Consider the following 57,671-nt stretch of genomic DNA (forward strand, 5'->3'; position numbering starts at 1 on the left):
AAAATAAAAGAAAAATTAAAAGTATTGAACATAGGTGCCATTAAATCCACCCATTTTGATGAAGATCTATATGATGACATTAAAGAAATTTATGAGCATGTGATGAAACGAGACTCCTTTAGTCCAAATGAAATGCAGGCACTCGCTGAAGAGCTTGGAAACTTGCGAAAACAATAACTTGATTTAGAAAAAATAATCAGTGGGTGAGTGCCCACTGATTTCTTTTAATGCCATAGGACAACGAATACCATTAAACATCTTGATCGGTAAGTATAACAGGACCCTCTTTTGTGATAGCAATGGTATGCTCATATTGTGCTGAGTGCCTTCCATCTATCGTTCTTGCCGTCCATCCATTATTATCCATTTTCATTTTATAATCACCAACATTAACCATTGGCTCAATTGTAAATACCATTCCTTCTTTGATACGAGGCCCTTTGCCTGCTAAACCAAAATGAGGTACTTCTGGTTTTTCATGTATTACTTTGCCAATACCATGACCGATAAAATCTCTCACAACAGAAAAACCTTGTTCTTCTACATATTGTTGAATAGCGAATCCAATATCCCCGATTCGATTGCCAACCTTCGCCTGTTCAATACCTATATAGAGGGCTTTTTTTGTAACATCCATCAGTTTTTGCAATTCAGCTGATACTTCTCCAACTGCATATGTCCAGGCAGAGTCAGCCAAAGCACCATTATAATTAACAACCATGTCAATGGTTACGATATCTCCTTTTTTTAGAGGCTCATTTCTTGGAAAACCGTGACAAATTTCATCATTTATACTGGCACAAGTTGCATATGGATAATCACGATATCCTTTTTGTTCAGGAGTCGCTCCCATTTCTGCTAAATAAGCTTCCACCTTTTGATCAATTTCCAATGTTGTAATCCCTGGTTTTATCATCTTGGCAATCATTTTATGACAACCAACTAGAATCTCACCAGCCTTCTTCATTTGTTCTATTTCTCGTTTTGATTTTAATACAATCATGTCCAAGCCTTCTTCCTATCTAAAATTACCGCTAAGAATGAACACAAATAGAATTTTTTCTACTCCTCTTTTTATATTAGCGGTTCATTAAGTATGTTATCTTAACATTATGAGTTGATTGCAGCCAAAAAAACAATTTATCTCTTCTTAAGATTAACACAAAAAAAGAGCCTATACCTACTCCAACTCATGATAAAAAGATTATATTCCCCTTACCATAAATCTGTGTAGGTACAGACTCTTTCCATTATTTATATTTCTTTATTTATTTAAAAGCTTTAATGATTCACGATTAAAGGCAGGGATATCTTCTGGCGTTCTGCTTGTTACCAATTGGTCCCCACATACCACAACCTCTTCATCCTTAAAAGTAACACCTGCGTATTCCATGTCCACTTTGATTGATTTATAGCCAGTGGCATTTCTACCTTCTAGCGCTTTAGCAGTAATGAGCAGCTGCGGTCCATGACAAATTGCAAAAACAGGTTTTTTTGCATCCATAAACGCTTTTGTAAAGGCCACAACTCGATCATCGACACGGAGCTGGTCAGGAGAAAATCCACCTGGAATGAATAATGCATCGAATTCATCAGGGGAAACCTCATCTATTCCTTTATCAATTGTCACAGAGGCTTCTTTTTGTTTTCCTTCCACTGTTTTACCAGCTTCTAGTTCAATTGTTACAACTTCATGCCCAGCTTCTTTATAAGCCTTAGCCGGTTCTGTGTACTCAGAGTCCTCAAACATATCAGTAATTAAAGTAGCAATTTTTTTACTCATATATAGCATCTCCATTTTCTATTTTCTATAAGTAACGTTCCCCATAGAATGAAAATAAAACATGCTAGGACCATTTTTTCACGCCTCGTTTCTTCTTGCAAAATCAACAAATCGGAATTTATCTGGTCGATGTCGCGACTCTGTAAATTGAAATAAAGTAGCATTTTCAAAATATATGTAGTTTTTAACTACTACGATCGAATGAAATCCTTCTAAATCTAATAGGTTATAGTCTTCTTCTGTAGGCTCTTCTACTGTAAATTCTTTTTTCGCAAAGCTAATTTTTAAATTTAACTGTTTCTCAATATAATCAAAAATAGAGTTTTTACATATTTCCTCTGTTAATCCCGGAACATATTTTTCGACAATATAATCCTTATCTAAAATGATACGTTCTTGATTAATTTCTCTTACACGAAAAACTTCCCAGATAGAATCGTCCTTGTTTAACTGCATTTCCTTTTGCAAAAAAGAAGATGGTTGTTTATTCGTAAAGCTTTCAATAATTGTGACAGAGGAATGTCCCATTTTATCCGCTAATTCCTTAAAGCTAACTAGCCCGGAGATTGGAAATTGCAGTTTTTCTAAATCAAGCACTAAAGAACCTTTACCTCTGAGCTTTTGAATATATCCTTTTTGCGATAAAATATTTAAAGCCTTACGAATTGTTTCTCTAGATGTGTTATACTGCTCAGCTAATTCATTTTCAGATGGCAAAATAGTATCGGGTGGATACTTTCCATTTCTTATCGCAGCTTCTAATTCCTCGAATATCATATAATATTTATTCAACATGAAATTCACCAACATTTTCAAATTATTCGTTACCATTCTACTCTTTTTCAGACAAATTGTCTAAAAAGGATTGAAAAATGAATAAAAAAATGTTTCAGTGTATGTAGAAAAGGGTAAACACTATAAGATATATTTCAATATTGTGAACATACTTTTAGAAAAATCTTTTACACATCAATGGTTTATAAGCATAATGGATAGAACAATTCGTTCTTTATATGGAACTTTTTATCTATAAATGCTATGATAAATATACATACCGTAAAGAGTGAAAGTGAGTGAGCGTATGATTGGGGATCGTGTAAAACAGCTACGTTTAGAGAAGAGAATGTCCTTATCAGAATTAGCTGAACAAGCAGGAGTTGCAAAATCTTATTTAAGTTCCTTGGAAAGAAATTTACAATCCAATCCATCGATTCAGTTTTTAGAAAAAATAGCAGCTGTTTTCAATATACCAGTCGATCATTTAATCAATGATCAACAGAATAAGGATGAATTAGATTCTGAATGGTTAAAAATTGTAAAAGAGGCAATGGATTCCGGGGTATCAAAAAAAGAATTCCGTGAATTTTTGGAATTTAACAGATGGAGACTGGAACAAAAAAAATAGTACGTTTTCCACTTAGATGGCTAAAATAAGTTATTAGATTTTTTCCATTTCAAAAGAGGTTATCTACATTGAATACTTCACAATATATTCCATTATTGTCAAGTATTCAATGTAGAGATATCTTTTTTGTCCATTTTTTAGACAATCATTTTCTATATACAAATGTTTATTTCGGATTTTCCTGAATTAAGTAATCCTTCTCACTTCGCAAAAATTCTCTTACTTCTTGCAAATTCATTCCAATATTTTTGGCTTCATTAATTAATTGAATCCATTCTGAATCCAATTCTTCGGTAAAAAGTTGACTATTAATCACTTAATTCTTCCCTCCCAAAAATACATTTGTATTTTTGCAGTCCGGCCATCATTGTTTTAAGACATTAGATCCGTGACTTTGCGTCCCAAACTTTCGTATTGGTTTGCCTTTTACATTTACCTTTTCTCGTATTTTTTACTGTTTTCTCATTATATCGCTTTTCCTCATGAAATGATGCAGTAATTTGTCATAAAATTAGGATAAATTACTAAAATATTTCTCCTTGTTTCTACAAAAAATGTTGATTACAGCGAATCTTATCGAATTAATCATACTTATGCATTATTTACAGATTTCTCTTAAGTCAGGAGCACTACTTATCTTGTCTTCTATCATAATATTGTGTTTGATAGCTTTTTAGCACTTTTTTAAAAGAATAATTAATATGAATTTGTTCAAATGTAATCGCATCAAAAAAAGGATATTCCGTTAAGTCATTTTGGCATATAGGACAAATCCACCTGCCTCGTTCACTACTACTATACGATGGTCTATTGCATATATCACAGTTTTTTCTATACATTTTCCACCCTCTTCCTTTTTCTTTTTGGTTTCTTATGCTGAAATAATTGTTACTGATTTAGTTCATTTATATCTCTTTAGTTAAATTATAATGTTATAAAACACAATAATGTTCTTAGTAAAGAACTTTTCCATAAGTATAGTGCAAAACTATCATTTTTGAAAATTCCAAAATCAACCGTTTTTTCTTTTTAACGAACGATTATCATTCTTTTCCTCACAATAACTCCTTTTATCTAGCTTTTTCATATTTTATATTCACTATATCGTTCGTTATAATGAAATTACATTTCTTATGTGATAAGGAGAATATTGTTATGTTGGTTGGAGAAAAAATAAAGACATTAAGAATAAAAAAGGGCTTTTCTATTAATGAACTTTCCGACAAATCCGGTGTTTCCAAATCTTATTTAAGCTATATTGAAAGAGGAATTCAAAAGAACCCCTCTCTTCAAGTATTAACGAAACTTGCCCACACTCTTGAGACAAATGTAGAGGAACTACTAGACAATAATTATACAGTGATAGATGGAATCGATGAGGACTGGATGAGTTTAGTAGAGGAGGCAATAGAAGAAGGAATTACAAAAGAAGATTTTGCTGGCATTCTTGAATATGTTAAATTTAAAAAAAGACAAGAGAACTAGAAAAAAGGAAGCCTTCTCTATTAATGGCAATAGCGAATGGCCTCCCCCCATTGGAGTTTATGTGTACTCTTCTTGTTTCGTTTTTCTAATAAACATTCTTTCATCAAAAAGACTATTCAAAGAGAATGCTACTACCGATTTGGAAGCGATATTCTTACTTCGAATAGTCTTATTTCTTATTTATTTAACTCTACTGCTATTTTTGAGCCCACCTCTGCATTGTTTTTGACTAATGCAATATTAGCAACTAGGCTTGTTCCTTCTGTTAACTCTTTGACACGACTTAATAAGAATGGAGTTACTTTTTTACCTGTAATATGATTTTCTTTTGCTTCTTGGAGTGCCTTTTCAATAATTTCTGTAATGTATTTTTCATCGAGAGCATCTTTTTCTGGAATTGGATTAGCGATCACTACCCCGCCATCTAGTCCTAATGCCCATTTTGTTTGGATCATATCTGCTGCTTCTTTTGGATCTTCTACTGAGAAATTCACTTCAAATGGACTCGTTCTTGTATAAAAAGCAGGAAGAGACTTTGTTCCATATCCTACAACTGGAACACCATATGTTTCAAGATATTCTAGCGTTAATCCAATATCTAATATTGATTTGGCTCCCGCGCAAACAACCGCTACGCTTGTTTTAGCAAGTTCTTGTAAATCCGCAGAAATATCCATTGTATGCTCTGCTTCTCTATGAACGCCGCCAATTCCGCCAGTTACAAACACTTTAATTCCTGCAAGTTCTGCGCAAATCATGGTAGCAGCTACAGTTGTTGCCCCATTCTTTTTACCAGCGATCAAATATGGTAAATCACGTCTGCTTGCTTTCTCAATATTATCGCTTTTAGCTAAAAATTCAATTTCATCTTCTGATAAACCAATTTTTATTTTCCCTTCTATTATTGCAATGGTTGCAGGAACTGCGCCATTTTTACGAATAATATCTTCTACCTCTTTAGCAGTTTCCACATTTTGAGGATAAGGCATTCCATGGGAAATAATAGTCGATTCTAAGGCTACAATCGGTAGATTATTTTTCTTTGCTTCTAATACTTCTTTTGAGAATTCTAGCCATTCTGTTTTCATGTTATATGCTCCTTTTTGCAAAGTATTTTCCAAATAGTTCTTGTAATTTTTTATTATTTAATAACGGATTTACTGTTTGATTCGATTGAAGGGTTATGTTTGAGCAAGTAATACCGATTTTACAAGCATCTTCCGTGTTTAGGCCTTTAATATGAGAATACATTATACCTGAAACAAGGGAATCACCAGCACCTGTTACATCGACTACTTCTGCTTCTGGAGGTAGGATCACACCAGCTTCCCCCAATTTAGTAAAATAGATAAGGCCTTTATCTCCCCGTGTAATAACTACTTTTTCAACACCTTTTTCGAGAATTATTTCAGCTGCTTTAAAGAAGTCTCCTTCTTCTTTTATTTTTATTCCTGCTAGTACCTCTGCCTCATCTCTGTTTGCAATCAACCAAGTAACTCCATGCAGATCTTCTGGCAGCTTTCGTACTTTTGGTGCCGATACAGGCGTAATACACAATGCCATTTGTTCTTGCCTGCATCTGATGATAATATGCTCCAATACTTCTGCTGAAAAATTAGTGTCAAGAATAACTAATTCTGATGTTGCAATATACCCCCACTTTTTATCGATTATATCTTTATCAATGCTGTCATATATAGACATATCTGCTAAAGCAACGGCAAGTTCACCATCAGATTTCAATAAGGCTGTATAAGTCCCCGTGCGATAAAGATTAGACAAAAGAGATGGAGTGATATCTGCATAGTTTTTGGTATTCTCTAATAGCCATTCCCCTTCATGATCATCTCCCACAATAGTAAATAAAGAAGTTTCGAGTCCCAATCGTCCTAAATTCTCTGCAATATTTCTTGCGACCCCGCCAGGTGACTGACTTGTAGATGCTGGATTAGAGGTTCCGTACTGAATGGTCTCCTCTGCTTGAACTTTACGATCAACATTGGCTCCTCCAATACAAATAACTTCTTTCTTTTTTGGTAATACATAAGCTCTACCTAGTAGTTTCCCTTCTTTTGTTAAAGAAGAAATATAGCCTGCTACCGCAGAACGGGATAAGCCCATTTTCTCAGCTATTTCATTTTGAGTAACAAAGGGATTTTCTTTAATCAGCTGAAGAATAAAAATCTCTTTATCATTCACTTCCATCTCCCCCTCAAATAAAGTGAAACTGCCATTGGTTAGAAGTAGAAATGAGTTATCTCTATTTCTAACAAAACATTTGTCTTTATTATAAACTTTTGTTTGATGAACAACAAGACTTTATTCATTTTTACGAAAACTTTATTTATTTGTTGATTTAGTCTTCTTTTTTAATAAGATTTCTATATCAAAAAAAGAAGACTATCCATTGTTAGTCTTCTTTTGCAACTCTTGGTTCAATTAAAATATCTACTCTTCTATTTTTTGCTCTTCCTGCAGAACTATCATTACTAGCAATAGGCTGAAACTCGCCGTAACCTTTCGCACTAAATGATTTAGGATCTAATTTCTTGTTATCAAGAAGTAATTTCATGAAATTCAGTGCTCTTGTCACACTTAGTTCCCAGTTGGACTCATAACTTGAATTACTGATTGGAACATTGTCTGTATGTCCACTTATAATAATGCTTCGCGGTGGATCCATCACAAGTAAATTGGCAATTTCAGAAACAACTTTTCTGTCCTTATTTCGAACTTCAGCACTTCCAGAAGCAAAGAGTACATTATCTCTAATTGAAACATGCAAACCTTCATCCGTCAGTTCCGTATCCAGCTTATTCCCTAATTTATTCTTAGCAATATAGGCATTTACCTTCTGTTGAATCTCTAATAATTCTTGTTTATCTTGCTGTTCTTGTAATTCTTTTAGCTCTTTTTCACTAAGATTTTTTTTATCCTTTTTGTCTTCCTTTTTCTCTTGGTCAGCCAAATCAACATCTGTAGTTTCACTATTCATTGACGGTGCAGGACTAGGATATTCGAAAATACCTGTCCCTCCTTGTAATTCTCTATTAAAAGCTTCTGCTATTTCAGAGAATTTTTTTGCGTCAACAGAACTCATGCCATATAAAACGATAAATAAAGCCAACAATAAAGTAAGGATATCGGCATAAGGAACAAGCCAAGATTCGTCTACATGCTCCTCATGATGTACTTTCTTTTTTTTCTTTTTACTCATTCGTATTCACACTACTTTCGCTTTCTTCCAGAAATTGTCTTCTTTCTGAAACAGGTAAATACGATGCAAGCTTTTGTTCAATTACCCTAGGCGCTTCTCCTTCTAGAATAGAAAGAACCCCTTCTATCATCAAATATTTTTGACTTGCTTCCACGTGTGATTTTCTCTTCAGTTTATTTGCAAATGGATGCCATAAAACGTATCCCGTAAATATCCCCATTAAAGTAGCAACAAACGCAGCACTAATAGCATGTCCAAGTGCTTCAGCATCAGACATATTTCCTAATGCAGCAATCAGCCCAATTACTGCTCCTAGTACTCCCAATGTAGGAGCATAAGTACCTGCTTGCGTAAAAATTAGTGCTCCTGAACGATGTCTCTCTTCCATTGCTTCTATTTCTTCTGTTAATACATCTCTAATATACTCTGCACTTTGTCCATCTACAGACAAAGATAAGCCATTTCTTAAAAATGGATCTTCAATTTCATCTGTTTTTGCTTCTAATGCAAGAAGTCCTTCTTTTCTAGCTAATTGTGCCCACTCTGAAAACAAGCGGATTAACTCTTTCGTATCCTGCACTTTCTGCTCCTTAAACAAGATGCCGAATAACTTTGGAACTCGTTTAATTTCTGAAGCAGGAAAGGCAATAACTACTGCTGCCACTGTACCTACTAAAATAATTAGAATAGCCGCTGGATTCAATAATACTGCAGGGCTGACACCTTTAAATACCATTCCAACTCCAACAGCAATAATAGCAAGTATAATTCCTATCAAGGAAGTTTTATCCATCATTTTCACCTATCTTATTCCAAAATTTCGATTCTCTGTCTTACCTTTTTTTTCGACATTTCTCTTCAAATTTTTAGTTTTATTTCATGTAAATTTCGTAAACTTCATGAATCATGACGATAGTCCTGCTTTTTAATAAAAAAAAGGTGATATTTTCATCACCTTTTTTTTGAAATATAAGTGAAGAAACCTATATTTGAATTAAAACCGTAACTACTATCATCATTTTGGAAAAAATTTATTCTCAACCTTTTTCTGATATCCAGAAAAAGGTTGAGAATGACTTCCTGCTGTACGTTCTTTCATCATTTTACGGAAGCGCAATAATTTTTCATTATATTTTCTTTGTAAAACTAATTTTTCTTCTTCTGTCTCACAGGAACGAATTAAATCTTCCATGGACAGTAATTCTTGTCTAATCTTATCTTCTTCTAATGAATATCCAGCATTCTTGAGAACACGATAAGCCATTCGCAATTCTTCTGGTACAGATGCTAAGCTATCCTTTGGGAGCGGTTTTCCGAACCCGGGAAGATGGTTAAACTCCCCGTCTTTATATGCTTTTTTTATTTTATCTTCTGAAACAAGAAACGAAAAATCCATTCATCCATCCCCTCCTGTTTTCAATAAATCTATTTCCATTATACAATTTCCACTTCTCGTCGGTATAGGATGAGCGATTTTTATAAAAAATAGAAAAGAAAGGGGTGTTATTATTGGCACGTGGAGAACATTTCAATCATAAGAAGAAACACCATCCAGGTCCGCTTCCAAAGGATACAAGAAAACATACACATACAGAGGATGCTCCTGGCGATGAAGAATTTATCGTAACACAGGAAGCTTTTAAAAACCGAATCGAAGAAGAAGAATAAATCCAAGCAATAGACGGCGTTCTCGACCATTCGAAAAGGGCGCCGTCCTCCTTTTCCCCCAAAAAGTGGTCCCCTTTATTTTCTTATACGTTCGAAATAGGTCATCATATGCTTCGCCTTTATATTCAGCAAAAGCTCACTATTTCCCACTCCCCTTCTTCTCTCATGTTATACTAGAAGGTATCGTATGACTAATAAAACGATGATTATCAAAAAGAATACGGTTGGCTTTCTTACTTGAAAATGAATAACAGAATCTACTTCTTTTATTCAAGACAGCTAAAATTTCTATTGGAAGGTGTTTAAATGAAATCTCTTGTGTTATGTGAAAAGCCAAGTGTTGCTAGAGAAATTGCAAGAGTGCTTGGTTGCAATAAATCCACTAAAAATTATTTAGAATCAGATAAATATATAGTGACTTGGGCTTTAGGCCATTTAATTGAATTAAAAATGCCTGAGCATTATGATCCTAAATTTAAAAATTGGAATTTAGATGATTTACCAATTATTCCACAAAAAATGGAATTAAAAGTGATGAAGCAAACCAGTCATCAATATAAAGCCATTGAACAACTAGCAAAAAGAAAAGATATTAAAGATTGCATTATCGCCACAGATGCAGGGCGTGAAGGAGAATTAGTTGCTCGTTGGATTTTAGAAAAGATTCGATTTAACAAACCAACTAAACGTTTATGGATATCTTCACAAACAGACCGAGCAATAAAGGATGGCTTTAAACAACTAAAGCCTGGAAAAGACTATGATCGCTTATATCAATCCGCTGTGTGTAGAGCACAAGCAGATTGGCTAATCGGATTAAATGTTTCAAGAGCCTTAACAACAAAATTCAATGATCCATTGTCAGCAGGGCGTGTTCAAACCCCCACTTTATCAATGGTTCTAGAGAGAGAAAAGGAAATTCAATCCTTTGTTCCAAAAGAATATTGGACCATCACTGCACAAATAGATTCTCTACAAGCAAAATATGAAAAGAATCAAGAGAGAAGAATCTTTTCAAAAGAAACGGCAGAAAAAATTGTCGCCAATACTAAAGGAAAACCAGCAGTTGTTGAAACACTAACGGTAAAAGAAAAAACAGAACAACAGCCATTGCCTTATGATTTAACAGAGCTCCAGCGAGACGCAAACCGTCGATTCGGCTTCTCTGCCAAAAAGACGTTAAATGTCCTGCAGAAGCTATACGAGCAACATAAACTTGTCACCTATCCAAGAACGGATTCACGATATTTAACGACAGATATGAAGAATACGATGATTGATCGCATCGAAAGTATTTCTGGAGCATTTAAAGAAGAAGTTCAACCTGTCTTACGTAACAAGGGGAAGGTCGAAGCCAATAATGTGTTTAATAATAATAAGGTATCTGACCACCATGCCATTATCCCCACCGAGCAGCCTGTATTTTTAAACCGATTAGATAATGAAGAAGTAAAAATTTATGATTTAATCGTAAAAAGATTTTTGACACTATTTTACCCAAAATATAAGTACGAAATTATTTCTACAACATTAAACATAAATGGAGCTTCATTTGTCGCTCAAGAAACAAATGTATTAGAGTTAGGTTTTAAAGCATTAGACTCTCGCAAAACAGATTCTTCTAAAAGTCTACAGCTTCAAAAGGGGCAACAATTAAAAGTCGAATCTGTAAATTTGGAGCAAAAATTTACGGAAGCCCCATCTCGTTTTACAGAAGCTGATATTCTGGGGAAAATGGAAAAATTCGGACTGGGTACTCCAGCTACACGTGCTGAAATTATTGAAAGATTGCTTTCATCTGAGGTATTAGAAAGACAAAATGGGAAATTACATTCTACCTCCAAAGGAAAACAGCTCATCAATCTCGTTAATGATGATTTGACTACTCCCGATTTAACGGCAAAATGGGAGCAAGAGTTAGAGGATATCGCTAAAGGAAAGGCAAATCCTCATCAATTTATGGAACAAATTAAAGAGCAGACAAAACGATTTGTCCGGGAAATAAAACAAAGTGAGAAATCGTATAAGATGCACAATCTCACTGGCTCCAAATGTCCTGAATGTGGATCTTTCCTAAAGGAAAAAAATACAAAAAACGGAAAAATTCTTGTATGCTCCAGTATGGATTGTTCTTTTAGTAAAAGAAAAGATCCTAAACTTTCGAACAAGCGTTGTCCACAATGCCATAAAAAAATGGAAATCCATAATGGAGTGGCCGGTACCTATTTCCAATGCAGAAACTGCAATGTTGTGGAAAAAGCTACAGACCGTAAAAAGACCATTAACAAAAGAGAAGAACGGAAACTTGTTCAGAAATACAGTAAAGACGAAAGCTTTGGAAATAGTCTAGGAGATTTATTAAAAGCCGCGATGAAAAAAGACGATTAAAAGCTATAAGGCTGGTATATTCGCATTCCAGCTATTAATTACTCCAATATCATCCGGATAATTTCGGATGATATTGGAGTAATTTGCTACTATTACAAGCCGTTCACACTACTCTTTGCTTCCATGAATAAGTTTCCCTCTTTTTCTTCATCGATTATTAAACTTTTCTAATAAAGTTTTCGCACTTAGCTCTCTAGTGGAAGCAACCTGCCAATCCGCTTTTGCAAAAACATCTCCTTGTCCTATCCCGACAGAAAACATAGGCGTTTGTAAAATACCACTCAAGCCTGCTTGTCCATCCTCTATAGCAGCACACTCATGATAATCGATCCCTAAGCAATCTGCTGCTGTTAAAAATATTTCTGGATCTGGTTTTCCCTTTTTCAGAGAATGTGGGTCTACTATGCAGTCGAACCAGTCTCTTATTCCAAAACGCTCCAATAAAAAAGGTGCATTGGAGCTAGAGGATGCAATCCCAAATTTAATCCCCATTTCCCTAAGTTCTTTCAAAAATTCATACATTCCTGGCAGCATATTTTCTACTGTGAATTCTGCAATTAAAGCTTTATAATAATCACTCTTGCGATTTCCTAACATTTCCTTTTCTTTATCCGTAAATACTTTATCTGTTTGTGCAACTAAGTCGTCAATTAGCACCTTTCGAGGAACACCTTGATATCTTAAGTTATCTTCTCTAGTAAAGGAGACCCCAATCTCCAACGCCATTTTTTTTGTTGCTTCGTAATATAAAGGAACAGTGTCTGCTATAACACCATCAAAATCAAAGATAACTGCTTGTAACCGATTAGTCATAAAAACCTCCTATAAATAAAAAAACAATTATATCTATTCTATCAAAAATGCATATTATTTGTTTCCCTCGCGCTAAGATCAATTATTATCCTAATGTTATGATCAATCAGTTTATTTCTCTTTCTAAAAAAGCTACAATAGAAGCAGCATCCATTCCATATTGGGATTCATGTTATACATAGAGCTAACCGCTTATAGAAAAGGAGAATAAAAATGAGTACATTTCAAGAAAATCTACAAAAATATGCAGAACTCGCAGTAAAAGTCGGTGTAAATATCCAAAAAGGACAAACGCTTGTTATTAATACATCCATTGAATCAGCAGAGTTTGTTCGTCTTGTCGTAAAAGAAGCTTACCAAATTGGCGCAAGTAATGTTGTAGTCAATTGGAGTGATGATTTCGTTACTCGTACTAAATACGAATTGGCACCAGATGAAGCATTTAAAGAATATCCTGAATTTAGAGCAAAAGAGACGATTGCACTTGCAGAAGAAGGGGCAGCCTTCATGTCAGTAGTATCTTCTAGTCCAGACCTTTTAAAAGGGATTGATTCTGAACGAATTAGTAACTTCCAAAAAGCTTCTGGTACAGCTTTAAGCCAATTCCGAAAATATGTACAGTCCGACAAAGTAAGCTGGACCGTAATTGCTGTTCCATCCAAAGCTTGGGCAAATCTTGTTTTCCCAGATGCCCCTGAAAACAGCAGAGTTGAGTTACTATGGGATGCTATATTTAAGGCTATTCGAGTAGATCAAGCAGATCCAATCCAAGCATGGAAAGAACATGATAAAACACTTCATACAAAAGTGGATTACTTAAATGAAAAAGCATACAAACAGCTTCATTATACAGCTCCAGGTACAGATTTAACGATTGAACTTCCAGAAGGACATCTATGGTGCGGTGCAGGATCCATCAATGAAAAAGGTTTTGAATTCATGGCAAATATGCCGACTGAAGAAGTCTTCACTGTTCCACATAAAAAAGGAGTAAATGGAACTGTATCAAGCACAAAGCCTTTAAGCTATGGCGGAAACATTATTAATAATTTCTCCGTAACCTTTAAAGATGGTCGAATTATCGATGTGAAGGCAGAAGAAGGGGAAGAAATTCTTCGTCAATTAGTTGAAACAGATGAAGGTTCTCATTATCTTGGAGAAGTAGCTTTAGTACCACATCGTTCACCTATTTCTCAATCAAATATTCTTTACTACAATACTTTATTTGATGAAAATGCTTCAAATCACTTAGCAATCGGAAGTGCATATGCATTCTGTATTGAAGGGGGAAAAAAGATGTCAAGTGAAGAACTAGCTGAAAAAGGTCTAAACGATAGTATTACACATGTCGACTTTATGATAGGTTCAGACAAAATGAATATTGACGGTATTACCACAGACGGAAAAGTAGAAGCAGTATTCCGCAATGGAGACTGGGCATTTTAATTTTTAGTAACCAAGTTCAATAAGGATGTTCCATGGAATGTTTATGTTATGAAACATTTCACGGAACATCCTTTATTTTACTGTTTTGTTAATCTTCCTATTTTACCAATCTAATCGATTTAATTCGTTGAGATAAGTCCAATTGGATGATTAGTTTATAGTTTCCTGCTGTATAAGTAGCTATAGACCCATCCTCTTTCGTAACAAAATCATCTGGCTTCCCGATTGTATCTTGAATCGATTGTACTGATTCTTTTAAACGAATACCTGGAATAGAAATAGAAGTAACAAGATCGGTTTTCTTATCATAGTAATAAGTAACCTCAGGAAAATCCAATTGACTATATTTCTGATTATAATCCTTGATTGTATAATTCGAATTAATTTTCTTTATCTCTTTTATATTTGTTCCGATTGGATATTGGGCGCCTATCAACATTCCTTGTTCCGCTAAATTTTTTAAACTAGAAGTAACAGATAAGTTTTTATATGGATAGTAAAATTCCGTATCATCCAGCCATTTATTTATAATATCCTTATTTTCAATAGAAGTTCCATCTACTTTAACTAATTTCCCGCTTTTCTGTTCAAGCATCCATGTATCAAATTCCATTTGGTCGGTATCTTTTTTCCTTAAGGTCTGTATATAATTTTGTTGAATGTTTTTGATATTTTTACTAAAGATACGCATTCCATAATCAGTCAGGGTAACTAATTTTCCATCATGAATGGTATAGAAATAGGCCATTACCTCATTTGCTTCTTCTCCTTGGTAAACAGCCGCAATATTTTGCTGGTTAACAAGAAATGTCGCTATATTTTTTTGCAACAAATTGAAGGTCATAGGATTGGGTAATTCTAGATCTTGTTTCACTGCTTCCTTTCCGTATTCTTTCGTCCATAAGTAAAAGGCAAAATCTCCAGTCACAATCGTATCATCTTTTTCCCCTAGATCCGTAGCTTCTACTTGCTGATATTTCCTTTCTCCTTCTCCTATAATATATAATTCATACTCTTTCTCTTTCACGTTCATATCTATTTCAAAATAAGCATTATCTTTCGTCCATTGTAAATCTTTCTTAATCACCATATGTTTTTGATCCAGCTCATTTTTATGTTTCTCTGTTAGATAGGAATTAACCATAGAAGTGATTAAAATCCCTGCAATTATAATGACTACGACCAATAACAGCCAGATATATTTATTTCTTTTCATTATCTTTCTCCTATTTTCCAAACATATCTATACTCCTTTAGGAGGAGTTAGATATTCACTTTATGGATAGTCATGTTCTAGTTGTTTAAAATCAAGCATAACTACCATAAGTTATATTATTGAAAGCTCACTAAAGATACTAATTTTTTTATAGAGCTTCATATATACTTATTAATAGTACCAAATTGCTCCCCAATCTACAAATCTAGCTTTTTCCAGCTCCTACTCCCCCCTTCTCCGAGACCTTTCACACACATCATATAGACTATCCGCTCTCCCATTCCCCATATCCAAGGACCTAACTTGCGTCAATATAAATAAATATGAGATGATTAATAAGAAAGCTTGCTATATATTAAAATAAAGAAAGCTCCAATCTGTGCGGATTTTCTTCACCCTTGCTGATATAAGCACCTTACTCGGTCTTTTCGAATGCTTTTTTCCTTGTTGAGTTCACCGCCCGTTAAAAAGGAGATAAAAGATTTTTAAAATTAGGAGGGACGAAATGAAACAACTACATCTTATAATCAAAGGAAGGGTTCAGGGCGTAGGTTTTCGATACTTTGTCCAAATGATTGCTATGGAAAATCAGGTAACCGGCTGGGTTCGCAATAAAGCAGATGGAACAGTGGAATGTATGGCTGTAGCTTCTTCTGAAACGCTGCGAGCTTTTATGGAAAAAGTAAAAAAGGGAAATCGCTTTGCCAGAGTGGACCATATAGAAATAAAGGAAAGTGAGCCAGAAGAACTATTTTCGAGCTTTAAGGTGATTTATTAAATAATTCATAGGACATATTCGATTTCTGCCATGTCCTATTTTTACTAAATTGTGTTCTCATTGACTTGATAATAATAATTTTTCATGTCAGAATAATAATATTTTAAAAAACAAAATAAGATGTACATATATTAGGAGGATCGCATGTGGAAAGACTTTAAAGCATTCGCAATAAAAGGTAACGTAATAGATTTAGCAGTAGGGGTGATTATTGGTACGGCATTCAGCAAAATTGTCAGTTCACTAGTAGAGGATTTGATCATGCCGCTGTTCGCCCACTTTGTTATCGGCGTAGATTTCTCAACATGGTCTTATTCAAGTATAAATTATGGAAACTTTATACAAAGAATTGTTGACTTTTTCATTATTTCTTTCTCTATCTTTTTAGTAATCCGCTTCTTAAACCGCTTTAAGAAAAAGGAAGAGGTACAAGAAGAAGCAGTAACCGTTGATACTAAAGAAGAGCTATTAAAAGAAATCCGTGATTTACTGAAAGCAGATGTTGTTCGCGATAAAAATGGCTTAAATTGAAACTTTTTTGCGCGTTGTTCGTATTACTATATAAATTAAACACAATACAGGAGTGAAGAAAAATGTATGCATATAGCCCAAGTAATGAATATATGCCCTCTGTTTTAAGAACTTTTGCTCTTTCTCTAGGAATAGCATTCATTGGAACAATGATTGGTAATTTTGTTCCATCCTATTTATTTTTACCTTTGTCAATTTTAGAAGTTGTTCTTTTATTAATCGCCATCTTCGCAAGAAGAGGAAAATCATTATCTTATGGTTTCTTATTTACCTTTACGTTTATTTCGGGGATTACCACCTTTCCAATCGTCTCTTATTATGTATCCACAGTTGGCGGAAATGTTGTCATTAATGCATTGGGTACTACGACAATTGTGTTTGCTGGGGTTGCTATATATGCAACAAAAACGAAGCGCGACTTCTCTTTCTTAAGAGGAATGTTACTCGCTTCCCTAATCGCTTTAATTGCTATCGGTATTTTCAATATCTTTTGGCCATTAGCAACAGGTGGCATGCTCGCATATTCCTTCATTGGTGTCCTAATATTTAGCGGCTATGTGTTGTATGATTTTAATCGAATGAAACATTATGGTATAACAGCAGATCAAGTTCCTTTAATGGCTTTAAATTTATATCTCGATTTCCTAAATTTATTTATAAGTATCTTACGTATTTTCGGAATTCTGTCCGAAAGAGATTAAAAAGGTTTGAGTAAAGAGGTCAAAAACCTCCTTGCTCAAACCTTTTTTTAGATGTATGCCTATAAATAATCCGCTATTTGTCTTCTAATTAATCGAATCATTTCTTCTGGATTATCTTTTATTACAAAAGAGTACACTCCACGATTTGTATGTAAATATAGCATTTTATATTGATTACTCGAGGGCTTAAAGGAAATGTCATGGATGGTGTGTAAATGAAATGTCTGCTCGTCGCTAGTAACTCTATCACTCCATAAAACAAGACTTTTTTCTTCTTCGATTATTTCCATATTCAAGTCAATCTTTCTTGTAACAACAAAATAGGAAAGAGAAAATATTTTCACTTTTACCTCCTAGCACCTGTCCCATAGTATAGAATAATTATGGATAACGAAATTAAACACTATCCCCCCTGCAAAATCAGACAGTGTTATTAGACAATATTTTGGAGAATGTCATCATTTCCTGGAAAATAATTTGGTATTTCGACAGCATGTAAAATCGATTTTTATCAATAATGAAAATATTCTCTTTTTCCCAGACTTTCTTTCGACAAACTTATTAGCTTTAGTATGATTTTATGCATTACTAGGATAAGCAAGAGAATGACATGGCATTCCCTTGCCCATCATCAAAAACTTCTATATTTCTTTGCAAGTTCTTCTGTTTCTTTCTTCCGTTTTTTTCGTGCTTCCGCTCGTTCCTTCGCTGATTCGTAAAGGCTCTTTTCCTCTTCTGTTTGTGGGATAACTTTGGGAACTTTTGTCGGCTTTCCATTTTCATCGATGGCAACCATCGTTAGAAAGCTAAGTGCGCATAAATGGCGCTCTCCAGAAATTAGATCCTCTGCCGTTACTTTTACAAATACCTCCATGGAGGAAGTTCCAGTATAGGTAACAAAAGCTTCTAGACACACAGCATTTCCCTCATGAATAGGATACAAAAAATCAACTGAATCAGTCGAAGCAGTAACAATCCCTCGTCTTGCATGACGCATCGCTGAGATAGCAGCTGTATCATCAATATAGGCCATTAATTTGCCACCAAATAAAGTTCCATAAGTATTGGTATCTGTTGGAAAAACAATACTTGTTTTCACTACTAGTGACTCACTACAAAATTTTGACTCTTCCATAGCTCCTCCTTGCATATTCATGGGAGTTTTCTTCCTTTTTATCATATCTACCATCTTATTATATGCTAATTTAGGAGGAAGAGTCTAATATTGCTTGGATTAGGGTTATCGAAAAAAAGAATTTTTCTTCCGGGCTTTTAACAGATCCCCCATCCACCCTCGTGATTTAAGATAGAAATATACAACAACCGTTGAGCCAATAATCACTGCTAAAGAAAAAACGTAGCCGAATTTCCATTTTAGTTCTGGCATAATCTCAAAGTTCATTCCCCATAATGCTCCCCAAGCCATAATTGGTGTACATATTGTAGTGAATACCGTCAGGGTTTTCATAATTTCGTTTCCTCTATGCTGGGATACTACCTCTTCAAAATTAACGAGATTATTTAATTCTTTTTGGTATTCTTCCACCAAAATTAATCCTCTTTCGATTCTCTTAGTAACACGAGCATATACTTTTCCTTTGGTAATTTCCTCGCCAAAAGCTTCCTCTAATGAGTATCTGATTTCAAGAAAAGGGATCATAACATTCTTCCAAACAAGAAGTTCATGTCTAGACTGATACACTTTATCTAATGTTTTTATACTATTTCTTTGTTTAACATCCCAAATCAATTGTTCTAACTGTTGTTCATAAGCATCTATATGATACAAAATATCTGTCATTACTTTTCCTAGAATAACCATAAATCCTTCAATCGGTGTTTGTGCATGCTTTATCTCTTTTATTAGATTGTTTCTATCAATATGTAAACTATTATCCTTATAATCATAAGTAATTAATGTATCCCTTGATAAGAAAAAATGGAAAATTTCATAGTCTTCTTTTTTATCTATTTCTCTATGGTATATAAGCGAACCACTTAATATTTCTTGGTCTTCTTCTGACGTATCAATATGAAGATAGTTACTTCGATTTCCTTTTATATCGCGAAACCATGTATTTATTAATGGACCCTTTTCTAAGGACACTTCCTGTATATCCGCTTCTTCCAATAGCTGAAACCACTCCCAGTTCTCTAAACGGTATCTTTTCACTTGAATCCCCCCTTAATCGCTTTTCTATTATTATTCCCTGAATGACGTTTGTAAAACTTATAATAGGGTAAATAAAAAATAGAATGGAACGAGAAGGAATAAATTAGGAGGGAATCTCTCATGTTTGGAAAAAATTCAATGCGTACTTTTGCAATTGTCGGGGCTGGATTAGGAAGCTTTTTCCTGTTCACATCAAAAGGGAAAGACATTTTTCATCGCTTTAAAAGCAAATTCAATTCTACGCAACAAGAGGACTTACTTTCTAAAGCAGGAAATCCCGCTCCAGATGATATTGGTGACAACAATATGGTAAATGAAGGCGCGATGTATTCCGTAAATTACTATAATAAACAAAGAAATAGTAATTAGTTTAGTAGTTTCGATGTAATTTTGCGAATGAATAAGGAATTTCCATTACTTGGACTGTTCCTATCATTTAGTGATAATTAGTTAAAAGCAATCAGACATTTATGTACAGAATAGGAAAACTTGAATCAGTAGGGAGAAGCAACTAATTCAAGTTTTCTCTCATAAATAAACAATCTTTTTATTCATAACTTTTGGCTTCAATTGATCCTTCGCACGTTTCATTCTTGTTTTGACCGTTGATAATGGCGTTTTTGTATGGTTGCTTATCTCTACCAATGTTTGATTATGGTAATAAAAAAGCAGTAAAGGTTCTTTATACATATTTGGTAATTCTTCCAATGTATCAATCATCTCTTCTTTTTCACATTTGCTCATTAATGTTTCCTCAGGTTCCAATGCCACAGAAGTATCTCTTGCATATGTATAAACAGACTCTTCCCAAAACTTCTTTGATGTTTTCTCTTTTCTCCAGTAGTCTCTACACTTATTTAGAGCAATTTTATAGAGCCAGCTTTTCACTTTATGGTGATCTTCAAAGCTGCCAAATGAGGTATAAGCGGAAATTAATACTTCTTGATACAAATCTTCCGCTAGTTCTTTATGCTTAACAAGCGATAATATATAGATATAAATTGATTTTCCGTATTCCTTCACGACATGTTCAAATAATTCTTCTTGATTTCCCACAGTATATGTTTTATTTATTAGGGATTCCATGTTCTTTCTTTTCCCCTTCCCAGTTTTACGATTCTACTTAATAAACGCTAGCTCCTCTGCGAATCCCTACACTTTTTTTAAAATTTTTTATTGGAATTTATTCACTGGTGTCAGCCACATTGAAACTCCTATTTTTTTGCATATTGTTAAATAATGCATGGAAGCTAATATAACAGCTCCTAAATTCATTCCAATTGCAATTCCGCTCATTTGAAGCTGGCTTAAAGATCCTAAATAATAAATCGCTGCATAAGAGAATGATGTTGCCCACACACTATGAAAAACCGCATCTTTCAACAAGCCCAAACCAATTAAATATGCTTGCATGGGAATGGTGAAGTAATGAAGTAAAAAATAGGGCCATAAAAGCTGCACAATTATAGCTGCCTGAGTAGAGTGAAAAAAGGTCATCGTAAGTGTTTCCGCGTAAAAATAAAAAATCCCAACAGATATGGTTCCATAAATTGCTGTTATGATCATCACTTGCTGCAATAATCTTTGTAGTTTTGGATAGTCTTTTTGTACATACGCTTTCGAAACAGTTGGTATCAGCATTGTCATAAAGCTATGGGATATAAAAGCTGGAAAAAAACCTATCGTCATTGCTATCCCTGCAAGCATTCCATACTGTTCTGTCGCATTTGCTGCTGTTATTCCTGATGCAACAAGTGCCCCTTTGATGAGAAAAGGCTGAATGGCATGTGTTAGAGCATGAAATATTCGAAGACCTGTTGTCGGAATAGACACAGATAATAAATCCTTCCAAATGACTTTCCCATTCATGCTTTCATTTTTCCCCTTTTTAATCCGCTGATATTGCACGAAAAACATATGCAATAAGTACAATAATACAACTGTATCACTCCCTACAATGGTAAAAAAGGCAATCAATACAGAAGTATTTAAATCAAAGGAAAACCATTGAAACAAAAAGACTAATAAACCTAATTGAATAATTTTTTTCAAAAAATTAGAAGCCGCAATTTTCCCCATTTGCTGTTTTCCCATAAAATAACCTCTCGCAATAGAAGTAAAGGAAATAATCGGCAATAGAAGAATAACTAGCCACTTCAAGAGTGGATGATAGGAATAAAAAATAGGGATAAAAGGTATGATGATAGATGCGATGATGGTTAGAAAAATAGTAAAAATAATGGTCCACTTTAATACTTGCTGCAGCATCGATAAATGATATTTGGAATCTTTTTCAGCAATAAATTTCGAAATGGATGTTGGCAATTCAAAGGTAGCAAGCAGTACAATAAGAAAGATAGTAGGTAATATGGTCATAAATAAACCTAGTCCATGCTCTCCAAGTTCCCTTGCCATTACCATATTAATAATGAATTCGATACATTCGCCAAAAAACGCGGTAACAATTAATAAAAAGGTCCCTTTATAAAATGAACTCATGAATCTCTCCCTCAATCTATCTTCCACAAGCATGTAAGTAAAAGATGTGTGTTTATTTTCTCTTCTTTATCATCATATGAGACAAGTTCAAAAAATATTTTCCTAGATTGTCTTTTTCTTAATTGAAGAGAGAGAAATGTCTTAATTAAACGTTTGATTAAGGGACCTATTCACTTGCATATAAGGTTTTTTATTTTTTGTTTATTCTACAAGTGAGTGCTTAAAAGCGTAAATGACAGCCTGAGTGCGATCCTGTACTTGCAGTTTACTTAATATATTACTTACATGTGTTTTCACTGTTTTTAATGCAATAAATAATTCGTCTGCAATTTCCTGATTACTTTTCCCCTCCGCCATCAACAAGAGAATCTCCATTTCTCGGGTAGTTAGCTCTTCGTGCAGAGGCGTAGTTTTCTTTTCTCGCATTTTTGTCATCATTTTATCAGTAACTTCAGGCTCTAGGACAATTTGGCCTTGATATGTTTCGCGCACAGCTCTTGCAATTTCACTCGCCTTGGATGTTTTGAGCATATAGCTTGTTGCACCCGCCTGCAAAGCAGGATATACCTTCTCATCATCAAGAAAACTGGTGACAATAATTATCTTTGCCTCCTGCCATGCTTCTATTATTTGCCTCGTTGCCTCAATTCCATCCATTTCATCCATTACTAAATCCATCAAAATCACATCTGGCTTTAATTGAAGAGCAAGCTCAACAGCTTTACTGCCATTTTCCGCCTCTGCAACAACTTCAATATCTGTCTGTGCAGATAAATAAGAAGAGACTCCAATCCGCACCATTTCATGATCATCCACTAGCAATACTCTAATCATTTAAATCCTCCTTTCTTCCCAAAATTGGCACTTTCACTTCTAATCTTGTTCCTTTATTTTCCAAACTTATTAATTTTAATACTCCGCCAATTTCAGCTGCTCTTTCGTGCATATTTTGAAGTCCATAAGATCCTGCTTTCCTCTTATCCACATTAAAGCCGACACCATCATCGATTATTCGCAATATAACAAATGCCTCCCTCTGAATAAGCTGTACTTCTAAGGAACTTGCCTTTGCATGTCTTAATGTATTGGATACCGATTCTTGAAGAATTCGAAAAAGATGATCTTCAATTCCTTTATCCAAATCGATATCTTCTAGTTTCATTTCCATTTCCAAAGATACCTTTTGCTGTAGTTCATGTAATAATTCTATAATTCCCGCTTTTAACGTTTTTCCTTTTAAAGCGATTGGTCGTAAATGAAGCAATAAAGCTCTCATCTCTAATTGAGACTGCTGAATCGTTTCCTCTACTAGCTGTAATTGCCGTGATTCATGATCATTCGTTTTCGGTCTTGTTTCATTAATTGCTGATAACAGCATCGATGCTGCAAATAATTGTTGGCTCACAGAATCGTGCAATTCTCTGGCCAAACGATTTCGCTCTGCAATAATGACAGTTTGAACCTTCACCTCTTGATCTTCCGCTTTCTCATTTACGAGTTTTTGAGATAGCTTCATTTGTTCCACTAATTGATTCTGCAGCTGAATGATTCTATAGCTTAAAGATTGGAGCTCCTCTGTGGAACCAATTGGCTGAACTGGATAATACTCCATTTTATCCATTGTATGTAAGGTTTCTTCTATGGAACGGATTTGTTTTTTCCAGGAAAATCCTGATAAATAACCAATTAAAACACCTAATGTAATATCTACACTGATTAAAAATAAAATAAATGGAACATCCATTACCTCTTTTTCCCACAAAGCACTCCAGGTTGCCGGCGGAAAGACGATTAGATAGCTTATGGAAAAGAATACAAGTAAAAGAAGGGATGCACATACTCCCCACAAAATTTGTCTCGTTATAATACTCATATTCTTTTCACCTCTAAGCTACCAGTAATTAATGAGGTGAAAATTTTCACTCTAGTCTCAGCCTGATCATATCCAGCTGTCCGAATGCTTATATTTTGATTCCATATATTTTCTTCAGCTTCACCAAATATTTGATAGGAACCAAATAAACTGGAATGGTGAATACTAACATCCATATCATAAGGGATATATACCTTCACATCTCCTACAATATTTCGAATCATAATAACTGTTTCTCCTTCTGGTAACACCGTGTAACTAAGATCCACAGTAGTATTCGTTATGCCACCCTGAATATTGATATCATCCCATTCATATACGTGATCTGGTGTGGTATTACGGCTAAAGAGAGAATTCGTAAATAAGGGCTTTTTCTTTATTTTTATTTCGTCTGTCTGTATGGCCGTTTCCTTATCCTTTATGATTGGTTTTATAATATCCTCATTATTCTTTTTTTGAAATAATTGAAAAAGGTAATAGGCAAGGAGTGTAAACAAGATAATTTTCACTGTAACCATATTTAGTATGCTAATGATTAAAAGCAGGCTCCCTATCCAAAAAAGAATCTTTCCAGCTCCGCCTTGCCGTGATTTCTTTGATATATAAATCATGCCAATTGAAACAAGAAGGGAAAAGATTAGTCCGGGATTAAAGACGAAGATTTCTAATAACAAAAAACCTCCAACTACATAAAACCAATTTGCATAGTTATCTTTTAATTGTTTAAACATTGGCTATTCTCTCCCTTCTTTATTTTATTTGGATGAAGATCTTAAATAATTGAAGGCTGGCTTTACCACACCAGCCTCTTTTAGAATACCATTTTTTTATAAGGAAATGGAGTCATCTTCTTTTTTTAGCATATCTTTCTCTAATGCTGCTAACTTTTCGTCCATTGTTTGTTTATAATATTCTGTATTTATTTTTTCTTCTAACGTTTCTATATATTGTTCCATTTCGCTAAAGCGTGTTGGATTTGTTGGACTCGCCTGTTTTTCTTCTAATACTTTATTCATTGTATGGTGTGCTTTTGTTATATTTTCTTTTGCCATCAGTTCCATCTGGCGTATTTTCATATCCTTCAATTTATGTTTCATATCCATATATTTCGTTTCTATTTCATGCAATTGCTGCTCTGTATTTTTTAACGATTCGGTTAAGCGTAATACTCTTTCTTCATAATGAGTCTGCTCCTGCTTAGCATAAGCAAAAAGCTCTTCTTCTCCTGCTTTGCCAGCCACCTCAGCCTGTCTTTGTCTTTTCTCCGCCATTTGTTCAGCCTGTTGTAATTCCTTCATGAACTCTTCTTTTAATTTATATTGTCTTTCGACCATTTTTTTTACTTTATCTGTCTCTTTCTCACATTCTCTTACATATTGATTTAAAAGCGCGATTGGATTTTTTTCTTCCTTCTTATCTAATAAATGATTAATGTCTGCCATTACCGTATTTTTTATTCTTTCTAATAGATTTGTCATATTAACCTCTCCTTATTTATTTAATTCTGACCACTGTTTTTCAAAATTTGCAAAAGGGTCATCCGCTGTTTTATTTGTAATAATGGTCTGCTTGTTGTTCCACTTTTTGTAAACAAGATACAATACATACGCGGCTGCTAATCCGATGATCGCTGGCAGGTTACTTGCTGTTATAATAAGCATAATCACTCCTGCTATCCCCCACCCCAGCTTTCCTGATGTGCTTGTTGCTTTCGTGTATTGCTTAAAGGCAAAATAAAGAATTGCTGCACTAATAACTAAACCGAGTATTGGACCTATCTGTGATAAAAGGATGATAGAGGCGGCCGCCCCAATAAGAAATAAACCAAATTTTTTCATTTTGCGTTTCGCTCCTTTCTTATCTACTATGTTACCTTCTTCCTGTTTCTTTCATAACATGCCTTAGCTTGATTTTGCTCTACAACTTTAGTCTTAGAAAATACTAATCCTAATAAGCAAAGAAAAAACTGTTCATAATGGAACAGTTTTTCTCCTTTAGTAATTATTTTTCTGTACCTGTCAAAAAGCTCTTGGAGCGAATTCCTGATCTTCTCAGAACAAAATCTACATCTACTTTAATATCTGCTTTTGAAAATTCTTGATCCCACTTGTCTTTTATTTTCATAAATGAATCATAGTCTTGTCGTCTCATTGCTTCTCCAAATCCGTAAATATCTGATTCATATTGGCTTTGAACATGTGAAATGCTATTGGATATTTCTTGGGATAAAACTTTATTCACTAGTTTTTCATATTTTTCAATGGTACCTAGCTTATCTACACTTTTATAGCATTGTGTTCCCTCCAGATATCCTTCTGCTTTTATCCCAACATGAATAGCAGGCTTATTATTCTTCCATTTAGAAGTTATTTCTGTTTGTGATTCTGTTACACGCACAGAACTATAGTCTCCCTGTTTGCATTTAATGGACAAAGAAGTAGTTTTTAATTTATTTCTAATCCACAAATAATTTCTCGAATCTTCCATGCTCAGAAAACCGACCAATTTGCCCTTTTTAAATATCGCCAGAGAATCAACGACTACTATTGCATCAGGAGTCACCTTCATGATATTTTCCATACTCTTTCCTTTTTCTACATCTCCTTTTACGCGGACAGTAGCTAACACTGGTTCTTTCCCTTCTAGGTTCAATTCGGAGATAAACTCAATAATACTCATTCCTGGGTCTCCTCCCCAATCCTCTAATAAATGATCCAATTGCGGGGATAACTTTAAAGAGGAAGCCTTTCTATAATGGGCAACTATTTTTAAAATATCTTCTGCCTTTCCATCTTTTGCAATAATAATATTAAAGTCATCCCGTATTTCCCTATTCCTTTCCAAGAAGTCAATAAAATCAAGCATTCCCGACCTAGCTATTTCCTCGCTGATTACCAGTATCTTCATATGAGAGAAAACCAGGAACTGTGCATAGTACTCATTTAAGAGATGCGTAATTTCAGAAATAGTGTTTCCCTCAATGCCTTCTACTATTGTCGGAGCATTTCCAGAAGCAGTTTGGGTATTTAATTCTACTGCATTTAAGGCCTCTACTGTCAATTTATATTTTGCATTTTCGCCTTTATCAATGGCCATTCCTGCCACTAATTTAATTTCTGATAATTCTTTTCGATCCCAACAACCAGTTAATAGAAACAAACAGTTTAATATACATAGAAAGACACAAATTTTCTTCACTTTTTCTTCCCACTTTCCGGTTTAGGCGGAGACGGGGACCCTTGTGGCTTTTGCTTATTCTTTACATTTGGACTTAAATAGGAAGAACGCTTATTAATGGACCATAGTGGAAAACGAACAAATACATCTTTTTGATCTTCGACAATAAATGGAGCAACAGGTGCTAAATAAGGAACCCCAAAGGAACGAAGAGAACTTAAGTGTACAACCATAAATACAAGTATTAAAAGAACCCCATATAACCCTAAAATAGAGGCAACAATGATAAGAACGAATCGAATAAGTCTAGATGCGTTCGCGAAGCTATAATTAGGAAAAACGAAATTAGCAATCGCAGTAATCGCGACAATAATAACCATAATATTGGAAATGATTCCCGCTTCAGCGGCTGCCTGTCCAATAACTAATGCTCCTACAATCGAAACCGTCTGACCAACGGCCCGCGGCATTCTTACCCCTGCCTCTCTTAAAATTTCAAAAGTAATTTCCATGATAAACACTTCCACTACAGCTGGAAAAGGTACATCCTCCCGCTGTGCAATAACACTCAGTAATAAAGTAGTTGGCAGCAGTTCTGGGTGAAAGGTCAAAACTCCTACATAAGCGGAAGGCATAATTAAACCAATCATAAAAGATAGGTAGCGAATTAAACGAACAAAACTACTCATAAAATAGTTTTGATAGTTATCTTCCGGAGAAGTGAAAAAATCAGTCAGTACAGCCGGAACGATTAATACAAATGGCGATCCATCAATGATGATGACAATTTTTGCATCCATTAAATAGGTAGCTACTGCATCTGGACGCTCTGTATTCATCGCTAACGGAAAAACAGTCAAACTTTTATCTACAATTAATTCTTCAACATTCGCTGACTCGAAGACAGCAGAAATATTAATTTTATTTAATCGAGACCTTACTTCTGCTACTATTTTTTCATTTGCAATGGAATACATATACCCCATGTATACATTTGTACGTGTTTCGTTTCCTATCATAAATTTTTCAAAACGCAATTGATGGTTTCTTATTCTTTTTCTTATTAAATTGATATTTGTAGAGGCATCTTCTACAAAAGAGTCCTTTGGTCCCCGTACGACTGTCTGTGTAGTAGGCTCGGCTACTGACCTGCCTTCACTATTTAAATAATTTAAACTAAGCGCCTGCCCAACACCTCTAAAAACAATAACAATACGTCCTTCCAGGAGAGAAGAAACAATTTCATTAACCTTTTTTAATAATTTATATCCTGAAACACCAAAGCTCTTTTTACTTAAGCTCTGTAGGTCTTCAATTGTATCAACAACAATATCTTTATCTGCTGAATTCTCTAACGTATTCCCTAACATCTCTTTTAACATTTCTGTATTTACTACAGTTTCTAAATAATAAATACATCCCTCACTTTTTCCTACTCGAATCACATCTGACTGCAAATCAGCTGTATTTCCAAAGGTTAAACCTATCACTTCTCTCAATGCTTCAAAGGTAAGTTCTTCTATCCCTATTTCTTTCGCTTCGGTCGGAACGACTTTAGAGGGTATTTCTTTTTTGCTATTTATAGACATCAATTTTTTAAAATAATTCATATTTTTAACCCCCTTTTTTCATCCCTTTGTTCTTTCCATTTTTTTATTAACAACACAAATGTAATCAAAATAGGTACCATAAGTTCCAGTGGAACATGAACAAGAAATAAGTCTACATTTAACCCTTCCACAATATGATCCGAAAAATCCGTAGAAATGAAGATGCTAAACATCGTTGTGATACAGGCAACAGGCATAGCAAAATATCGGTAAGGTATCCGAAAAACATACTCCATTCCTTTTAAGCCGCCATATAGAAACACAGAACTTTTGATTAATATTCCCAGCATCATAATAAACACAACGAGCACGTCAATCCTTTCCAAAAACTCCCCTATACTAACAAGTCTTGCCGCTATTAATAGTGGAAAATTTGCTCGCATTGCTGTATTTTCCCCTAAGGTGGCTATAATGATAAAAACGGAAGATAGTAAGATGATACTTGCAACAATAACACTAATTAAGGCAACCTTCTTCGTTGCCTTAAACTCTCCAATATGAGCGAAAATAACCGTAAATGCTATTAACTCTCCAAAGGGGAAGGCAATGATAGATGGAATAGCCGCTTTCATTATTGGCTTTATCCCATTACTTAAAACTGGCTGTACATTGGTGAGGTTTATTTTGTCTCCAGCGTATAAAAAAATAAACAGCAGGATGATAAATAAAAACATATAGGGACTAAATATTTCAGCTGTTCTTCCTAATACTTCAATCCCTAAATATAAGATATAGCCAATTACTAACATAAGCGCTAATATCGTAAATTCTATAGGTGTCACAGGCAGAATGGCAGAAGTGATCAATTCCCCAAAGTCTCTAATTACTCTTGCAGAAACATAGATAAAATAACTTAAGTACACGAGAGCTAAAGTGATAGCAACTTTTCTAGAAAAACAATATTCCATCATCTCATATAAGTTTTTCCCTGGAAGCAATGACATTAAATAAAGATAAAAACTTATTATAATTACGCCGACAATCATTCCAATTAAAACAACTATCCATGCATCTCTTTTGGCTTCCATTCCTATGCCAATTACGATAGAACTTCCAAGAAGGAAATTGATAATCATCGTAAATATTTGGGTTAAAGATAGTTTTTCTGTCAACATAATCACTCAGCACCTTATCGGTTTTAATTTAATGTAATCAAAATTTCGCTCATCGCTATTTCCTAAAACACATTCTGTCCTCCACTTTTTGCTTTTTTCTTGGAGTTAGATTTATTCCAATGTTTTATTAACATGATAAATACCATTAATGCCGGCAGGCCAAATTGTAATGGAAGATGTAACAGAAAAGGATTAGACTGCAATCCCTCCTCCATATGATCGGTATAATTTCGCGCAATTAATGTTGTGAATACTCCTACAATACAAATCATCGGAATCGAAAAATACCGAAATGATTGACCAAAAATGTACTCGATTGCCTTTAATCCTCCATATATATAAATACAGCTTTTTACAAGTGTTCCGAGCATCATACAGAAAACTACAATAGCATCGATCCGTTGTAGAAAATTCCCAATAGAAACAAGTCGAGCTGCACTTAATAAGGGGAAATTGGAACGTAATCCGAGCTCGTATCCTAAAGACAAAATAATCATCAATGATGTAACCAGCAATAATAAACTTGAAATCAGAACACTATAAATAATAATCTTTTTGCTATATTTAGCATTTGAAACATTGCTCAATATAAAGGTTAAAACGAGTAATTGTCCATACGGCCGTACAATTTCATAGGGAAACACAGCAGTCCATAAGGGCTTAAAGCCGTCAGCTAATACTGGTTTTATATTAGAGAAATCAAGGTTTTTACCAACATATAAGAAAATAAATAAAAGCATGATGAAGATAAATGCATAAGGAGTGAATATCTCTGCGGTTCTCGCAAGAACCTCCACACCCATATACAATATATATCCCATTACGAACACTAGCATAATGGTGGAAATCTCAATCGGTGTTAAGGGAAGTACTGTACTTGCTATCAACTCTCCAAAGTCGCGGATAATTCGACAGCTATAATAAAAAAAATAAGCTGCATAAACGAGACTAAGCCCCTTTGCAATCGGCCGATTAAAGCAATATTCGAACATCTCAAATAAATTTTTCCCAGGAGTTAAAGAAAACATATAGATATAAAATAGGGTGATAATAATTCCTAATCCTAAAGCAATTAGAAGCACAATCCATGCATCCTCTTTTGCTTTTAATCCAAGGCCTATTACAATCGTACTTCCAATTTGGAAATTAAAAACAACTGCCGCCAATTGAGTTAATGAAATGCTTTCTTTTAACATGCCTGTAACACACTTCCTTTTAGAAAAGCGCAAGCGCCTCATCTTTTGCTTTATTAGTATTCCGGGCCAGCCCTGGCAGAAACTTCTATACTCTGTTGTGCAACTGGTATCTAAATGGAGTAATTATCCTTGAGTTTTCTGCCTTCTTTGTTTTTTATTTTTCCATAGTCGAATATCCACTACGACCGACCAGACAAAGCCTAATATCGCAGTAAATACAATGGTAATAGCTCCTGCACCAACTTCGGCGTCGTATATTCTTTTTATACATTTCATAAATCCATCATGAAATACAAAAATATCCAGAACAATTGTTAAAACACTCATAGATGTAAATATTAGTAGATAAGCAAAAGTTACCATTTAACCCTTCCTTTTAGTGCTTTGTTTATTTATGGTATTATCTTGTGAAATTTCTCCATTTTTATGCTTATATTTTCATTTATGAATGTTAATTCAAATAAAAAAGCCGGCATCAACCTGCTATTACGGTTGATGCCAGCTTTTAAAAAGATTATTTATTGTTTTTTTGTCTCACTTTGTAATCCACCATTTCTCCATGGTAAAAGGTTTTTCTCGATAACTGAAGATTTAGCCTCTTAGCTGTTTGCTTCAGTTCTCTTTCTTCTCTTTCTGTCACTAAACTAATAACTACTCCCGCTGCACCAAATCTGCCCGTCCTTCCAGACCGATGGATATACTGAGTCTGATCTGTAGCTAAGTCATAATGAACAACATGTGTAATATTTTGAATATCAAGCCCTCTTGCGGCTACATCTGTTGCTAGAAGCATGTTTCTCTTGCCATCTCGAAAATCAGTTAATGACTTTTGACGCTCCATTTTATTTAGATCAGAATGCAAAATACTTGTCTGAATTTTTTTAAATGCTAACTTCTCATAGATAACACTTAAATTTCCAATATCCTTTACAAACACAAGAATCTTCGCATTCTTTAAACGAGAGATCGGTTCTAATAGCTTTACTTTATCTCGATATTCCGCTTGGAAATAAATATGCTCTACTTCAGCTGCTTCGATCACCTTATCTTTTTTGATGCGAATAATTTCTGCATCTTGAACAAGTTCAGCTGCAATATTTTCTGTTTGCTTTGGTAATGTTGCAGAAAATAAAACGACTTGTCTTTCTTTTAAAGTGGCTTTGATAATTTGACGAACAGATTCTAGATGCTCTGGTACTAACAATTGATCTGCTTCATCTAAAATTACTGTTTTTACTGCATGCATTTTTAATTTTTTTTGTTTAATCAATTCTAATGCTCTTCCAGGTGTACAAATGACAAGATGAGGATGCTTTTTCAGTTTTTCTAATTGTCTTTTAACATTTGCTCCTCCAATAAAAGAGGCCGCCCGAACACCGCTGCCCTCTCCCCATTTTTGTACTTCTCCTAAAATTTGCATAACAAGTTCTTGAGAGGAAGCAAGACAGATTGCCTGAATATTCTTCGATTCTGTATCCAAGTTATTTAAGACTGGTAGTAGATATGCCAATGTTTTTCCTGTTCCTGTTGGGGATTCAGCAATTACATCTTTTCCCTCTAATATTAGCGGGATAGATTGTGCTTGAATAGAAGTTGCTTGTTTAAACTGTGCCTTTTCCCAATTTTCCTGTATAAACGGTTTAAATGTACTCCAAAATAGCTGTTCTTTCATTTCGTTCTCCTTTTTCATCAAAATCAGACAAATAGCATCTAACCTTAAAATATATCTTCTTATTATAAATTATTTACGAAAAAATAGATATGAAACCTTATTCAATAGGGGGGAGATTATATTTTTCGCTGAATATAAATTATAAATGCTGGATTTCGAGGATTTCTTTGTTTCTACAAAGAAAGGAGCTTCGTTTCTTGCGAAGCTCCTTTTCAAACTATATGAATAGCTGATTCTTCCCTACTGTATGAACGATATCGACGCCATCTTTGATTCGCTTCATTTTTACATCTAGTTCATGGGCTGCATCTGCTGCTTCCTTTAATTCATTAAGTAAATGTGCAGGAACATCTTTGTCGAATTTATAATAGATTTTATGTTCTAAGCTTGCCCAAAAGTCCATCGCAATCGTTCTTATTTGAATTTCAACAAATACTTCTTGCATTCCTGTACTTAAGAAAACAGGAATACTGATAATTAAATGTAAGCTTTTATAGCCATTTGGTTTTGGATTTTTAATATAATCTTTTACCTGCAGTACTTTAATATCAGCTTGTTTTTCAATAATATTATAAATTTCGTAAATATCCGAAATAAAGGAACAAGTAATTCGAACTCCTGCAATATCATGTATATATTTTTTGGCATTTTCCATTGTTATAGCATGCCCTTTTCGATGCAGCTTTTGCATAATACCCTTTGGATCTTTAATTCGTGATTTAATGTGCTCGATTGGATTATGATTATGGATAAATTGAAATTCCTCATTTAATATTTTTAGTTTCGTATTTATTTCATCTAAAGCAAAGTTATAAATAATTAAGCTATTTTTCCATTCATTAAGCTCATTTGATAATTCATGTAAATTGAAGTTATTATCTTCCATGTATGTCTTGAGTTGTTTTACGCTTTCCATAAACTAGTATGTCTCCTTTGGATTCCTATAAACCTTTTCTGCGTCTACTCCGATACTCTTCAAAAATTCAATAATTTGGTCAATTGTTTTCACTTTCAACATCCACCTTTGTATATAACGAGCTATTTTCGGATGGTTGACATGCACCGAATCTATCTTTATTGTAAACAATAATGACCGGTCAGTCAAATATCATTTCATACAAATATTTTTTATTTATAAAATAAGAAACAGCACTTCCCTTATTCCTTCAATATCAGCTCTAAGGAGAGAAGTGCTGTTCTTTATATATCTACTATCTACACTGACCAACCGGTGCAGCCCCATTTTATTTTTATAATCTAATCAACTGTCTCTGAGAATTGGTTTTGATGTAGTTCATAATAAAAGCCTTTTTTCTTCAATAATTCTTCGTGAGACCCCTTTTCGGCTATCATCCCTTTATCCAATACTAGAATCAGATCCGCATGTTTAATGGTGTTTAATCGGTGAGCAACAACAAAGCTCGTTTTCCCTTTCATCAACCGTTTTAAAGCATCTTGAATTTTCACCTCTGTGATTGTATCAATGCTACTTGTTGCTTCATCCAGAATAAGAATAGATGGATCTGCTAAAATTGCTCGAGAAATGGATAATAGCTGCTTTTGTCCTTGACTAATTCCGTTTCCATTAGCAGAAAGAATCGTATCATATCCTTCCGGAAGATGTTCAATAAAGCCATGAGCATTGGCCTGCTTTGCTGCATACTCCACTTCCTCATCCGTAGCATTTAACCTGCCATACCGAATGTTTTCCCGGATGGTCCCTTCGAATAGATAGCTATCCTGAAGAACAAATCCCATATGCGAACGAAGACTCTCTCTTTTTATTTTTGTAATCTCCTGTCCATCCACTAATATATTTCCTGCGGTTGCATCATAAAATCTCGTGATAAGCTGGATAATAGTCGTTTTTCCAGCTCCAGTGGGTCCAACCAAAGCAATTGTTTCACCTGGGTTTGCCTTAAAATCAATATCTTTTAAAATTTCTTTATTTACCTCATAAGAAAAAGAAACATGCTTAAACTGAACTTCTCCTTTCATTTCTTCCATCACGGCTGCTTTCTTCTCATCTACTTCTTCTCTTTCTTCATCTAATACGTCAAATACTCTCTCTGCACCCGCAATGGCAGATAACAGTGTATTAAATTGATTCGATAAATCATTTAAGGGTCTAGTGAACTGTCGGGAATATTCAACAAAGATGACAATAACCCCAATAGATACAGTACCTGATTTGAGGGCTAATAGCCCGCCAACCCCTACAATTACTGCATAGCTAGCATTGTTTAACATATTCATCAACTTTGGAATAAAGCCTGAATAGACTTGTGCCCAATACGCAGAATTCTTAAGCTTATCACTTTTTTCTTTCATATCATGAATCACTTTTTCTTCTAAAGAAAAAGTTTTTACAATTTTTTGTCCTGAAATAGATTCCTCAATAAATCCATTTAACTCCCCTAAATTCTTTTGCTGTTCCTTAAACAATATACTTGTTCTACTCGTAATCCACTTCATTCCGATAAACATAACTGGCACAATAGTTAAAGTCAGGACGGTTAATAACGGGCTGAGCAATAACATAACGACTACTGTCCCAACTAATGTGATAATACTAGAGAAGATTTGGATAACAGAGCTATTTAAAGTAGAACTGACATTTTCAATATCATTTGTAACACGACTCATCAATTCTCCATGCTGCTTTTTGTCAAAATAACTTATCGGCAGCTCATGAAATTGGTGGAATAAATCCGCTCTTAAGCGAAAAACAGTTGTTTGTGAAATTCCAACCATCCAATAACTTTGCAAAAATAATGCAACAGAATGAAAAAAGTAAATACCACCAAGGGCTATTAGCATTCCTGTAAAACCATCTAAATTTCTATTGACAATAAAACGATCAATAGAAATTCCTAAAACATATGGTCCCAATAATCCTAATGCACAGCTCATTGCCACCATCACTAAAACAAGAAATAATAATCCCTTTTTTTGTGCAAGATAGCTCCATAATCGGTATAAGGTCTTCCCCATATTTTTTGGTTTTTTCCCTTTTTTAACAACTGTGGGATCTGGCTTTAATTTAGGTTTAGGATAGCGAAATGGATCGGTTAGTTCCCTTTGCATTCTCCCACTCTCCTTCCCCTAGTTGTGATTCTACTATTTTTTGATAAAGGTTGTTTGTCTTCCATAACTCATCATGGGAAGCAAAACTTACAATCTTTCCATCTTCAATCAACATTATTCTATCTGCCTTCATCGCAGTAGATACTTTCTGCGTAATGAGCAGAAGGGTACATTGATAATCTGCAACTGCATCCAGCAGCTTTTTTTCTGTTTTTAAATCTAATGCACTTGTACTATCATCTAGCAGGAGAATACTTGGCTTTCTGACGAGTGCTCTTGCAATGGAAAGGCGTTGCTTTTGTCCTCCGGATAAATTAACTCCCTTTTGTCCAATTCTCGTATCATATGTATGAGGCATTAACATAATGGTATCGTGAATTTGGGCATCTTTTGCAGCTTGCACTACTTCATCAAAGGTCGCATCAGGATTTCCCCATCTAATATTTTCTTGAATGGTACCCGTAAAGAGCATCGATTCCTGTGGTACATATCCAATTTGCTTTCTTAGCGTATTTAATGAATATGAATCCACTCGTTTATCGTCGATCAAAACGCTTCCTTCTGTTGGTTCATAAAGACGTGGAATTAATTGGAAGAGTGTTGTTTTTCCTGAACCTGTTGCTCCTAATATAGCAATTGTTTCTTTAGGGTGGATGGTAAAGTGCAGATTCTCTATCGTATTCCTTCTATTAGATGGATAACGAAAGGATACATGCTGGAACTTAATTTTTCCTTTCAGTTTTGAGTCCATACTTTCATCTGGATTATCCTTATCCTGTTCTTTCTTATCAATAATCTCTTGGATTCGATCAGCTGAAGCTTTTGAACGAGAAATAACCATTACTAACATACTTACTACAGAAATCGATGTAGTGATTCTTAATGTATAATTGATAACGGCAACTACTTCACCAATCTGTGCCTCACCTGTGTTTATTTGTCCGGATCCAATCCAAAGTATGGCAATAATACATAGATTCATAGCGAATAATAAGAGCGGCACAGTAGTTTCCATAATTCGGAGCGCCTTTTGGGTAAGATTTTTTAAATCCTCGCTTGTATGCATAAAACGATTTCTTTCAAACTGCTTACGGATATATGCTCGGATAAGCCTCACTGCTGTTAAATTCTCCAGCATCACACTGTTTACCTGATCGAGTTTCTTTTGAACAGATTGAAACAGACTTCTTCCTATTTTAATAACCCAAATAAACATAACCACAATAAGCGGAATCGTAATCGCCAATATAAACGCTAGTTTCACATTAACTAAGAAGGACATAATGATTCCACCAACGATTAAAAGCGGTGCCCTTAATAGAAATCGCAATCCCATAAATATCGTGTTTTGTAATTGTGTAATATCATTCGTTAATCTAGTGATCAAAGACGAACTTGCAAAAACATTACTGCTTGAAAACGTAAAATACTGAATGATTTGATATAACTCATTCCGAAGACTATAGCCAAAATTCTGACAAACATGGGAAGAATAGAATGTATTAATTATTCCAGCAGCAAAGGCTACAAGCGAAAATAATATCAACAATCCTCCCCAAATTAACACTACTTTTGTATCTTGATGAGCCAAGCCATCATCAATTATCTTTGCCATAATCAATGGCTGAACCAGTTCTACCGCAAGTTCGGTTAACATTAGTATAAGTGCTATTGTAATACTTAGTTTATATACTCGAAGTCGACCAAATATTTTTGACATTATTCCCTCCAGCCTTTACTCTAATTGAATTTACTACTTAATATCCAATCATCGATGAAATTTATTTAGATTTGCTAAACATTATTTTTATCATACCTCTTTTTAGTAAGTTAGAAAACATCATTCAGAATAAAATTAATTCAGTATATTTTATTACATGTACAAATGCCACCTTCTTTCTTAAAATAAAAAAACCGAACAATTATACAAAAATTCTAGATTAGAATCTCTGTATAATTGTTCAGGTTTAAATTTGTTGGAAATACTTATGTTCGAGCCGCTTTTATCGCTTTTAGTTTACACCAGCTAACGACCATTTATATAATTCATTATGGAAACCAAATACCTTTGGTGATCCCACAGCTACATCTTTAGAAACTGCTCCAAAGTCATAGTCAGAATACAATGTAAAGATCGGCAGTTCATCACTCCAAATTGCTTGAAGCTCATTATAAATCTCTTTACGCTTTTCTGTATCTGGTTCTTGTTTCCCCTTTGCTAATAGTTCATCTACCTTTGGATTGTTATAATTTGTATAGTTACTTGATCCCGCAGAACCATAGATTGTTGTTAAATCTGGATCAATAGTATTAGTGAAGCCAATTAGCATTAAATCGTAGTCGCCTGCTCTCGCTTTTGACATAATCGTTGGGAAATCATACGTAGTTGTATTTAGTTTTAATCCAACCGCTTTTAAATTTTCGGCAATAATATTGGCTGATTGTTCCCGCACTTTGTTTCCAATCGGAACAACAAATTCTATTGTCTTATTGAAATCCCAGCCTGCTTCTTCTAATAACTGCTTCGATTTCTCTGGATCATACGTGTATGTTTCTAATTCTTTATCAAGATAAGGGCTGATGGATGTATACGGACCGTCTACAATTTCTCCTTCTCCCTTTAGTAATTGATCGACAATTTTTTGACGATCAATAGCATAAGCGATTGCTTGTCTTACTTTCTTATCTGTGATGGTTTCCATATTAAAACTCATATTCTGATATCCATATGTTTTATCTGTTGTGGTTGTTACATTGTCAAATCCTTTTACTGTCTCAAAGTCTTGCACTGCAATTTTTCCAATCCCTCCTGCAGCATTCATTTGAATTTCGCCTGTCTGCAATTGAGCTACAAGGTTTGCTGCTGGCATGATTTTCACAAATAGTTTATCCAGTTCTACATCCCCTAAATAATAGTCATCATTCCTAGCATATTCTACATATTGATCTTTTGCATATTTAACAAACTTAAAAGGACCATTCGTTACGGTCGGCTTCATCATAAAAGGATCCTTTTGGAGATTTTCCGGAGCAATATTCTTTAACTTATGTTCTGGAAGAATCATAAATTTAGAACCTAATTGTTCTTTCACCATATTTGGATCGACTGGGGCCTTTGTCTTAAATTGAATTGTTTTCTCATCAACAATGGTTATAGATGGTATTTCTGTTTCTCCTTCTGGAAGCTTGCCATCGTCTGTTAATCCATCTAATACAGTTAAATAGGCTCCAACAGCTGTTTCCGTCTTTGGATTAGCAACTAAATTTAACGTAAAAGCAACATCCGCAGACGTAACAGGTGTTCCATCTGTCCAATTTGCATCCTTATTAATTTTGATTGTAAATGTCTGATTATCCTCTGTTTCAAAGGACTCAGCTAGCTTTGGTGTAAACTCCAAAGGACCAGTCATCTCTAAAAAAGTATCAAACATAAATTTTTCTAACCATGATGCTGCAATATCAGAAGAATTAATGGGATTAAAACTAACTGGAGCATTTACAAGCCCCAAATACATCGTATTTTCTTTTGCACCACCACCAGTTGAAGCTGGATTATTTACACCCGAGCACGCTGAAAGTAATACTAAAATGACAATGGAAAATAGACTAAATATCGTTTTAAATTTCTTCATTGAATGTTCCCCCATCTATTGTTCTAGAATAGTAATAAATGCATCTCCTCATCATTTATGGCTCTTGGGATCCATTGCATCTCGCAAACCGTCCCCCATAAAATTTATGGATAATACAGCAAGTAATATCATGACTCCAGGCGGAATCCATAACCAAGGCTGTGTTGCCAATACAGTAATGGATTGAGCTTCATTAAGCATATTCCCCCAGCTTGCTGTAGGAGGCTGAACCCCCATCCCTAAAAAGCTCAAGGATGCTTCCATAATAATGGCAGACGCAATGCCAAATGTAGCATTAACAAGAATCGGCGCAATGCAATTCGGAAGAATATGTTGAAAAACAATTTTTGGCGTGGAATACCCTATAGCGACACCTGCTTTAACATAATCCATTTCTTTAATTGTTAATACACACCCTCTTACTAATCTTGCAATCGATGGCCATCCGAGCAAACCTAATACTAAAATAACGTTAAATAGACTTGGCCCCATTATACTTACTAGAACCAAAATTACCATTAAATACGGAAATGACATGAACACATCTGTAATACGCATGATAACCATGTCCACCCATTTTCCAAAATACCCCGCAATCGCTCCTAGTATAGTACCAATAGCAACATAAATCGCCACTGCTCCGACTCCTACTGATAAAGAGACTCTAGCAGCATATAATAGTCGGCTAAACAAGTCCCTTCCCACTTCATCTGTACCAAGAATATTATTAGCAGAAGGAGCAGACGCAAATTCGCCATCAACAGAATATGGATTATGCGGTGCAATTACTGGAGCAAAGATTGCAATCAGAACCATTAATGAAAAAATAATGAGACCAACAACGGCCAACTTATGTTTAAAAAAACGTTTTGTTATTAGTTTTAGATAGCTTTCTTCATTCCCCAATTGATTTTGAACAGGAATCACCACATTAACTTGTAATTCCGTATCCACTTTCACATTAGGAATACTCATATGCACTCCTCCTTAGTTATACTTAATTCGTGGATCTACTACGGCATATAAAATGTCAGCAAGTAAATTCGAAAATAGGACAGCAAGTGCTGCAATAAAATTTATCGCCATTAACGTAGGATAGTCACGAGAGGAAATCGACTGGATTGTTAGTTGTCCTAAGCCTGGCCATTGAAAAATTTGCTCCGTTACTACTGCGCCGCCTATTAAAATTGGTATTTCCATTCCGATAATTGTAATAATAGGAATTAACGCATTCTTTAATCCATGCTTATTGGTAACGATAAACTCTTTTAATCCTTTCGCTCTTGCTGTCCGCAAATAATCTTGCCCCATTACTTCCAACATGCTGCTTCTGACATAGCGAACCGTACTGCCTGCAATCCCGGTTCCTAATATAGCGGCTGGCATAATGAGGTGAAACAATGTATCCATAAATCCTCCACTGCTTCCCAATGTAAACATGCCACCTGTCGGTAAGATATTTAAAACAAGTGCAAATACGTAAATACTTCCTAATCCTAAGAAAAAGTTAGGAATGGATACACCTAAAAATGAAAAAGTAGTAGTTAAATAATCAATCCAAGAATACTGCTTTGTTGCACTCAAAATTCCTATTGGAATGGCAATAATATAAGCAATAACTAAGGCAGTGCTCATAAGGAGCAACGTGGGGCCAACACGATTTAGCACTAAATCTAATACAGGTTCATATGTTGTATAGGAAAATCCAAAATCTCCTTGCAAAAGATTTCCAAGCCATCTAAAGTATTGAATATAAATAGGATCATTAAGACCTAATGCTTCTTTCTTTGCATCAATATCCGCCTGAGTAGTATCTGGATTAATATACATATCTACCGGGTTACCAGGAGCCAAGTTAATAATAATAAAGTTAAATACCGTTACCCCCAGCAACACTGGAATAGCAATCAATAATCTCCTGATAATATATTGGAACAAATGAATCTCCCTCCTTTAACGTAGTGGAAAATGACAGGCAACTGAATGATTTGCTCCATCTAATAGCGGCTCCTTCTCCTTACACATAGCTTGTGCCATAGGACATCTAGTATGGAACCTGCACCCATTTGGTGGATTTGCCGGACTTGGAACATCTCCTTCTACCACAATCCGCTCTCTATTTCGAAGATGAGGATTAGGAATCGGATAGGCACTTAGCAACACTTGTGTATAAGGATGCTTTGGATTCTTAAAAATCTCTTCAGTCTTTCCAATTTCCACAATTTTGCCTAAATACATAACGGCAATTCGATCACTAATATACTTAACTGCTCCTAGACCATGTGCAATAAATAAATAGGTTAAATTAAATTCCTTTTGTAAATCCTTTAATAAATTTAGTACTTGCGCTTGAATAGAAACATCCAATGCTGATACCGGTTCATCGCAAACAATCAATTTTGGGTTTAGCATAAGAGCTCTAGCAATCCCTACCCTTTGTCTTTGACCGCCAGAAAATTCATGAGGATATCTGCTTTTATGAAATTTAGTTAATCCTACTATTTCAAGCATTCGATCTACCTTTTTACTTGCTTCTTCTTTTGTCGCAAGTCTGTGGGCAATTAAAGGCTCTGCCAATAAATCACCGATTCGCTTTCGCGGATTGAGAGAAGAATAGGGATCTTGAAAGATGATTTGCATATCTGTGCGAATTTTTCTTAATTCCTTATTTTGAATGGCGGCCATATCTCTTCCTTCAAATAAGACTTTCCCATCTGTCGGAGGATCTAGCTTCACAATAGCTCTGCCAGTAGTGGATTTCCCACATCCAGATTCACCAACAAGGGAAATTGTTTCCCCAGAATAAATGGAAAAATCAAGACCATCTACAGCTTTTACATGGCCAACGGTTTTCGATAATATCCCTTTCTTAATTGGATAATATTTCTTTAAATTTTGGATTTCTACTAATGGCTGCATTTGTTCTTTGAATATTCCGTCTTTTTCAGACAAGATTTCTACACTCATATCTTAACCTCCCTTTCCTCTTCCAGCATGTTGCCTTGTTGCTGAGTCTCATACAACCAACAACGAACCTTGTGATCTGCTTGATTGTCTATGCTAATATGGGGAGGCTTTTCGGCAATGCATTTTTCAGTGACATAAGGGCAGCGAGTATGAAATCTACAGCCTTTTGGCATTTGCTGTAATGTCGGAACAGAGCCTGGAATAGAATATAATTTTTCTTGGGAATCATACTCTAAATGTGGAATAGATTCGATTAAGCCTTTGGTGTAGGGATGCTTTGGCTCATCAAAAAGAGTAAAGACATCTGCCTCTTCTACCACCTGCCCGGCATACATGACGATAACCTTATCAGCCATTTCCGCAATAACTCCTAAATCATGGGTAATCATCATAATCGCTGTCTCTGATTCGTTTTTTAAACTTTTCATTAATTCAAGAATCTGTGCTTGAATGGTTACATCTAATGCTGTTGTTGGTTCATCTGCGATTAGAAGCTTCGGTTTACAAGATAGAGCCATCGCTATCATTACCCTTTGCCGCATACCTCCAGAAAGAGCGTGTGGATATTCATCAATAATTACCTCTGCTCTTGGAATTCCTACTTTCTTCAGCATTTCTACCGCATAGCTCTTTGCTTTTTTGGCATTTAAGCCCATATGTAGACGAATTAGTTCCACCATTTGATTTCCAATTGTAAAAACCGGATTTAAAGAAGTCATTGGTTCTTGAAAGATCATCGAAATTTCATTTCCTCTAACTTTTCGCATCTCCGCTTCCGTTAGTGTCGTTAATTCTTTCCCCTTCAGATTTATCGTTCCCTTTTTGATATAACCATGTTTTCCTAACAGTCTCATAATCGATAGGGAAGTAACACTCTTACCACAGCCTGACTCTCCTACAATACCAATAGTCTCTCCTGGCTTAAGCTGAAAAGTAACCTCCTCTACCGAAATAACCTCCCCCTTATCCGTTCGAAAAGCTGTTTGCAATTTCTCCACCTCTAAAATATTCCGCACCATACTTCCCCTCCTTCACGTAAAGCGTAAGCGCCTTGCTCATCAGCGTACAAACTGGAGAATCATCGACTAAGATAAAGGAAACACAGTGAACGCTAGTGAACTGATGTTGACTTATCGTAGGGAGATGATTGGAAGTTTGCTAGCTGATAGGCGCTGGAGCTAGATCGTTCTCTGACTTAGAACGTTTTTCCCTGTTATTTCGTAAAGCGTAAGCGCCTTGCTCACCAGCGTACAAACTGGTCGACTAACTACGCAACGTCCTGTTGCAACGTCGACACTAGTACATCCCTGTACGTCGAAGATCACCGACTGAGATAAAGGAAACACAGTGATCGTAGTAAACTGATGTTGACTACGAAGAGAGGTGATCAGAAGTTTGCTAGCTGATAGGCGCTTATCGCTTGTTAGAATACTAGACTTTAGATTGTAGAGCTGTTCACCAAAGCCTCTTTCCTTTCTGTATTCGTGTAGTAATCTACTAGACTTAAAAATATCTTAGCTGTATGGAGCATCGCCCTTTCATCAAAAGTAAACTTTGGATGATGATGAGGATAAATTGCCTCTATATCTTCGTTTCTAGCCCCTACTGAAAAGAAACATCCAGGTCGATTTTGTAGATAATAAGAGAAATCTTCTCCACCCATTCCTGGTTTTTCTATTATGACAGGCTTGCTTTCTGGCAAGGCATTTATCAAACATTTTTCGAGTATATTTGTTTCATCCACTGTATTTACAGTAGAGGGATAGCCTTTTGTATAATTAAATTCATAAGTTGCATGGAATGCTTTACATACCCCTTTAATTAGCTGCTCCATTTCTTCTATAATCAATGATCGTACATCTTCATCAAATGTACGAACGGTTCCAGTTAAATCAGCTGTATCTGAAATGACATTTCCCGCATTTCCTGCATGAAATGATCCAATGGAAATAACTGCGGGCTTCTGTGGGTTTACTCTTCTGCTAACAATATGTTTAAGTTGATTGGCAATTTGGACGCCAACTGCAACAGCATCAATTGTTTGATGGGGAGATGCCCCATGTCCACCTTTCCCTTGAATTTTTAATTCAAATGCGTCACTTGCAGCGGATACTGGTCCAATTCTATAAAGGACACTCCCTAGTTCACTGCCAGAGGCTAAATGAGCACCATAGACAACATCTACACCATCTAAACAGCCATCTTCAATCATGGCAATGGCTCCCCCTGGCGGTGATTCCTCCGCATGCTGGTGTAATAACACTACATTCCCAGCCAGTTCTTCCGCATTATCCTGAAGAACCTTTGCTACTGCCAGCAATGTAGCTGTATGCCCATCATGTCCACATGCATGCATCACACCTGGAACTTTCGATTTAAAAGCTACATTCTTTTCATCCTGAATCGGTAAGGCATCAAAGTCTGCTCGTAAGGCAATCGTTTTTCCAGGCTTAGCACCGTAAATCTTACCTACAATCCCATTTCCACCAACATTTCGTCTTACTTCAATTCCGAAGCTTTCCAACAGGTCACCAATCATCTTACTTGTATTAATTTCTTGAAAAGATAGCTCTGGATTTTCGTGTAAATATCGTCTCCACTCTACCATTTGCTCATACATAGCTTCAATTTCTTCATACCATTTCTCTAGCATCTCAATCGCTCCCATCCCATTACATTAATTTTCGAAAAGATCTTTCTTATAGAACTGGTTCAGCAAGGTTTTCTTTTACTTGGATCGATACATAATTATCGACAATACTCAAAAATGCTTTTCCAGCATAAATCATTGCTCTTTCGTCAAAATCAAACATTGGATGATGATGAGGATAAGCTTTTCCCTCTGAGACTTTTGCTCCTGTATGAAAAAACATACCCGGCTTTTCAAGCAAATAATAAGAAAAATCCTCTGCCCCCATGATTGGTACGGAACGAACTAACATATTCTTATCTAATGAATTTTCTATAACCTTTTCAAAAACTTCTACTTCTTCCTCATGATTATATACAGCTGGGTATCCCTTTATATAATTAATCTCAGCAGTAGCCTGCATGCTCTCACAAATCTCATTCACCATTAATTTGATCTCTTCTTCCATAAATAAACGCAGATCTTTATCTAGTGTTCGGACGGTTCCTGTCATCACAGCAGTATCAGCAATGACATTTTGCGCCTTTCCTCCATGAAAGGATCCTACAGATAGTACAACGGGATTTAATGGATCTACACGTCTGCTCGCAATATATTGTAGCTGGCTGACTAGCGCCGTTCCGACCGCAATCGCATCCACTGTTTCATGAGGAGCGGAACCATGTCCACCCTTTCCTTTAATGGTAATTTCAAATGCATCTGCTGCTGCTTGCGAGTATCCGGGTTTATAATAATATTTTCCGAGTTCATTTAATGAGGAAAGATGTGCCCCATAAACGACATCTACATCTTTTAAACAATCGTCTTCAATCATTGCTTTTGCTCCACCAGGTGATAATTCTTCAGCATGCTGATGAAGCAGTACAATATTCCCGGCAATACTATCCCTATTATCTTGAAGTACTTTCGCCACCGCTAAAAGAGTAGCTGTATGTCCATCATGCCCACATGCATGCATAACTCCTGGCACCTTCGATTTATACGGTACATCCTTTCCATCCTGGATTGGCAATGCATCAAAGTCTGCTCGCAGCGCAATCGTTTTGCCAGGTTTGGCTCCATATATTTTCCCAACTACTCCTCTACCACCAACATTTCTCCTTACTTCAATACCGAATCCTTCTAAAATTTCAGCAATCATTCTTGGTGTTTCCACCTCTTGGAAAGATAGTTCTGGGTACTGATGAAAATGTCTTCTCCACTCAACCATTTGATCAAACATCTCGGCTAATTCACTATGCCATTTTTTTAACATACTACCCCTCCTAATAAATTTGCTTATGAATAAGGAATACTTCTTGAGAAGTTAGAAAAAATGTAGCTTAACTATATCCCTTAATTTTGATTTCTTTTATATTAACGGTAATTTCAAGCAATGTATAATAAGTTTTTTTAATCATCAAAATATTCAGAATAAATTAACAACCTCTTATTTTTCCTATCATCCCTATTTATTAGGGTTGTTATCGTTTACATCATTTATTTTTCTCCTACTAAAGTAATTCCTTTCTCCTAAGGGGTTCTACCACATGCCCATCAAGTAAAAAATGCTTGTTCCCCAAAACGAGAAAAATATTACTTTTCTCTAAAACTAATAAAATTTTATCCAAGTTCGATGATACTAGGGTGACACCTCATTTAGAGGTGATTTAAGAATGTATATATACCTTTATTCAGCATAATAAAAGATTAATTATCAAAATATTGTGTTATATTTTTATTATCTCTTATTGAAAGCGACTGAGTTATTATGACAGTCCGTTCTTTCCAACTATCAATTAAATACAGGGTACGGAGGGTTAATATTAGAAGTTTCTTTAATTAAAAATTTTCCGTATACAAAAATGGAGGAAAATACTATATGTTTAGTTATTATAGTGCACTTTGTACTGAGCTCTACGATTTCACAAAGCCTGTGGGGTACTCTTTAAATGGGGATATTGAATATTACCAAGAACGGTTAAAAAATTGTCAGGGACGTATTCTAGAAGCTGCAGTTGGCTCAGGACGTTTTATTATTCCACTTCTTGAGGCGGGATATATAATTGATGGAATTGATTATTCTCCTGAAATGTTGAACTCTTGTCGTAAACGTTGTGAAGAAAGAGGATTAAGCCCTAATTTATATGAAGATAAATTACAGGGATTTTCATTGCCATTTAATTATAAGGCAATTATTATTCCTACAGGTTCCTTTTGTTTAATAGAAAAACGAGAAGACTCTCTAAACGCATTGAAGTGCTTTTATAAACATCTTGTTCCAGGAGGACGCTTGATTGTTGATCTTCTATTACCTCATGATTGGAAAACAGGAGAGATTTCTACTTCAACTTTTTCCCTACCTAACGGGGATGGGATTACGCTGGAAAACAAATCGATTGAAATGGATTGGCTAAATCAATTTACTATTTCCTACTTGAAATATGAGAAATGGCGTAAAGGAAAGTTGATTCAAACCGAGTTACAACGTTTTGCGCTGCGTTGGTATGGAATCGAAGAATTTAAGCTTATTTTGGAGAATATCGGTTTCTCTGATATTACGTGCTCCGCTGATTATGTTTACGAGAAGCAACCATCAAATGCAAGTCAAATCATTACTTTTGAAGCTGTAAGAAAACAATATCGGTAAGATTAACCTTATAAAAACATGTGATAGCACACCTATACAAAAAGACAAGTAAATCTCCTTCAATAGAAGTTTCACTTGTCTTCTTGCCACTTTATAAGATCTTACTTAAGAAAGAAATGGTACGTTCCTCTTGCGGATGTGTAAATAACTCTACTGGTGTATTTTCTTCGACTACATATCCACCGTCCATGAAAATCACACGATCTCCAACTTCTCTTGCAAATCCCATTTCATGCGTTACTACAATCATCGTCATTCCTTCCTTGGCAAGTTCCTTCATCACTTCCAATACCTCTCCTACCATCTCTGGATCTAAGGCAGACGTCGGCTCATCAAATAACATAATACTTGGTTCCATTGCTAGTGCTCTCGCGATGGCGACACGCTGTTTTTGTCCACCAGAGAGTGAATCAGGATATACATTTGCTTTATCCTCTAAGCCCACTTTTTTCAATAATTCTAATGCCTTTATCCGAGCATTTTCTTTTGAGACCTTCTTTACTTTCATAGGTGAAAGCATAATATTTTGAAGAACTGACTTATGTGGGAATAAATTAAACTGTTGAAACACCATCCCTACATCCTTACGTACTTCATTAATATTTGTGGACTTATCCGTAATATTCTTCCCATTAATATGAATCGTTCCGTCCGATATACTTTCTAGTAAATTGATGCAACGCAAAAAAGTTGATTTTCCCGATCCGGAAGGACCAATAATTACGACGACCTCCTGCTGGTTAATAGTCATACTAATATCCTTTAATACTTCATTATCTCCGAAGGACTTTTTTAATTTTTCTACAACAATCATTCTGTTTTCAACCTTCTTTCCAAACGAGTTAAGAAGAAGCTTAATGTTAAGGTTAAAACAAGATAAATAACAGCTACTGTTAAATATGGCTCCCAAACTCGGTTATACTGTCCCATCATCAGCCTTGCATAGTACATTAACTCTGGAGCAGCAATAACAGCTGCTAAAGAAGAATCTTTAATTAATACAATAAATTCATTGCCTAACGGGGGAATCATTCGTTTAAAGGACTGAGGAAGTACTATGTATCGCATTGCCTGTACATGCGTCATCCCTAAGGATCTGCCTGCTTCCATCTGACCACGGTCAATGGATTCAATTCCAGCTCTAAAAATCTCCGCAATATAAGCAGCTGCGTTAAGTGATAATGCAACAATTGCTGCTATCATGGCATTGGTTGTATTTAAAAATAATGGGATAAATCCAAAATGAATGATTAGGATTTGTACAAAAAGAGGGGTGCCGCGGAAAATAGCAATATAGCAACGGAAAGGAAAAGCAATCCATTGATTCTTTGCTATTTTGCCAAGACCGATTAATAAACCTAAAACCGTTCCAAATACTATTGCATACAAGGATAATTGAATGGTCACTAATATCCCCTTTTTAAATAAGTCAGCATACTCTAAAATAATCGTAAAATTAAAATCCATTACCTCTTCTCCTCCAAAGACCACAAAATGACTGACATTCAGCAGCACAGGCATTCAGAAGGAACATTCCCTCACTAAGAACAATCTAGAAGAAGTATTGTGCTCCCTCCTTGTCAAAGCGGGTAATGCCCCTCCTGAGTACCTTCCTCATTTGCGACTCTTCTATTGTTGTGCTTTTAAATTTTCAATGTCTGGATCTTGCCCAAACCATTCTTTATATATCTCTGCATATTTACCATTATCAAAAATAGCATTAAGACCTTTGCTTAAATCAGCTTCCATCTCACTATCTTTCGGGAACATGAATCCATAATATTCTGATTCAAATCCTTCTTTATCCTCAATCACGATAAAGTTATCTTGCGGATTATTTTTAGCATATGCTTCTAATACTGCATTATCTGCCACAACAGCATCAGCACCCTGATTCTTCATTTCCAAAATAGCTAAATTATTATTTTCAAACTTTTTTACTTTTTCATTGCCATTTCCTAGGAGCGCATCGACTGCATCTGCACCTGTTGTTCCTGATTGAACAGCAACAGTCTTATCTGTTAGATCAGCAGCTTTCTTAATATCAGTACCTTCTGGTGCCAAAATTTTATTCGTACTTTCAAAATATGGAACAGAGAAATCATAGGATTTAAGTCGGTCATCGTTTATTGTAATGGCTGATAAACCAACATCCGCTGTGCCATTTTCTAATTCTGCAAAGAGTGGGTCCCATCCAACGTTGACAATTTCAAAGTCATAGCCAGCTTCCTCTGCTGCCGCTGTGAAAATATCGACATCGAAGCCAATAATCTTGTCTTTATCCATATACTCAAATGGTGCATAAGCCGCATCTGTAACGACTCTTAATTTCTTTTTGCCATCTCCATCACTATTTGCTTTTTCTGAACCTGTCCCACATGCTGCTAAAACAAGAACAATCGATATAAATAAAGCAAATAAAATGCCGTTTTTCCTCATTATAAATCCCCCTCTTTTGATTAATTGAAAACTGTATATTAAAATAATATAGAATTTTCAATTAATTTAAAATAAAAATTTTTCCATTTGCTTTATTACTAATAATGCATTCATTATAACTTTTTGTTTATTTATATACAAGAAAACTATTTGAATTTTCGTAAAATTCCATAGAAAAAAAAAGAAGTCCCTCTTTCTGGTTTAAAGAAGGAACTCCTTTTTCTCTTTCTATACAAAAAACTCTTCATACAAAGCTTTTACAGCTTTTTTGACAACTGTTTCTTTTACTCCGAACATCATGCTTACTTCAGAAGAACCTTGGTTAATCATTTCAATATTCACTCCCGCTTTCGCGAGTGCTGTGGATGCACGGGCATTTGTACCGATATTACGTCGCATCCCTTCCCCTACAAGCATGATAAGCGCTAAATCGTGTTCTACTTTTATTTCTTCTACTTGTAGTTCCTCGGATATTCTGGTCAAAATCTCCTGTTCGCTTTTTCTTGTCAATTGATCTTGGCGTAAAACAATTGTTAAATCATCAATTCCAGACGGCATATGTTCATACGAAATATGATAATCCTCTAATATTGATAGAACTTTTCTGGCAAACCCTACTTCACGATTCATTAAATATTTACTAATATAGATGGAACAAAATCCCTTATCATTAGCAATACCAATTACAGGACCATTGATATTATTTCTTGAGGAGACTATTCTAGTTCCTGATGCGGATGGATTATTTGTATTTCTCACTTGAACAGGAATACCTGCACGATACGCCGGAATTAAAGCTTCAGCATGAAATACAGAGAAGCCGGCATATGATAATTCACGCATTTCCCGATAAGTAAGTTCCTTAATTTCTTTCGGCTGCGTTACAATGGAAGGATTTACAGAGTAAACAGCATCCACATCTGTAAAGTTTTCATACAACTCCGCTTTCACGCCATTGGCGAGAATCGCTCCCGTAATATCTGATCCACTTCTTGAAAATGTCACTACATCTCCCGCTTCACTGTAACCAAAAAAACCTGGAAATACAATTATTCGCTTCTCTTCTCTTAAGGAATATAACCGATCATAAGATTCAGAAAGCACTTGAGCATTTCCGGGATCATCACTAACAATCAAGCCCGCTTCCTTTGGACTAATATAAATGGCATCTAATCCTCTGGTTTTAAAGAAATGTGCAACTAATTTAGCATTATTATCCTCTCCGCTGGCCTTCATTGCTTCCATAAAAGCATCTTTATTAGAGTATTTATTTATTAAATCCAATAAGTCGTTTTTAATGTTTGTTATAATATCACTCGATAAGTCCAATTCTTTAGCAATACTAGCATATCTGTCTAATACTTCCTCTAAATAAGGAGAATAATCACTTCCATTTACTACTGCTTGCGCACATTGGATTAATAAATCTGTTACCTTCGTATCTGAATCATATCTTTTTCCAGGTGCAGACACGACGACAATCCTTCTCTCCTTATCTGCCTTTACTATTTGTAATACCTTTTCCAATTGCTTCCCTGTAGCTAGAGAACTACCCCCAAATTTGACAACCTTCATTTCGCCAACTCCCACTGATTGTTAAATAGTAACAATTTTCTAAATTGTTCACTATGGCTATTATCACTATTTCATGATAAATAATCAAGTCATTTCCACTCTAAAAATACATTTGTTTTTATAGAGTGAACAATAATATTTTTTCACTTGGCTTCTTCTCTATGAATATTAAAATAAAACTGGTAATTAATGTTATTTTTCATTTTGAGATAATCGCTATTAACGCTTTAATAAAGACTTTTATCCAACAATGGAGAGCTTCTTTAAGTTGTTTATTGGAAATAATAATCCAAAATACTTTCATTTATGTAAATTTTACGTTAAACTAATATTTAGTTAAACGAAATTTATTGTGCATTTACCAACAATCTCCTCATTCCTCCTTTCGTACTCCATCCGTTTTAGATGGAGGAAACCTTAATAAAATCTCTACTATATTAGAAAGAAGTGTTTTACAAAATGGAAACCCAAAAATATTCAAAACGAAACTTAGGAATCATGTGGTTCGCTAACTTTTTTATAAGTGCCTGCATGACTATGGTTCTCCCATTTTTATCGCTTTATATTGAATCATTTGGTCAATATTCACCTGAATTTGTGCAGCATTGGTCGGGGCTTTGTTTCTCTGTGACCTTTGTAGCAGCTTTCTTGTTTTCACCGATATGGGGAAAAATTGGCGATAAATTTGGGAGAAAAACGATTCTTATCATTTTAGCAATCGGCTTAGGCATTTCCATCTTTCTGATGAGTTTTGCCAATTCTGTATGGGAAGTCTTTATTCTTCGTTTTTTCACGGGATTTTTCACAGGATTTATCCCAATGTCACAAGCATTTATCTCCACTCAAACTCCCAAAAAAACTGCTGGTAAGGTATTAGGAACCTTACAGACAGGAAGTATTACTGGCGCATTGATTGGTCCGTTACTTGGAGGAGTATTAGCAGATAGTTTCGGCTATGCGGCAACTTTCCGATTTACTTCTCTTGCTATCTTTATATCTGCAATTCTAGTATTTACAACAAAAGAGTTTGTCCTGCCTGCTCAAAAGGGCACGAAAAGCAGCTATACAAGCAGAGAGGTATTAGCCTATATTCTAAAAAACCCTGTATTCATTACCGTTCTGCTTATCTCAGCCTTTATACAAATTGCCCATTTCAGCATCCAGCCTATTCTGTCTTTATATGTCAGTAAATTGCATGGTCCAGAGAATATTGCGTTTTTCGCTGGTCTAGCTTTCTCAGCTGCAGGTTTAGGAAATTTACTAATGGCACGGAAATGGGGAGAAATGGGAGATCGATCTGGTCACCTTAAAGTACTTGTTATTCTCTTGTTTATTGCCGGAATTATCTATTTCCCGGGAGGATTTGTTAATCAATACTGGCAATTGCTGATTATCCGCTTTATTCTCGGTGTAGCAATCGGAGGCATGGTTCCTGTACGTATTGCTTATATTCGACAAGAAGTACCTATTGCTATGCAAGGAGAAGTAATGGGATATGAAACAAGTCTTCGTTTTCTCGGTAATATAATCGGTCCTGCACTTGGTGGACTAATTGCAGGTAACTTTGGGTTCTCTATGGTATTCTTTTCAACTAGTATTCTCTTATTAGCAAGCGGTATTTTCCTATTTTTAATGATGCACCGCCATCCTAAACTAGCTAAACATTCGATTTCTTAACGATTTAACGGCTGTGTAAATACTAACGATTTTTCCATTTTATGATGTATAATAAAATGGAAAAATACTTGTCATCATAAGGAGGATAACTATGGCTAAATCAAAGGCAAGAAAGAAACGCTACAAAGTGCTGCGTGAACATGGTTTTGATACAACGATGCGCAGAGGATCTTGGGGCAGCATTGTACCAATCACGAAAATAACAAAAACAAAGAAAGAACGCATGACACGAAATGAAAAGAAATATAAACAAAACCATTCTTCTAGATATGATGAGAATGGTTTTTATTTTTTGCCAATGATTTTTGGATTTAATATTCTTCTTTGACATATTTCCTGCAAATTTCAATAAAATTCTCCACCATTGCGGAGCGCTTTTCGTTTTTTCTCGTACATATTGCTATTTTATTTGTCACCCTAATATCCTTTACAAATACTCTTGCTAACTTCTTATTCTTTACATAATCTCTTATCACTATTGACGATACAAAATTAACACCATACCCCGTTAAAACAGAATGAATGGCTTCATTTATGCCATTAAATTGTAGAGCAATTTTGGGTGGAGGAACTTGATATATTTGACATAAAGAGAATAATCTTTCCCTCGTAGAACTCCCCTTTTCCCTCATTATAAAAGGTTCTTTCACAATCTCGGATAAAGTGACCTGCTTATTTGCCAATCGATGATTTGCTGATACAACAAACCATATTTCATCTTCAACTATTTCCTCAGCCAATATATTGTCATGAAAATGCTCCATCCATCCTCCCGCATACATTGCAATGTCTGCCTTGTAATGAATTAATTGATCAAATGCTGCATGCGAATTACTAGTAGTCAAATTAAATTCAATCTCTTCATTCTCAGCTTTAAAAACTGCAGCACAAGCAGGAATGACAAAATTTGCTGGCAAATAAGTTGCCGCAACAGAAAGCCTGCCTTTTCTGGACAAATAATAATCTTCTACAAAATCATCCAATTTCTGTTCATAAGAAAATAATATTTCTGCTTGTTCTGCCAATAATGATCCAAACTCTGTAAGTTTAAATTTCCTTCCATCTTTTATAAACAATGGAATACCTATTTCTTTCTCAAACTGCTTTATTTGACTAGAAACAGCTGGTTGACTAATTCTTAATAATTCTGCCGCCTTTGTAAAACTCCTATCTCTTGCAACATGATAAAACAATCTTAATCCGTGAATATTCATCCTACCCCAACCTTACATAATTATTTCTTATATAACTATAAAATATATATATTTTATTAATACGTTATGGAAGCATATACTAAAATTATAAAGAACAAGGAGATGATTAAGGTGACAGAAAATCAAGTTTGGAATGCAGTTGATCACTATTTAATTAATAGGTTACAACCACACAACACCAAAATGAAAAAATTACTTCAGAATAATAGAGATAATAATCTTCCAGAGATTGACGTAAGTCCTACTCAAGGTAAAATGCTTTGGATGCTTGCTAAAATGATGGGGGCGCACAGAATACTTGAAATAGGTACACTAGGAGGATATAGTACCACTTGGCTAGCAATGGCTCTTCCTGAAGATGGTAAAGTAATAACATTAGAAAATAATAATAATCATATTAAGGTAGCTAAAGAAAACTTTCAACTATCCGGTCTCGAGAAAAAAATCACCATTATGGAAGACAACGCTCTTACTTCTTTATCAGAGCTCCTAAAAAATAATATGGATGAATTCGATTTTATATTTATTGACGCTGACAAACCTAATAATCCCCTATACATTGATTACGCCATTAAATTAGCAAGAAAGGGAGCCGTGATTGTTGCTGACAATATTGTTCGTAACGGAGATATAGTAGCTGAAAACAGTCAAGATGAAAAAGTACTAGGAATCCGACGCTTTATCGATATCCTTTCCAAAGACTCCCGAGTAGAGTCAGTTGGAATACAAACTGTTGGGTTAAAAGGCTATGATGGTTTCATCCTTAGCTATGTAAAATAAAGTGAAACTTCTATCAGTGATGGTTTTCCTCCTCCCCCACTAATGGTTAGTTGAACCAATCAGACCTTTACAGGCAGTTAGTTGACTCCTACCTATCTTCCTCTTGAGGAGGGAGTCTTCCTGTCCGTTAAGAGTGGAATAATCAGGAATATCCCTCCCTATTATCCCCATACAATAAGACATTGCCTAAACCTTTACGTCCTTATATAATATATGCAATTACTAATTTGCGATAAAGGGGATTGACCGTGGAAAGTATTAAAGTAGCAGAACAAGAACAACACACACTCTCCTATTTAGATGGAGTGAAAGACTGTATTCCAACCTTACTTGGTTATATCAGCATTGGCCTCGCAATGGGAGTAGTCGGTGTATCATCCGGCTTATCTATCCTGCATGTTTTCCTGCTTGCTACATTTGTTTATGCAGGGGCTTCCCAGTTTATTATTTGTGCAATGATTGCAGCTGCAAGTCCCATCAGCGCAATTATACTTACAACATTTATTGTAAATTTGCGTCACTTATTGTTAAGTTCCGCTCTAGCACCTAAATTCACCCAATATTCTATACAGAAAAACATTGGTATTGGCAGTCTTGTAACAGATGAATCATTTGGAGTAGCGATTACCAAGATTGCTAGAAAAGAGCCAGTTAATGATCGATGGATGAACGGACTAAATCTGACTGCCTACCTTGTTTGGATTGCAGCTTGTACTGTCGGAGGATATATCGGAGGGTGGTTTCCCGATCCTGAACAATTCGGATTAGATTATGCCTTGCCAGCTATGTTTATTGCATTGCTGATTATCCAGCTGCAAACAATTGAACCTACTAAACTAAAACACTATTTATTGTTAATCACATTGATGATTATCTGCATGCTTTTCTTCTCTACTTTTTTATCAAGTAGCTTAAGTGTCATTATATCAACAATCATTGTTGCTACAATTGGGGTGGTGACAGATAAATGATGAGCAATATGAGCTTTTTTCTTTTATTAATCGGCTGTACTATCGTAACCTTTATTCCAAGAGTAATTCCATTTTTAGTGGCGCGCAATTTCACGATTTCAGCACCTGTCGAAAAGTGGCTTTCCTACCTTCCAGTATGCATTTTTACTGGCTTAATTGTAGAAAGTCTTATAGGAACCACCGAAAGCAATAGTATTAGCATTAACTGGGAAGCGCTTCTTGCGACGATTCCTACGATAATTGTTGCTTTTCTTAGTAAAAGTTTATTAACTACTGTATTATTCGGAGTTGTGTGTATGGCTGTTGTGAGATTGGTATTGTAGCTATTATGTAAAAAGCTTCTTTTAGTTTATAAAAGAGGCTTTTTATTATGATGAATGCTTTTTTCTTCTGGCTCCTTCCTTATCAGCTTTCATCATTTTATGAACACCACTTTTTCGGTTTTCCTCCGCCTTATAAACAATATTCACCACTTAATAAAATGGATAACTTTAACAAAAATATCCATAACCTTACAAGAAACCATGGAAATCCATAAAAATTAACAAATTTATTGTACTTTCGTTTCCTTTCTATGAAGTTTATAATAAAATATTGGTTATATTATTGATATAATCATACTAAGATCGTTTGGATATTTTCGATAGAGACGAATGGCTAAGCTAAATATTTTATTCTAAAAGTATTCATACATATTAGAAAGGTGGCTATAATCTTGGAGATGGGCTCTAATTTTATAAAAAACATCATGAAAGAAGATTTAGAAACTGGGAAGCATGATACGGTTATCACGCGTTTTCCGCCAGAACCAAATGGATATCTGCATATTGGTCATGCAAAGTCAATTTTTATTAACTTTGGACTAGCAGATGAATTTGGAGGTAAGACAAACTTACGCTTCGACGATACAAACCCTTTAAAAGAGGACATTGAATATGTAAACTCTATTAAGGAAGATGTAGAATGGCTCGGATATGAATGGGAAAATTTATTATTTGCATCTGACTATTTCGAGGAAATGTACAACCGTGCAGTCTTATTAATAAAAAAAGGGCTCGCTTATGTTGATGATTTATCAGCCGATGAAATTCGCGAATATCGCGGAACGTTAACAGAGCCAGGAAAAGAAAGTCCTTATCGTAATCGCACAGTGGAAGAAAATCTTCAATTATTTGAGGCAATGCGCAATGGCGAATTCGGTAATGGCGAGAAGGTTCTTCGTGCAAAAATTGATATGGCTTCGCCTAATATTAACTTAAGGGATCCTGTTATTTATCGTATTGCCCATGCTACTCACCACAATA

The 57,671-nt window shown here is 35.2% G+C and carries 60 protein-coding genes and 1 riboswitch (2 of these 61 cut by a window edge); of the genes, 17 read left to right on the plus strand and 43 right to left on the minus strand.

Annotation, left to right across the window (positions count from 1 at the left end; translation table 11 throughout):
* On the plus strand, positions 1-177 hold the 3' portion of the coding sequence (locus BCI01S_RS15335; protein WP_061799888.1) for a DUF1128 domain-containing protein. Its footprint begins 48 nt before the window's first position; only the last 177 of its 225 coding nucleotides appear in the window; its start codon lies beyond the left edge, outside the window; its stop codon occupies positions 175-177.
* A gap of 73 nt (positions 178-250) precedes the next feature.
* Here the strand turns inward: BCI01S_RS15335 and map are convergent, their stop codons facing one another.
* From map to treR, 3 genes are all read right to left on the minus strand, one after another.
* Positions 251-1,003: a type I methionyl aminopeptidase gene (gene map, locus BCI01S_RS15340; RefSeq protein WP_061799891.1), complete on the minus strand. Its 753-nt coding sequence runs from the start codon at positions 1,001-1,003 to the stop codon at positions 251-253.
* A gap of 261 nt (positions 1,004-1,264) precedes the next feature.
* Entirely contained in the window at positions 1,265-1,783 is a 519-nt protein-coding gene (locus BCI01S_RS15345) for a type 1 glutamine amidotransferase domain-containing protein (RefSeq protein WP_061799892.1), read from the minus strand.
* 78 nt (positions 1,784-1,861) lie between these two features.
* Complete coding sequence (treR, locus tag BCI01S_RS15350) at positions 1,862-2,578, minus strand: trehalose operon repressor (RefSeq protein ID WP_172867590.1); 717 nt, start codon at positions 2,576-2,578, stop codon at positions 1,862-1,864.
* A 286-nt stretch (positions 2,579-2,864) separates the two neighbouring features.
* Here treR and BCI01S_RS15355 point away from each other — a divergent pair, with 286 nt between their 5' ends.
* Complete coding sequence (locus BCI01S_RS15355) at positions 2,865-3,188, plus strand: helix-turn-helix domain-containing protein (protein ID WP_047941727.1); 324 nt, start codon at positions 2,865-2,867, stop codon at positions 3,186-3,188.
* Positions 3,189-3,354: 166 nt separating this feature from the next.
* Here the strand turns inward: BCI01S_RS15355 and BCI01S_RS24835 are convergent, their stop codons facing one another.
* Both BCI01S_RS24835 and BCI01S_RS26365 read right to left on the minus strand, forming a co-directional pair.
* The gene (locus BCI01S_RS24835; protein WP_082138297.1) at positions 3,355-3,504 is read right to left on the minus strand and encodes an anti-repressor SinI family protein; all 150 of its coding nucleotides are present in this window, start codon (positions 3,502-3,504) and stop codon (positions 3,355-3,357) included.
* 32 nt (positions 3,505-3,536) lie between these two features.
* Positions 3,537-3,622, minus strand: a riboswitch (cyclic di-GMP riboswitch).
* 195 nt (positions 3,623-3,817) lie between these two features.
* Complete coding sequence (locus BCI01S_RS26365; protein WP_047941728.1) at positions 3,818-4,027, minus strand: hypothetical protein; 210 nt, start codon at positions 4,025-4,027, stop codon at positions 3,818-3,820.
* 316 nt (positions 4,028-4,343) lie between these two features.
* Here BCI01S_RS26365 and BCI01S_RS15365 point away from each other — a divergent pair, with 316 nt between their 5' ends.
* Positions 4,344-4,673, plus strand: coding sequence for a helix-turn-helix domain-containing protein (locus tag BCI01S_RS15365; RefSeq protein ID WP_082138298.1), 330 nt, complete (start codon positions 4,344-4,346; stop codon positions 4,671-4,673).
* 176 nt (positions 4,674-4,849) lie between these two features.
* Here BCI01S_RS15365 and BCI01S_RS15370 read toward each other — a convergent pair whose 3' ends face one another.
* The 5 genes from BCI01S_RS15370 to BCI01S_RS15390 all read right to left on the minus strand — a co-directional run bounded on the left by BCI01S_RS15370 (position 4,850) and on the right by BCI01S_RS15390 (position 9,286).
* Positions 4,850-5,761, minus strand: coding sequence for a pseudouridine-5'-phosphate glycosidase (locus BCI01S_RS15370; protein ID WP_047941729.1), 912 nt, complete (start codon positions 5,759-5,761; stop codon positions 4,850-4,852).
* A gap of 1 nt (position 5,762) precedes the next feature.
* Positions 5,763-6,878 (minus strand): carbohydrate kinase, encoded by a 1,116-nt coding sequence (locus BCI01S_RS15375; RefSeq protein WP_047941730.1) that lies wholly within the window; start codon positions 6,876-6,878, stop codon positions 5,763-5,765.
* 205 nt (positions 6,879-7,083) lie between these two features.
* Positions 7,084-7,890: a flagellar motor protein MotB gene (motB, locus tag BCI01S_RS15380; RefSeq protein ID WP_061799894.1), complete on the minus strand. Its 807-nt coding sequence runs from the start codon at positions 7,888-7,890 to the stop codon at positions 7,084-7,086.
* A complete protein-coding gene (motA, locus tag BCI01S_RS15385) occupies positions 7,883-8,683 on the minus strand; it encodes a flagellar motor stator protein MotA (protein WP_047941732.1) in 801 nt (266 codons plus the stop codon). Before motA ends, motB begins: the two co-directional genes overlap by 8 nt.
* Before the next feature lie 222 nt (positions 8,684-8,905).
* Positions 8,906-9,286 carry a DnaJ family domain-containing protein gene (locus BCI01S_RS15390; RefSeq protein WP_047941733.1) on the minus strand — a complete coding sequence of 127 codons (381 nt, stop codon included), beginning with the start codon at positions 9,284-9,286 and terminating at the stop codon, positions 8,906-8,908.
* A gap of 113 nt (positions 9,287-9,399) precedes the next feature.
* Between BCI01S_RS15390 and BCI01S_RS25640 the strand changes: the two genes are divergently transcribed.
* Both BCI01S_RS25640 and BCI01S_RS15395 read left to right on the plus strand, forming a co-directional pair.
* Positions 9,400-9,558 (plus strand): hypothetical protein, encoded by a 159-nt coding sequence (locus tag BCI01S_RS25640; protein ID WP_162837578.1) that lies wholly within the window; start codon positions 9,400-9,402, stop codon positions 9,556-9,558.
* A 306-nt stretch (positions 9,559-9,864) separates the two neighbouring features.
* Positions 9,865-11,946: a DNA topoisomerase III gene (locus BCI01S_RS15395; protein WP_061799897.1), complete on the plus strand. Its 2,082-nt coding sequence runs from the start codon at positions 9,865-9,867 to the stop codon at positions 11,944-11,946.
* A gap of 147 nt (positions 11,947-12,093) precedes the next feature.
* Here BCI01S_RS15395 and pgmB read toward each other — a convergent pair whose 3' ends face one another.
* Complete coding sequence (gene pgmB / locus BCI01S_RS15400) at positions 12,094-12,759, minus strand: beta-phosphoglucomutase (RefSeq protein ID WP_047941735.1); 666 nt, start codon at positions 12,757-12,759, stop codon at positions 12,094-12,096.
* Positions 12,760-12,972: 213 nt separating this feature from the next.
* Between pgmB and BCI01S_RS15405 the strand changes: the two genes are divergently transcribed.
* Positions 12,973-14,205 carry an aminopeptidase gene (locus BCI01S_RS15405; RefSeq protein WP_061799902.1) on the plus strand — a complete coding sequence of 411 codons (1,233 nt, stop codon included), beginning with the start codon at positions 12,973-12,975 and terminating at the stop codon, positions 14,203-14,205.
* A 97-nt stretch (positions 14,206-14,302) separates the two neighbouring features.
* Here the strand turns inward: BCI01S_RS15405 and BCI01S_RS15410 are convergent, their stop codons facing one another.
* The gene (locus tag BCI01S_RS15410; protein WP_061799909.1) at positions 14,303-15,421 is read right to left on the minus strand and encodes a DUF4309 domain-containing protein; all 1,119 of its coding nucleotides are present in this window, start codon (positions 15,419-15,421) and stop codon (positions 14,303-14,305) included.
* Positions 15,422-15,926: 505 nt separating this feature from the next.
* On the opposite strand from BCI01S_RS15410, the gene BCI01S_RS15415 reads away from it, so the two are divergent.
* From BCI01S_RS15415 to BCI01S_RS15425, 3 genes are all read left to right on the plus strand, one after another.
* The gene (locus BCI01S_RS15415; protein WP_061799910.1) at positions 15,927-16,199 is read left to right on the plus strand and encodes an acylphosphatase; all 273 of its coding nucleotides are present in this window, start codon (positions 15,927-15,929) and stop codon (positions 16,197-16,199) included.
* Positions 16,200-16,343: 144 nt separating this feature from the next.
* The gene (gene mscL, locus BCI01S_RS15420) at positions 16,344-16,730 is read left to right on the plus strand and encodes a large conductance mechanosensitive channel protein MscL (RefSeq protein WP_061799912.1); all 387 of its coding nucleotides are present in this window, start codon (positions 16,344-16,346) and stop codon (positions 16,728-16,730) included.
* Between the two features lie 62 nt (positions 16,731-16,792).
* A complete protein-coding gene (locus tag BCI01S_RS15425) occupies positions 16,793-17,431 on the plus strand; it encodes a Bax inhibitor-1/YccA family protein (protein WP_047941740.1) in 639 nt (212 codons plus the stop codon).
* A gap of 59 nt (positions 17,432-17,490) precedes the next feature.
* Here BCI01S_RS15425 and BCI01S_RS15430 read toward each other — a convergent pair whose 3' ends face one another.
* From BCI01S_RS15430 to BCI01S_RS15440, 3 genes are all read right to left on the minus strand, one after another.
* Positions 17,491-17,775 carry a hypothetical protein gene (locus tag BCI01S_RS15430; RefSeq protein ID WP_047941741.1) on the minus strand — a complete coding sequence of 95 codons (285 nt, stop codon included), beginning with the start codon at positions 17,773-17,775 and terminating at the stop codon, positions 17,491-17,493.
* 287 nt (positions 17,776-18,062) lie between these two features.
* The gene (locus BCI01S_RS15435) at positions 18,063-18,566 is read right to left on the minus strand and encodes an acyl-CoA thioesterase (protein ID WP_047941825.1); all 504 of its coding nucleotides are present in this window, start codon (positions 18,564-18,566) and stop codon (positions 18,063-18,065) included.
* A gap of 105 nt (positions 18,567-18,671) precedes the next feature.
* Positions 18,672-19,604, minus strand: a complete 933-nt coding sequence (locus BCI01S_RS15440; RefSeq protein WP_061799914.1) for a magnesium transporter CorA family protein — start codon at positions 19,602-19,604, stop codon at positions 18,672-18,674.
* A 120-nt stretch (positions 19,605-19,724) separates the two neighbouring features.
* Between BCI01S_RS15440 and BCI01S_RS15445 the strand changes: the two genes are divergently transcribed.
* A complete protein-coding gene (locus BCI01S_RS15445; protein ID WP_061799916.1) occupies positions 19,725-19,973 on the plus strand; it encodes a YbyB family protein in 249 nt (82 codons plus the stop codon).
* A 159-nt stretch (positions 19,974-20,132) separates the two neighbouring features.
* Here the strand turns inward: BCI01S_RS15445 and BCI01S_RS15450 are convergent, their stop codons facing one another.
* The 23 genes from BCI01S_RS15450 to BCI01S_RS15560 all read right to left on the minus strand — a co-directional run bounded on the left by BCI01S_RS15450 (position 20,133) and on the right by BCI01S_RS15560 (position 46,337).
* Positions 20,133-20,690 carry an RNA polymerase sigma factor gene (locus BCI01S_RS15450; RefSeq protein ID WP_047941744.1) on the minus strand — a complete coding sequence of 186 codons (558 nt, stop codon included), beginning with the start codon at positions 20,688-20,690 and terminating at the stop codon, positions 20,133-20,135.
* Positions 20,691-20,777: 87 nt separating this feature from the next.
* Positions 20,778-22,103: an oligosaccharide flippase family protein gene (locus BCI01S_RS15455; protein WP_047941745.1), complete on the minus strand. Its 1,326-nt coding sequence runs from the start codon at positions 22,101-22,103 to the stop codon at positions 20,778-20,780.
* 201 nt (positions 22,104-22,304) lie between these two features.
* Entirely contained in the window at positions 22,305-22,937 is a 633-nt protein-coding gene (locus tag BCI01S_RS15460; RefSeq protein ID WP_047941746.1) for a response regulator, read from the minus strand.
* A complete protein-coding gene (locus BCI01S_RS15465; protein WP_047941747.1) occupies positions 22,930-23,976 on the minus strand; it encodes a sensor histidine kinase in 1,047 nt (348 codons plus the stop codon). The genes BCI01S_RS15460 and BCI01S_RS15465 overlap by 8 nt, the downstream gene beginning before the upstream one ends.
* On the minus strand, positions 23,973-24,707 hold the full coding sequence (liaF, locus tag BCI01S_RS15470) for a cell wall-active antibiotics response protein LiaF (protein WP_047941748.1): 735 nt from the start codon (positions 24,705-24,707) through the stop codon (positions 23,973-23,975). The genes BCI01S_RS15465 and liaF overlap by 4 nt, the downstream gene beginning before the upstream one ends.
* 96 nt (positions 24,708-24,803) lie before the next feature.
* Positions 24,804-25,454, minus strand: coding sequence for a PspA/IM30 family protein (locus tag BCI01S_RS15475; protein ID WP_047941749.1), 651 nt, complete (start codon positions 25,452-25,454; stop codon positions 24,804-24,806).
* A gap of 12 nt (positions 25,455-25,466) precedes the next feature.
* A complete protein-coding gene (locus BCI01S_RS15480; RefSeq protein ID WP_047941750.1) occupies positions 25,467-25,814 on the minus strand; it encodes a lmo0954 family membrane protein in 348 nt (115 codons plus the stop codon).
* A gap of 163 nt (positions 25,815-25,977) precedes the next feature.
* Positions 25,978-27,174 (minus strand): Ger(x)C family spore germination protein, encoded by a 1,197-nt coding sequence (locus BCI01S_RS15485; protein ID WP_047941751.1) that lies wholly within the window; start codon positions 27,172-27,174, stop codon positions 25,978-25,980.
* Positions 27,171-28,763: a spore germination protein gene (locus BCI01S_RS15490; RefSeq protein WP_061799918.1), complete on the minus strand. Its 1,593-nt coding sequence runs from the start codon at positions 28,761-28,763 to the stop codon at positions 27,171-27,173. Before BCI01S_RS15490 ends, BCI01S_RS15485 begins: the two co-directional genes overlap by 4 nt.
* The gene (locus BCI01S_RS15495) at positions 28,760-29,878 is read right to left on the minus strand and encodes a GerAB/ArcD/ProY family transporter (RefSeq protein ID WP_047941753.1); all 1,119 of its coding nucleotides are present in this window, start codon (positions 29,876-29,878) and stop codon (positions 28,760-28,762) included. Before BCI01S_RS15495 ends, BCI01S_RS15490 begins: the two co-directional genes overlap by 4 nt.
* Positions 29,879-29,940: 62 nt before the next feature.
* Complete coding sequence (locus BCI01S_RS15500) at positions 29,941-31,074, minus strand: GerAB/ArcD/ProY family transporter (RefSeq protein WP_047941754.1); 1,134 nt, start codon at positions 31,072-31,074, stop codon at positions 29,941-29,943.
* A 123-nt stretch (positions 31,075-31,197) separates the two neighbouring features.
* Entirely contained in the window at positions 31,198-31,437 is a 240-nt protein-coding gene (locus tag BCI01S_RS15505) for a hypothetical protein (protein WP_047941755.1), read from the minus strand.
* Positions 31,438-31,588: 151 nt separating this feature from the next.
* Positions 31,589-32,746 carry a DEAD/DEAH box helicase gene (locus BCI01S_RS15510; protein WP_047941756.1) on the minus strand — a complete coding sequence of 386 codons (1,158 nt, stop codon included), beginning with the start codon at positions 32,744-32,746 and terminating at the stop codon, positions 31,589-31,591.
* A 217-nt stretch (positions 32,747-32,963) separates the two neighbouring features.
* Positions 32,964-33,632 carry a GTP pyrophosphokinase gene (locus BCI01S_RS15515; RefSeq protein ID WP_047941826.1) on the minus strand — a complete coding sequence of 223 codons (669 nt, stop codon included), beginning with the start codon at positions 33,630-33,632 and terminating at the stop codon, positions 32,964-32,966.
* Between the two features lie 371 nt (positions 33,633-34,003).
* A complete protein-coding gene (locus BCI01S_RS15520) occupies positions 34,004-35,833 on the minus strand; it encodes an ABC transporter ATP-binding protein (RefSeq protein ID WP_047941757.1) in 1,830 nt (609 codons plus the stop codon).
* On the minus strand, positions 35,796-37,553 hold the full coding sequence (locus tag BCI01S_RS15525; RefSeq protein WP_047941758.1) for an ABC transporter ATP-binding protein: 1,758 nt from the start codon (positions 37,551-37,553) through the stop codon (positions 35,796-35,798). Before BCI01S_RS15525 ends, BCI01S_RS15520 begins: the two co-directional genes overlap by 38 nt.
* A 292-nt stretch (positions 37,554-37,845) precedes the next feature.
* Entirely contained in the window at positions 37,846-39,465 is a 1,620-nt protein-coding gene (locus tag BCI01S_RS15530) for an ABC transporter substrate-binding protein (protein ID WP_053215647.1), read from the minus strand.
* Between the two features lie 51 nt (positions 39,466-39,516).
* Positions 39,517-40,440, minus strand: a complete 924-nt coding sequence (gene opp4C / locus BCI01S_RS15535; RefSeq protein WP_061799924.1) for an oligopeptide ABC transporter permease — start codon at positions 40,438-40,440, stop codon at positions 39,517-39,519.
* A 12-nt stretch (positions 40,441-40,452) separates the two neighbouring features.
* Positions 40,453-41,403, minus strand: coding sequence for an ABC transporter permease (locus BCI01S_RS15540; RefSeq protein ID WP_082138299.1), 951 nt, complete (start codon positions 41,401-41,403; stop codon positions 40,453-40,455).
* A gap of 15 nt (positions 41,404-41,418) precedes the next feature.
* On the minus strand, positions 41,419-42,432 hold the full coding sequence (locus tag BCI01S_RS15545; RefSeq protein WP_047941761.1) for an ABC transporter ATP-binding protein: 1,014 nt from the start codon (positions 42,430-42,432) through the stop codon (positions 41,419-41,421).
* Complete coding sequence (locus BCI01S_RS15550; protein WP_047941762.1) at positions 42,429-43,451, minus strand: ABC transporter ATP-binding protein; 1,023 nt, start codon at positions 43,449-43,451, stop codon at positions 42,429-42,431. The genes BCI01S_RS15545 and BCI01S_RS15550 overlap by 4 nt, the downstream gene beginning before the upstream one ends.
* 419 nt (positions 43,452-43,870) lie before the next feature.
* On the minus strand, positions 43,871-45,085 hold the full coding sequence (locus BCI01S_RS15555) for a M20 family metallopeptidase (RefSeq protein ID WP_047941763.1): 1,215 nt from the start codon (positions 45,083-45,085) through the stop codon (positions 43,871-43,873).
* Between the two features lie 46 nt (positions 45,086-45,131).
* On the minus strand, positions 45,132-46,337 hold the full coding sequence (locus tag BCI01S_RS15560; RefSeq protein ID WP_047941764.1) for an amidohydrolase: 1,206 nt from the start codon (positions 46,335-46,337) through the stop codon (positions 45,132-45,134).
* Between the two features lie 606 nt (positions 46,338-46,943).
* On the opposite strand from BCI01S_RS15560, the gene BCI01S_RS15565 reads away from it, so the two are divergent.
* Positions 46,944-47,711 carry a class I SAM-dependent methyltransferase gene (locus BCI01S_RS15565; protein WP_061799926.1) on the plus strand — a complete coding sequence of 256 codons (768 nt, stop codon included), beginning with the start codon at positions 46,944-46,946 and terminating at the stop codon, positions 47,709-47,711.
* A 91-nt stretch (positions 47,712-47,802) separates the two neighbouring features.
* Here the strand turns inward: BCI01S_RS15565 and BCI01S_RS15570 are convergent, their stop codons facing one another.
* From BCI01S_RS15570 to BCI01S_RS15585, 4 genes are all read right to left on the minus strand, one after another.
* On the minus strand, positions 47,803-48,525 hold the full coding sequence (locus BCI01S_RS15570; RefSeq protein ID WP_047941766.1) for an amino acid ABC transporter ATP-binding protein: 723 nt from the start codon (positions 48,523-48,525) through the stop codon (positions 47,803-47,805).
* Positions 48,522-49,178, minus strand: coding sequence for an amino acid ABC transporter permease (locus tag BCI01S_RS15575; RefSeq protein WP_047941767.1), 657 nt, complete (start codon positions 49,176-49,178; stop codon positions 48,522-48,524). The genes BCI01S_RS15570 and BCI01S_RS15575 overlap by 4 nt, the downstream gene beginning before the upstream one ends.
* Positions 49,179-49,340: 162 nt before the next feature.
* Positions 49,341-50,150, minus strand: a complete 810-nt coding sequence (locus BCI01S_RS15580) for a basic amino acid ABC transporter substrate-binding protein (protein WP_061799928.1) — start codon at positions 50,148-50,150, stop codon at positions 49,341-49,343.
* A 228-nt stretch (positions 50,151-50,378) separates the two neighbouring features.
* The gene (locus tag BCI01S_RS15585; RefSeq protein WP_047941769.1) at positions 50,379-51,725 is read right to left on the minus strand and encodes an aspartate kinase; all 1,347 of its coding nucleotides are present in this window, start codon (positions 51,723-51,725) and stop codon (positions 50,379-50,381) included.
* 459 nt (positions 51,726-52,184) lie between these two features.
* Here BCI01S_RS15585 and BCI01S_RS15590 point away from each other — a divergent pair, with 459 nt between their 5' ends.
* Positions 52,185-53,402: an MFS transporter gene (locus tag BCI01S_RS15590; protein ID WP_047941770.1), complete on the plus strand. Its 1,218-nt coding sequence runs from the start codon at positions 52,185-52,187 to the stop codon at positions 53,400-53,402.
* A 91-nt stretch (positions 53,403-53,493) separates the two neighbouring features.
* Complete coding sequence (brfA, locus tag BCI01S_RS15595; RefSeq protein ID WP_061799931.1) at positions 53,494-53,730, plus strand: ribosome rescue factor BrfA; 237 nt, start codon at positions 53,494-53,496, stop codon at positions 53,728-53,730.
* Here brfA and BCI01S_RS15600 read toward each other — a convergent pair.
* A complete protein-coding gene (locus BCI01S_RS15600) occupies positions 53,714-54,616 on the minus strand; it encodes a LysR family transcriptional regulator (RefSeq protein WP_047941772.1) in 903 nt (300 codons plus the stop codon). The two genes, brfA and BCI01S_RS15600, sit on opposite strands and share 17 nt — an antisense overlap.
* Before the next feature lie 111 nt (positions 54,617-54,727).
* Here BCI01S_RS15600 and BCI01S_RS15605 point away from each other — a divergent pair, with 111 nt between their 5' ends.
* The 4 genes from BCI01S_RS15605 to BCI01S_RS15620 form a co-directional block, all read left to right on the plus strand.
* A complete protein-coding gene (locus BCI01S_RS15605) occupies positions 54,728-55,396 on the plus strand; it encodes an O-methyltransferase (protein WP_235844521.1) in 669 nt (222 codons plus the stop codon).
* A 248-nt stretch (positions 55,397-55,644) separates the two neighbouring features.
* Entirely contained in the window at positions 55,645-56,367 is a 723-nt protein-coding gene (locus BCI01S_RS15610) for an AzlC family ABC transporter permease (RefSeq protein WP_369989013.1), read from the plus strand.
* Complete coding sequence (locus BCI01S_RS15615) at positions 56,364-56,690, plus strand: AzlD domain-containing protein (protein ID WP_047941775.1); 327 nt, start codon at positions 56,364-56,366, stop codon at positions 56,688-56,690. Before BCI01S_RS15610 ends, BCI01S_RS15615 begins: the two co-directional genes overlap by 4 nt.
* Positions 56,691-57,082: 392 nt before the next feature.
* A protein-coding gene (locus BCI01S_RS15620; RefSeq protein ID WP_047941776.1) for a glutamine--tRNA ligase/YqeY domain fusion protein crosses the window boundary here: on the plus strand, positions 57,083-57,671 show its start. Its footprint extends 1,061 nt past the window's final position; only the first 589 of its 1,650 coding nucleotides appear in the window; the start codon lies at positions 57,083-57,085; its stop codon lies beyond the right edge, outside the window.

This window comes from Niallia circulans NBRC 13626 (assembly GCF_001591585.1).
GTDB classification, from domain to species: Bacteria; Bacillota; Bacilli; order Bacillales; family Cytobacillaceae; genus Niallia; species Niallia circulans.

Excerpts from the sequence above, each read along its gene's own strand:
- map (WP_061799891.1), bottom strand. The coding sequence starts at position 1,003 with ATGATTGTATTAAAATCAAAACGAGAAATAGAACAAATGAAGAAGGCT.
- BCI01S_RS15345 (WP_061799892.1), bottom strand. The coding sequence starts at position 1,783 with ATGAGTAAAAAAATTGCTACTTTAATTACTGATATGTTTGAGGACTCT.
- treR (WP_172867590.1), bottom strand. The coding sequence starts at position 2,578 with ATGTTGAATAAATATTATATGATATTCGAGGAATTAGAAGCTGCGATA.
- BCI01S_RS15355 (WP_047941727.1), top strand. The coding sequence starts at position 2,865 with ATGATTGGGGATCGTGTAAAACAGCTACGTTTAGAGAAGAGAATGTCC.
- BCI01S_RS26365 (WP_047941728.1), bottom strand. The coding sequence starts at position 4,027 with ATGTATAGAAAAAACTGTGATATATGCAATAGACCATCGTATAGTAGT.
- BCI01S_RS15365 (WP_082138298.1), top strand. The coding sequence starts at position 4,344 with ATGTTGGTTGGAGAAAAAATAAAGACATTAAGAATAAAAAAGGGCTTT.
- BCI01S_RS15370 (WP_047941729.1), bottom strand. The coding sequence starts at position 5,761 with ATGAAAACAGAATGGCTAGAATTCTCAAAAGAAGTATTAGAAGCAAAG.
- BCI01S_RS15375 (WP_047941730.1), bottom strand. The coding sequence starts at position 6,878 with ATGGAAGTGAATGATAAAGAGATTTTTATTCTTCAGCTGATTAAAGAA.
- motB (WP_061799894.1), bottom strand. The coding sequence starts at position 7,890 with ATGAGTAAAAAGAAAAAAAAGAAAGTACATCATGAGGAGCATGTAGAC.
- motA (WP_047941732.1), bottom strand. The coding sequence starts at position 8,683 with ATGGATAAAACTTCCTTGATAGGAATTATACTTGCTATTATTGCTGTT.
- BCI01S_RS15390 (WP_047941733.1), bottom strand. The coding sequence starts at position 9,286 with ATGGATTTTTCGTTTCTTGTTTCAGAAGATAAAATAAAAAAAGCATAT.
- BCI01S_RS15395 (WP_061799897.1), top strand. The coding sequence starts at position 9,865 with ATGAAATCTCTTGTGTTATGTGAAAAGCCAAGTGTTGCTAGAGAAATT.
- pgmB (WP_047941735.1), bottom strand. The coding sequence starts at position 12,759 with ATGACTAATCGGTTACAAGCAGTTATCTTTGATTTTGATGGTGTTATA.
- BCI01S_RS15405 (WP_061799902.1), top strand. The coding sequence starts at position 12,973 with ATGAGTACATTTCAAGAAAATCTACAAAAATATGCAGAACTCGCAGTA.
- BCI01S_RS15410 (WP_061799909.1), bottom strand. The coding sequence starts at position 15,421 with ATGAAAAGAAATAAATATATCTGGCTGTTATTGGTCGTAGTCATTATA.
- BCI01S_RS15415 (WP_061799910.1), top strand. The coding sequence starts at position 15,927 with ATGAAACAACTACATCTTATAATCAAAGGAAGGGTTCAGGGCGTAGGT.
- mscL (WP_061799912.1), top strand. The coding sequence starts at position 16,344 with ATGTGGAAAGACTTTAAAGCATTCGCAATAAAAGGTAACGTAATAGAT.
- BCI01S_RS15425 (WP_047941740.1), top strand. The coding sequence starts at position 16,793 with ATGTATGCATATAGCCCAAGTAATGAATATATGCCCTCTGTTTTAAGA.
- BCI01S_RS15435 (WP_047941825.1), bottom strand. The coding sequence starts at position 18,566 with ATGGAAGAGTCAAAATTTTGTAGTGAGTCACTAGTAGTGAAAACAAGT.
- BCI01S_RS15445 (WP_061799916.1), top strand. The coding sequence starts at position 19,725 with ATGTTTGGAAAAAATTCAATGCGTACTTTTGCAATTGTCGGGGCTGGA.
- BCI01S_RS15450 (WP_047941744.1), bottom strand. The coding sequence starts at position 20,690 with ATGGAATCCCTAATAAATAAAACATATACTGTGGGAAATCAAGAAGAA.
- BCI01S_RS15455 (WP_047941745.1), bottom strand. The coding sequence starts at position 22,103 with ATGAGTTCATTTTATAAAGGGACCTTTTTATTAATTGTTACCGCGTTT.
- BCI01S_RS15460 (WP_047941746.1), bottom strand. The coding sequence starts at position 22,937 with ATGATTAGAGTATTGCTAGTGGATGATCATGAAATGGTGCGGATTGGA.
- BCI01S_RS15465 (WP_047941747.1), bottom strand. The coding sequence starts at position 23,976 with ATGAGTATTATAACGAGACAAATTTTGTGGGGAGTATGTGCATCCCTT.
- liaF (WP_047941748.1), bottom strand. The coding sequence starts at position 24,707 with ATGTTTAAACAATTAAAAGATAACTATGCAAATTGGTTTTATGTAGTT.
- BCI01S_RS15475 (WP_047941749.1), bottom strand. The coding sequence starts at position 25,454 with ATGACAAATCTATTAGAAAGAATAAAAAATACGGTAATGGCAGACATT.
- BCI01S_RS15480 (WP_047941750.1), bottom strand. The coding sequence starts at position 25,814 with ATGAAAAAATTTGGTTTATTTCTTATTGGGGCGGCCGCCTCTATCATC.
- BCI01S_RS15490 (WP_061799918.1), bottom strand. The coding sequence starts at position 28,763 with ATGAATTATTTTAAAAAATTGATGTCTATAAATAGCAAAAAAGAAATA.
- BCI01S_RS15495 (WP_047941753.1), bottom strand. The coding sequence starts at position 29,878 with ATGTTGACAGAAAAACTATCTTTAACCCAAATATTTACGATGATTATC.
- BCI01S_RS15500 (WP_047941754.1), bottom strand. The coding sequence starts at position 31,074 with ATGTTAAAAGAAAGCATTTCATTAACTCAATTGGCGGCAGTTGTTTTT.
- BCI01S_RS15505 (WP_047941755.1), bottom strand. The coding sequence starts at position 31,437 with ATGGTAACTTTTGCTTATCTACTAATATTTACATCTATGAGTGTTTTA.
- BCI01S_RS15510 (WP_047941756.1), bottom strand. The coding sequence starts at position 32,746 with ATGAAAGAACAGCTATTTTGGAGTACATTTAAACCGTTTATACAGGAA.
- BCI01S_RS15515 (WP_047941826.1), bottom strand. The coding sequence starts at position 33,632 with ATGGAAGATAATAACTTCAATTTACATGAATTATCAAATGAGCTTAAT.
- BCI01S_RS15520 (WP_047941757.1), bottom strand. The coding sequence starts at position 35,833 with ATGCAAAGGGAACTAACCGATCCATTTCGCTATCCTAAACCTAAATTA.
- BCI01S_RS15525 (WP_047941758.1), bottom strand. The coding sequence starts at position 37,553 with ATGTCAAAAATATTTGGTCGACTTCGAGTATATAAACTAAGTATTACA.
- BCI01S_RS15530 (WP_053215647.1), bottom strand. The coding sequence starts at position 39,465 with ATGAAGAAATTTAAAACGATATTTAGTCTATTTTCCATTGTCATTTTA.
- opp4C (WP_061799924.1), bottom strand. The coding sequence starts at position 40,440 with ATGAGTATTCCTAATGTGAAAGTGGATACGGAATTACAAGTTAATGTG.
- BCI01S_RS15545 (WP_047941761.1), bottom strand. The coding sequence starts at position 42,432 with ATGAGTGTAGAAATCTTGTCTGAAAAAGACGGAATATTCAAAGAACAA.
- BCI01S_RS15550 (WP_047941762.1), bottom strand. The coding sequence starts at position 43,451 with ATGGTGCGGAATATTTTAGAGGTGGAGAAATTGCAAACAGCTTTTCGA.
- BCI01S_RS15555 (WP_047941763.1), bottom strand. The coding sequence starts at position 45,085 with ATGCTAGAGAAATGGTATGAAGAAATTGAAGCTATGTATGAGCAAATG.
- BCI01S_RS15560 (WP_047941764.1), bottom strand. The coding sequence starts at position 46,337 with ATGTTAAAAAAATGGCATAGTGAATTAGCCGAGATGTTTGATCAAATG.
- BCI01S_RS15565 (WP_061799926.1), top strand. The coding sequence starts at position 46,944 with ATGTTTAGTTATTATAGTGCACTTTGTACTGAGCTCTACGATTTCACA.
- BCI01S_RS15570 (WP_047941766.1), bottom strand. The coding sequence starts at position 48,525 with ATGATTGTTGTAGAAAAATTAAAAAAGTCCTTCGGAGATAATGAAGTA.
- BCI01S_RS15575 (WP_047941767.1), bottom strand. The coding sequence starts at position 49,178 with ATGGATTTTAATTTTACGATTATTTTAGAGTATGCTGACTTATTTAAA.
- BCI01S_RS15580 (WP_061799928.1), bottom strand. The coding sequence starts at position 50,150 with ATGAGGAAAAACGGCATTTTATTTGCTTTATTTATATCGATTGTTCTT.
- BCI01S_RS15585 (WP_047941769.1), bottom strand. The coding sequence starts at position 51,725 with ATGAAGGTTGTCAAATTTGGGGGTAGTTCTCTAGCTACAGGGAAGCAA.
- BCI01S_RS15590 (WP_047941770.1), top strand. The coding sequence starts at position 52,185 with ATGGAAACCCAAAAATATTCAAAACGAAACTTAGGAATCATGTGGTTC.
- brfA (WP_061799931.1), top strand. The coding sequence starts at position 53,494 with ATGGCTAAATCAAAGGCAAGAAAGAAACGCTACAAAGTGCTGCGTGAA.
- BCI01S_RS15600 (WP_047941772.1), bottom strand. The coding sequence starts at position 54,616 with ATGAATATTCACGGATTAAGATTGTTTTATCATGTTGCAAGAGATAGG.
- BCI01S_RS15615 (WP_047941775.1), top strand. The coding sequence starts at position 56,364 with ATGATGAGCAATATGAGCTTTTTTCTTTTATTAATCGGCTGTACTATC.